This window comes from Limnohabitans sp. Hippo4 (assembly GCF_003063605.1).
Lineage (GTDB): Bacteria > Pseudomonadota > Gammaproteobacteria > Burkholderiales > Burkholderiaceae_C > Limnohabitans_A.
The window spans coordinates 1-57,671 of the sequence record NZ_NESE01000008.1 but is presented as its reverse complement, the minus strand read 5'-3'; the positions used below and the strand labels follow the sequence as shown (position 1 = coordinate 57,671).

Below are 57,671 nucleotides of genomic sequence, written 5' to 3'. Positions count from 1 at the left end.
GACCGGCACACTGACTGTTCGCACAGCAACAGTAGCTGCAGCATTAACCGCTGCCGACAACGTCTCCGAAATTACAGGATTGTTCAACAGCACTAATGGTACCGAAAGTGCATCTGAGTTGTTTACCGGCGGCACCAATGCTACAGCTATTCTGGCCACCTTCAATAATGGCATCCTGCTGATTGTGGATGTGGATGGTAACGGCAGTTACACCGCCAATGATGTGGTGATCAACGTCACTGGCGTTACCGTGACAGATTTCTCAACAGCTTGTTTTGTTTAAATTCGAATTGAATTTAACGCGCGTAAGTTAAGTCGAATTGGACAATCTGATTTAACGAAGCAATTTAACGCCACTGTCAATACGCCTGTCCGTTCGCCTTTTGCTGCCATCTTTCAAGTCATCAAGTGATTTGGCAACGGCATTCAAGCTGATGCGAATAGGCAGGCCTTGGGATTCGTAAAGATCCACCTCAATGCCTGCCTCTCGAAACAGGCGCATGGCCTTGCTGATGAATTCTGCACGAGCAGACATCTCTAAGGTTTCAATTCGCGCTACCGTTGTTTTAGCGACACCCATGAGTTGCGCAAACTCTTCTTGATTCCACCCAATTGCGGCGCGAGCAGTTCGCAGAGCGATAGCAATTTTGGCGCTTTCCAGCATTTCAGAACTTGACATTACTAGCGTTCTCGCTATTATTAGTCACGTTAATGCTAGTAACTAAGTGGTTGATATTTGTGCCCATTATAAATTTAACTAATGATTTTTTGAAGCAATTAGATCGTCCGAAGAATAAAAAGAAAGAAGTTTTCTTTGATATTACTTGTCGCGGTTTGATGTTTGAAGTTCGAAACTCTGGTGGAAGAACTTATTACCTCAAGTACCGAGATGGTCGAGGGCATACAAGACAGCAAAAACTGGCGGATGCCAGAGACATCACTTTGCGACAGGCAAGGCAACTTGCCGATAAGAAAAAAAGCCAAATTGCGATGGGGCATGATCCGCTTGAGGCCAAACGGATTCTCAAACAAATTCCCACGGTGACCACCTTTATTCATACGCGTTATTTGCCTTATGTGGAAAGCTACAAACGCTCTTGGAAATGCGATAAAGGTCTTTTGAAAAATCATATTGAGCCTATTTGGGGTGACCGTTATCTAGACCAAATTACCAAAGACGACATCATCGAATTGATGGCGAAGCATCGTGAAACACACGCACCTGGTTCCTGCAATCGGTTACTTATATTGCTGCGATACATGTTTTCATTGCCTTCAAAATGGGACTTGCCTTATGCGGTAACCAACCCAACAAAAGGCATCCCGTTGATGAAAGAAGAAACCATCAAGGAAAGATTCTTAAGTTCAGATGAGGCGCAAACTTTAAATTTACAACTGCTATCGTCAGACAACCCCATGCTTCAGTACATCGTGCCAATGTTGCTATTAACAGGTGCCCGAAAACGCGAAGTATTGGACGCGCGCTGGGAAGACTTTGATTTTGAAAGACGAACATGGCGTATACACACTACGAAGTTAGGTAAACCAAGACACGTACCAATATCGGACGGCGTTAAAGAGGTTCTCAAACAAGTCCCAAAGTTAAATACCACTTGGGTTTTTCCGAATCCGAAAACATTGAAACCATACGTTTCCATTTGGCACAGCTGGAATCGTGCACGTAGCAATGCCGATTTGGCAGAAGTTCGGATGCATGATTTAAGGCATTCCTATGCCAGCTTTCTAGTGAACTCCGGCAGAAGTTTGTTTGAAGTTCAACGTTTACTTGGGCATACCCAAGTAAAAACAACACAGCGTTACGCTCACTTAAGTCATGAGACATTGTTGGATGCGAGTAATGCCGTGACCCTGGCTGTTGGTCCATTGTTTTCAAAAGAATAAACCCTACCCCCTTTTGAGGGGCAGGGTTTGGAATCGTCCAAGTTCCCCAACAGAAGTTGGGGGAACAGGGGTGATTAGGCAGCCAAGTCGGCGATCAACAGAGTCAAGTCAACCAAGCCGACCAACTCGATGACGGTGTCATTGTCATCCAAACCATTGGCGCCGATGTCACGGTAGATGTAAGTGTTGCCACCATTCTGGAACACAACAGCATCAGCAGCTACTGTAGCAACAGTATGGCTGCCTGCAGCAGTCAAAGCGGCATCCAATGAGCCTGAAACGCCGGTTGTTTTAGCAACGAATGTCACCGCTCCACCGAAGGTGATATTGTCAGATTTAGCTGTAACCAAATCACCTGCAGCATTAGCAGCAAGGCTGTAACCTGTAATGCTGTCCATCTTGGCATAAGTTGATGACAATGCACCGAATGTCAATGTATCCAATGCCGCGCCAAGCTTTACAGATTCAGTCAAAGTACCAGCAGTCCATGACAAACCAGCAGTTGCATCACCTTTAACCGTACCAGCAGTAGTTCCAGTTGAGAACAACAACGTGCCGTTCAAGCCGGAAGCATCGATAGTTGCCAACTTGGAACCTGTACCGCTGTTGGTAACGGTGGCTGAGCCTGTACCAGTCAAGGTAACAGAAGTCAAAGCGCCCAAGTTAGTCCATGCGCCAACTGCGGCTGTAACGTCGTCATCAGCGTTTGTTGGAGCAATTGTGATTGACGCAGTTCTGTCAGCGCCAGTCAACTTGGAATTGTCAGCACTCTTGTTAACTGCAATAGTTGCTGACTTAACGTCGCCGGTCAAAGTAACAGCGGAGTTGGCGTAAGTTGTAACGCCATTCAAAACTGTTGGAACAGTAGCTACGTCTAATGTGATGGACGAGGCTTGAGCCGTAACAGTTGTTGTACCTTTAGCCGCAACATTCAATGCACCAGCATAAGCAGTTACGGTTGCAGTATCACCTGTGTCAACATCAGTACTACCTTTTGATGCATAACCTGCAGCAGTAATAGTAGTACTTGCATTTGCATTGACTTTTTGAGTGTCAGCAACTTTGGAAATCACGCCACCAGCAGCAGCAAATGTGTACTCGGTAAATTGTGAAGTTTTATCTGCGCGCACTGTAGCCACGCCTGTCAGTGACAAAACTTCAGTATTCAGTACATTTGCTTTCAAGCTGTTGTAGGCGCCAACAGAGAATGTTGTAGTACCAAGAACGACTGTATCTTTGCCATCGCCACCATCAACAACCGCTGAACCAACAGCTGAAGTCATAGTGATTGTGTCATCACCTGCGCCTGCATTAACAGCACTTGTACCGCCACCAGATACGTTGACAGTAATTACGTCATTACCAGCGCCTGTTGCCAAAGATGATGTCAGTTTTGCTGCGTTAGTCAGATCTGTGGCAGCAATGAACGTCACAGAGTCAGCGCCTGCGCCAGTTGTAACGTTCAAAGTTGATGCCAAAGGAGCCAAAGTCAATCCACCTGTTGAGGTTGAACCGTCAATAGTCGTGACAGCAGTTAAGTCGGTAATTGTGACTGTTGCATTGCTTGTAATGCCCAAGTTCAAAGTCTTGATGGTGTCACCAGTAGTTGTTCCAGCTACGCGATCGACCAGAGTCACTGTTCCTGGAACTGCACCAGCAGTGGTGGTTGCTGCCGTTGCGGCTGCAACAGAACCAGTAACGGTAGCTGCTGCCAGCAATGTCGCTTTTGCAGTTGAGCTTGAATCTGTGAATGTGAAGGTACCAGTTGAACCAGCCAAAGCCAATTTAGCGTTTGTAGCTGTTGAACCATACTTCAAAGTGTTCGCGGCTGCAGTAGCGCCGGAAACCGTCACAGTTTGAGTGTCTTTCAGGCTGGTCACATCAGTGGCTGCGCCGTCAATTGTGATTGAAGTTGCATCTGCATTTGCAGCAATAGAAGCGTTTGCTGTGATTGCTGCTTTTGCACCTGCCAGTGCAGCTTTAGCGCTAGCGTCAGCTGCGTAAGCAACAGCCAAAGAGCCAGTTGTAGCAGTTGTGATTGCTGTTACCGCTGCATCTGCACCAGTATCAACCAAAGCAGCTGTAGCAGCCAAAGCATCCGCACGAGCTTCAATTGTTGCATCAGTAGTTGCCGTGCCATCTGCTGCTTTGAGAGCAGCAGCAGCAGCAGCCTTCAAACCAGCAAGAGTGTTAGTTGTACCGACCAATGTGAGACCGTAATCCGTAGCAACACCAGCAGGTGTTTCTGCAGAAAGTGCGCCACCTGTTGGGTTTTTGCCAGCGGCCAAGTTGGTAAACTTAGTTACTGTATTCATTGCTGCATCTTGTACTGTACGTGCTGCGTCATACGCAATTTGCGAAGCAACAGCAGCAGCAGCAGCAGCTGTGTTAGCACCGATCACTGAAGCCAAGGTTGCAGCAGCGGTTGCTGCAGCAGTTGTAGCGGCAGCAACCGCTGCGGAGCCAGAAGCCAAATTGTCTGAACCAACATAAGAGATGTTCTCAACGTTCTTAACTGTCAAACCAGTCAAGGAGTTGTTATTTGCGGCCGTGATGGTGATAGTCAAAGTATCGTTACCAGCGCCACCGTCGATGGAGTCACCAGAGTTGATAGTTGTCTGAGCAGCGCCAGTTGTAGCAACTGTAGCGGGCGCAGTGATTGTGTCGTCGCCAGCGGAGCCAACGATTGTGTCCACACTAGTAGTGAGTGTGAAAGAAGTAACAGGTGCTGTAACGCCAGCTGTTTCGAACTTGCCTTCAGCTTTACCAGTTGTTTGTGAAGCGGCCAAAGCAGCGTCAACTTTAGCGTTGAAAGCTGTAGCGTATGTACCGTATGTAGTGTCGGCAGTCATTTGAGCAAAGCCGTTGAGCAATTCAACAACTTTAGCGCCTTTGTTTGCGCCAGCAGCTGTCAATTGAGCAGCAACCCATGCGTCCAAACCTGTGAGTGAAGCCAAACCGAGGTTTGTAACCAAAATGGTACCAACTTCTGCGTCTGTCTTCTTAGCGAAGTCAGCTGCGTACAGTTTGTTTGCCAAGGCGCTTGGGTCTTGTGCAACCACTTCGAGGTAAGTTGCGTTGCTCAGTACTGTGTTGTACAGACCACCGGCCAAGCGAGCGATGATCGTGCCGTTTGTAGAGATTGCCATTTGAAATCCTTTTGATTAAAAAAATAAACTTTCTGCAGAAAGCCGAGCATTCCTTTCGGAAGCTCGTTAAAGATCTCGGTTGCTTGTGCCGATAAAGGCATGAACGTCCAAGAGCTTTGACAAGCGCCCATACGAGTGAGCGCGGTTTTCGAGCAGACGAGTGATTGTAGAGGTTTTTAGACTTCAATTTTTGTGATTTGAGTCACACACAGACGCAGGAAAACCGTTTGTTGCAAAAAAACGTCGCAATTTTGGGGTGTTTTTGCGCAATTTTTCATTTTTTCAGTTCTCGCTCCATCTGATTCCGGCGTAAACACCTGAATTCTTTAAATTAAACAAGGTGTTATTGGATCTTTGTGAAGTGGCTTCAAGGTTTATTCCAGCACTCCAAGCCTTGTTTAGAGGCACCCAGTAACCCAGACCCCATTCGGTGCGGTGCGTAATGGTTTTAAGGTCACCCAATAGCTCGCTGTAAATTTGGGCGTCGCTACTTTTGGCATATCGCACCCAAGTGCTTAGCTGACCCAATTTCATTTGTTGCCAAGGGCGCCAAGGCAGCGGCATCCACTGCTCATGCCTAAGGAGCAAATCTAATCGGCGCTTGTCGCCACCAGGGCGTGCCGGATCTTGGGCTTTGTCCAAGCCTTTGCCAAGCACCACTTGGCTTTCCTGCTCTTTGGCTTTACAAAGCATTTCTAAGCGTGCAAACGAGTACAGGCCATTCAAGCTACCCGACAAAGGAAAGGTTTGAAGGGTTTGCCCCACAGAGGGCGCGAATTTGCACGATGAGCCTTCCATTTGAAGCGCCGCCTTCCAAGCAGGCTCAAATGTTCTGTCCCAATTGAACTTCAGGTTGTACCCAGTGTCCGAGTAAGCATTGGCACCGCTCAACCAAAACTGTGTGCCCCCTACAGACAATTGCCACTGGCCTGATGCCGCACCGGCAATCATGGGCAAACTGTACTTGGCAACAGCCTCGGCGGTTTGGTTGCGATCCGGCTTGATACCCGTCAGGGTGTCTGTGTGCAGTGCCGTTTTGTGGGAAAGCGAAGCCCCAACCGACAACTCCCCTAAAGACAACAGCCCAGAGCCTGCTCGGGTAGTGCCCTGAACGGCAAGCAGGGTTTTGGCAGCAGGGCCAGACACTGGCTTGGCTGCGTCCGACAGACCAATGGTAACGGGGCCATTGGACAGCATTAAAGTGAGTGTGTCTGTGAATGTGGCACTGTTGAGGTTGGTTTCATGGCCCAGAGCGCCTTGCACCAAGGTGCTCCATTGCCAGGGTGCCGCCAGCACATCGCCATGGCTCAAAGCGGGTTGCTCAAAGGCTTTGTCCAATTGTGTTTTGAGGGTTGGCTGAATATCGGGGCGTTGCAGCACTTGGGCCAGCATGGCTCTGGCCGAGCCCTTGAGACCAATTTGTGCCAACGCCTGCGCATAGTCCAGCTGGGCGCCAGGCAAATTAGGGTCAAGTAACAAGGCTTTTTCTAAAGAAACAGCCGCTTCTTCGACCTGGCCTTGACTTAATAGCTGTGTACCCCGCGCAGCATGAAATACCGCCACGTTTTCACAAGCCTCCAACAAAGCGCTAAGTTTGCCAGGGTCGTTGGTGCGCCACGCTTCAGCCGGCGGGCATGCAGCGCTTTGAGCCCACGCCAATGAAGGCGCAAAACCAGATGCCAAAGCGATTAACAAGACCAGGCGAAGGTGCACAAATTGCTCATCAAAATAGGAATCACCGGATCATACCGACGAAAGGCTTAGCCAAAGAGGCAAAGTCTAGTTTGGCGCAAGCAAGGCAGGCGGTTTAGCCTACTGCGCCAGCTTCCATTGACGACACCAATTGCAAGTGTGAGGGGTCAATGGGCACGTTCAGTGCATAAACCGTGCGGGGCGCACGCATACCAGATAACAAAAAGTCGCCCAGCTTTTGAGTGTTTTGTGCTTCGGGTGCATTTGCGCACTGCGCCAAAGTTTTGGGGCCAACCAGCACAGGGTAGCCCAGCTCGGCAGTAAGCTTTTCCAAACGTGAGGCCACGCTAACAGCTTCGCCCATCACGGTGTGCACGCGGCGGCGAGCCGGTCCAAACGAGCCCACCATGACAGGTCCGCTTTCAATGCCAATGCCAACGTCTAGCGGTGGTGTTTTACGTGAGGCCACTTTGGGCAGCTGCGCAACCCCTTCTTGCCACACCACTTTAGCTGCCTTTAAAGCTTGAAGTGCGTGTTGTTCGCAAGGGCTGGAGCCATTCCATACGGCCGTAAGGCCATCACCCACCATTTGCTCCACCACGCCACCATGTTCGGTCACGATTTTTTCGATGGTGGTGTAGAAGATGTGCAAAACAGTGGCCGCGTCTTCGGGGGTACGCTCTTCGCAGTATGCAGAAAAGTTGCGCAGGTCCACCAGCATGACCGTAGCCTCGCGGGTTTCGGCAACCACTTGTGCAGTAGGTTCCTGGAAGGCAATGCGTCTGGCGGCTCCTTCGGGCAAGTAGCTTGACAGGTTTTGGTACAGGCTTTCGCGCTCTGCACGAACGCGCAGCATTTCTGCAGCGGTTAAAAGTGCTGCAGCCAAGGCCACGAATAGCGCTGGTTGACCCCAGCCCAACCACTGATGCGCACCCAGCAACAAGGCTGCGTGTGCGCCAAAAATAATTGCACCAGAGGCCAGTGCCACAGCAGGCACCACCAAGGCGGCTTTGGGTCCCGAAGCTTTCAGGGAGAAGATTAACACCAACAATGCCAAAGCACCCGTAGCCAAGGGCCACAGAGGTGCCCAAGTGGGCGCGTAAGGCGTGCGCCCATCGAGCGCTGCTGACAAAATTTGGGCATGAACTTCTACACCGCCGACGGCACCACCTTGCGGCGTGGGTACTGCGTCGCCACCGCCAAAAGCGGTAGAACCCACCAAGGCCCATGCGCCTTTGAGCATTTGTGGAGGCACCTTGCCTTGAATGACATCCACAGCAGACACAGAAACAAAGGCTGCGCGCGGCATTTGATATGAGACCCGCAGATGGCCTTGACTGTCCACAGGTAATTGCAGGCCGCCAATATCAAGCACCTGGCCTGATTGCATCAAGCCTGGTGCTGCTTTCAACACTGGCTGAGCGCCCGTGGCAACAGAAAGACCGGCCAAGGCCAATGCAGGGTAGGCTTTGCCCTCGAAACAAACCAAAGCAGGTATGCGGCGAATGTTGCCATCAGGGTCAACCACAGGGGTAATGTGGCCTACCGCCTGGCTGTTTTGCGCAAATGCCGGTGCAGCGCCCATAAAGCCGAAGGCTTGGATGGCCGTGCTAGGACAAGTTGCATTTGAATTTGTACTTGCATGGAGCGCACCAGCCAACAGGCCGCTCTTGACTTGGGCGTCTGGACTTAATGCAAACAGCTGAGAGATAACAGTGGGCGCTTTGCCGTTTTGGGTTAACAATGCATCAACCAGTTTGGCATCTTGAGCTGGGTGTTGCTCGCCATCAAACAGCACATCCACAACTTTGAGATTGACGCCATATGCATCTAGGCCATTGAGCAGCTGTGCCATTCGGTCACGAGGCCAAGGCCATGCACCTAAAGCTTGCGTGCTTTTTTCATCAATGTCGACCACCACCACGCGGCGCTCGGTAGCGCTGCTATCGGCCAAGGCCCAAGTGCGGCTTGCCAAGCGTTCTTCCCATTGCTGAAGCTGAGGCGCAAACAAAGCGCTAAAGGCAGCCATCAGCACCACCGCCATAGCAGACACGCAGGCATATAGCCATGCGGGGCGCTTTAGGAGGGTTTGGACCAAGGCTTTCATGATGCGTGCTTATTGGCTTAGCGGCCCCACAAGGTGGCGCCACTGAAGGTGCCGGCGCCAATGGGTGCACGGAACAAGAATCCAGCCTGTCGCGCATCGAGGGTCACAGCGCCAGCCACACTGCCTGCAGCAGTAGAACCGTTGCTTAAGAAGATACCCGTGCCAGGATTTAGAGTGCCGCTTTGAGAGAAGCTTTGAACACCAGTGCCTTGGGCCGTCAGATTGAGGTTGGTGGTGAATGTTTTGCTGGCAAAGTCGACACCCAAGGTGCCTGATTGAACGCTAGCAGGCTGCATTTCGTTGGCCGCATTGCGGTAATAAGCAGATGAGTTCTTAAGCCCAAAATCAACCTTGGTTGTGAGGGTTGGCAACACGTTGAGCTTGCTGGGTTCGCGGAACAAAAAGTAGTAACCATCGCCCACCGTGACTTCGTTGCCTTTGAATGCCTCTAAAAATGGGATGGTCAAGTTGTCGCCGGGAATGGCACCGCCCCAACGCCCCCAAATGAGTTTGGTAGCAGCGACTGCGTTAAGCGGATTTTTGGACTCGGTTTCGGATGCCAAGGGTCGCTCGGCACCCTCACGCGACTGCCGGTCCAATTGCAGCACACGAGAGGCATCTGACTGACCCGATTTGCCAATGTTTTGCAAGCTGGGGTCGGCAGAGCCTAAGCGGTAGACCAATGCCTGGCCCAGCATTTCGGCGGTCAGTTCTTTAGCGCGGGAGGTGGTGCAAACGCCCAGGGACTCGGCTTTGCAAGCACTGTCGAAAGGGGCCATCACAATGGCGCCCTGATTGACAGTGACGCGAATGACATCTTTGGCCACTTGGGTAACAAAGTCGGTGCCCTTGACGCCAATGGCCACCAGGGGTGTATTCAAACGAAAGCGGTCTTTGGCAGCTTGTGCTGCAGCACCTGAAATAGAGCGCGCCTCGCCTGAGTCTAGACTTAGGCGAACCACAGACGACGCAGGGTCGGCAGGGCTGTACTTGAATTCGTGAATGCGAAACACCGAGTTGGGGCGCACGCTGACGCGAGCACCGTCTATGAAACGAATGTGCACATGGCCATTGTCGGAGGTGCGAATGACGTCACCTTCTTGCACCGAGCCGCCTTTTTGTGGTTCGGCTTCTTGGGTGCTGCGCTCAATTTTGGATTTACCAATGGTGAGCGTCACTTCGCCCACCACCTGAGTAGCTATGGCCACAGAAGTCAAGCACATCAAAACAAAACCCAAGAGAGTACCCACGACACCGCGCTTCAGCAGACGAACGGCTGAACCATGAGGTTGAGTAGAGACTTGAATTGACATGGTTTGACGCAATATTGGCAGGAAGTATAAAAAGGAAAGCTTGGCAAGTCATGTGCGCACAATCACACCTTCCAGAAAACAAGGCAGCTTGTTTGGCCTCCAAAGTGCGGTGCATTACAGACTGGTAGGGGAATAAACCCCTAAGATACGGGGTCTAGTTATATGGCCGTTCATCCCTCACTATTGCAGCAGTTTGCACTGATGCGTTTGTTTCCTGCAGACGCTTTGGCCCAACTGGCTGCCCACTCTAGCACGCATGCGTTTGCCAAGCGGGAGGTGGTGTTGGCCAAAGAAACCCCCTCACCCAGCCTCATGTTTTTGCTAGAAGGCAGGCTACAAGCCATTGATTTTACGCTGGATGGCAGAGAAGTAGGCCTTCACTTTATTGAAGAAGGTCAGTACTTTGGCGAGATTTCTGTGCTGGACGGGTTGCCCTCCCCCGAGGTGGTCATCGCCAATAAAAAATCTCAGGTGGTGAAGGTGCCTGCTCGCGAAGTCCGTGGACTGATCTTTGCCAACCCACCTGCCATTGAAGCGATCACCACAGGACTCACCGAGCGCATTCGGGCGCAAGCTCATCAACGCCAGATTTTGGGCATCATCAGCCCCCTGCAACGCATTTGCGCTTTGCTGCAAAACCTGTCTAAAGACGGCAAGAACCCCGAAGTCATAGCCAATGCGCCCACCCACCAAGAAATTGCCATCATGGTCAACCTCACACGCGAAACGGTTACGCGTGCTTTTCAGGTGCTGCAATCTCAAGGTGCATTGGCGCGAGATGGCGATGACTTGAAAGTCGACACAGGCAAGCTCAAGCAACTTGCAGAGAAATCTGCCGATTGACAGGCTCGAGCTTTACTTTATATTGATCGATAAGAGATGAAACACCGCTACGCACACGAAATTGATCCCAACGGCGGCAGTGCCGCTGCGGTGTTGGCACGCATGGTCGAACCCGGTCAACGTGTCCTTGAGTTGGGCACTGGCCCTGGCACTGTGACGCGTATTTTGCACAGCAAGGGCTGCAAAGTGACTGGCGTCGAAATGGACCCCGAAACTTTGGCCACATGCGAGCCCTTTTGCGAGCGAACTCTGCAAGCCAACCTTGAAGATCCCCAATGGTCTGCGCCATTGGCTGGCGAAACTTATGATGTCATCATTTGCGCAGATGTACTAGAGCACCTGCGAGATCCACGGCCTTTGCTTGCTCAATTGCATGGTTTTTTAAAACCTGGCGGCAGCGTGCTGATGTCCTTGCCCAATGCATCTCACCTGACCGTGGTGGCCAGCTTGTTGGGCGGGCGATTTCCGTACCAAAAAAATGGACTGTTAGACAACACCCATCTGAAGTTCTATGGCCGCGAGGACCTCGATGCTTTGCTTCGTGAATGCGGCCTGTTGTGGCAAAGCTGGCACACCGTGCAAGTGGACCCAGCACAAGCCGAACTCAAAGCCTATTGGAATCAACTCGACCAAGTGACTCAAGATTTCTTAAAAACCAAGTGTGTTGACGGCGAAGTTTACCAACATGTGGTCTGCGCGCAACCGGTAACAGACCAAGCGCATTTTCAAAAATTGGAAACCGAAAGAAACGCCATGATCAAAGCACACGAAGCACAAGTGCTTGAATTAAAGGCGGCGGCGGCTGCACAGCAGTCTACTTGGTTGCTTGAAAAGCAAAGCATTTTGGCGCAAAACGAAGCACAAATGAATGGCTTATTGGCGAGAGAACAAAACATCCAAGCCACTTTGGATTGGACAGAGGCTCAATTGCAGAACCACAAGCAATCGCTTCAAGAATTGCATGCGCAAATTGATGCCCTCAAACAATCAACTTCATGGCGTATTACAGCGCCACTCCGCAAACTGCTGAATTTATTTTCAGATTCTTGAACGCTTAGCGCCGAATACGTCGCCACACCGACACCCATTTTTTCAATGGGTGATAAAGATTGCGCAAACCTGGCGTTCTAAGCACCATTTGCTTAAGCCAAGAGGTGGGCACGCCAGCCACTTGGCTTTGCCTCGTCATCTCTTCCACAATTTGCTGAATTTCGGGCAGCGTCAATTCAAGCTTGAGCAAATCGTGTTTGGCCTTGGCCTTGGCGTAGAAATCATCTAGGACAGCTTGGCGCTGAATGGCCTTGTCCAATTGATCGGGCACACGGTACAAGGACGTCACTTTGGGAATGAGTTTGAAATCGTTTTTCAACGAATAGCGAACCCACAAATTCCAGTCTTCTAAATTTTCCAAATCTAAATCGAAGCCGCCATATTCTTCGTACAGTTTTCTTTGAAAGAGTACCGTTTGAATAGGAAAGTAATTGTGATGCCACAGCGTAGGTCTGCTAAATGGCTGACGGTGAATAAGGCTGTGCATGACGTTCTGGTACACCCAAGGTTCTTCGCTCTGCACATCCGTGCGCACTTCATAGCTGAGCGAATAAACCGCACCTAATTGAGGCTGCTTCAACCACTCCCCAACCAACACTTCTAAGTGATCGGCATAAAACAAATCATCGTCGTCTAAGAAACAGCACAGCTGGCCAGTAGATGCTTCTAGCGCTTTGTTACCCGCCACGCAGCGGCCAGATTTAGGAAGGGGCACATACACCACTTTGGTCAATTTGCCACTGCTGCGCAAGCCATCAAGCGCAGCTTTGGCGCTTTCTACACCTTGCCCACCATCTTCAACCACCACCAACTCGATGGGGCCACCTGCATGGGCATACGTTTGATTGACCACACTGGCCACGGCCTCTTTCAACTTACCGGCACGGCCCGGCATGGTGCGCATCAACACACTGACCATGGGTGCGCCTTGCACTGTTGCTTTGGCTTGCTCGATCGGTGATTGCACCGCGACGGGGAATTCGTAAAACGCGCCCTCGCGCGCCATTTCGTAATCCCACATCCGAAATGGAAACTTCTCTTGACTCTTGCGGCGTGTGTTTAAAAACTTGGGCGCTAATTTGATGAGCTTCAAGGTTTGAGACAGCAATTTGCGCCGCATGCCTGGAAACAAGGGCCGCAAAGCAAACAAGCCCGCAAACATGGCAAAACCTTGAAGGACCTCATGGCGACGGCCATATCGGCACCTCAGCAAGACATTGGCCAAGGTACTTCCCAAGAATTGTTGGGGCTTGATTTGTGCCGCTTCTTCGTATGTGAAATGCCATACGGTGGCATTGGGGACATAACGCAGGCTGTACCCATGGTCACGCAATCGGTATGACAACTCGACATCTTCACCATACAAAAACAGCAAGGGATCGTAACCCTTCACAGCCTTGAGGGCCTCTGTTTTAAAAAGCACGCACGCACTGGAGCACCAAGTGGTTTCGCCAGTAACAGGGTGATAGTCTTTGGGATGTTCGTAAGGTTTTTGGCGACACTCCCATGCGGCTACAGGCTTCTCACTTGAGGCTTGTGCCTTTTGAACATCTTGTTCGGCAGTGGCGAGGAGGGTGGTGAGCGTGTCGGCTTCAAACTCCAAATCGACATTGGTCACCCAAAAATATGGCGTGGTGCTTAAAGCCAAATTGAAATTGTGGCCTGCACCAAAGCCCACGTTAGGGCCTCGATTAAGGGCTACCGAAGCAAACTTAGAACTTAATTCCGCTTGCTTCTTTTCCAACCAAGCCCAGGTAGGGTCGGTGGAGCCATTGTCCAGCACGCTCAAGGCAATTTGCTTGCAGGGCAACTGTTGCTGGAACAAGCTGTGAAAAAAGGCATCTAGCCATTTTTCTGAGTTGTAAGTGACGATCGAGAGCGTGATGATGGGCACTGATCGGTGGGGTGTCTCTTGCATTGGCCGGGTCAATTTTAATTTCTTGAATTATCGGCGAAAGGGCTTGAGCTTTAAGGCCTGTTTCTCAACAAAATGCCACGAAGCCGCGGCCAGCGTCACTGTAAAGACCAAGGTGCAGATGAGATAGAGCAGTAAAGGCATTTGTGGCCAAAAAGACACTAAGCTTTGCTGAACCGGAAATGCATAGATGTAAATGCCATAAGAGTAATCCTTGTCGTGCCACCGACTTAGCCAGCTATGTCGGCTTAGGCCAAAGGCCAAGACCACAAAAGGCAAAACAAACCAAGATGCCAAAACAAAGAGTTGAATGTCACGACTTAGGCTTAACCACAAAACCACAGACAAAACAACATTGGACAAACTGAAGAAACGTTGTAATTTGAATTGGTAAAGGCAAGTACCCACCATGAAATAAACACCGCACAGAGGAATTTGTCGCAGGTCAGTGCGATAAACCACCCATGCTTCGCTGCTAGGCAAGGCCCACAAAGCAACCAGAATCATAAAGCTGAAGGTCACCAACCCCGTGAGCCAAGCGCCCCATTTTTGGTTTTGAAACCAAGTGCCGACAAAACCCAAGAATGCCAACAAAAAGTACATGAAAAATTCGACCGGCAGGCTCCACAAAGAGCCATTGACTGCATGGGGCAATTTGTTGTTCGCAAAAACACCAGGTAAGTGGTACGTCATGTACAGCGCTACATTGGTGAAATAGCCGCGCGTGTGTTCATTGCCCCAATAGGTGGCCATGTCGAGCGTGGTAAGCAGCGGGCCAAGAACCACCACACTGAGCACTGTGCACACCAACAGCCCCGGAAAAATACGCAGTGCTCGCTTGACCAAAAAACGAGGCACATTGGGATCTCGATGCCAACTTTGAGCCACCAAGTAGCCACTGATGGCAAAGAAAATGTAAACACCCAAAGGCCCCATGGGTGCCCACTGCAGAAACAGCGGCTCGGGCAAACCTAAAAATACAAAGGCGTGACCATAAAGAACCAAACATGCAGCAAACCAGCGTAGCGCAGTGAGGTTGTTGTGATGGTCTGTGCCAGACAATTGCACTGTCATGGCGTGTTGATCAATAAGCCCCATTGCGCCAGAACACCACTTTGACAGTTTTAAACAAAATGGCCAGGTCGTACCAAAGGGACCAGTTTTTGACATACCAAGCGTCTAGGTATACGCGCGTTTCATAATCAACGTCATTGCGACCACTCACTTGCCACAGGCCTGTCATGCCAGGCCTCACCATGAGGTAGTAGCTTTTTTCAATGCCATACTTTTGTAACTCTTCTTGCACGATGGGGCGGGGTCCGACCAAACTCATTTCGCTTTTGAGCACATTGAACAGTTGGGGCAACTCATCAAGGCTGGACCTTCTTAAAAAATCTCCCAGCTTGCTAATACGAGGATCCTCTTTAAGCTTGTGCTCTTTGTGCCATTGAGTTTGCAGTGTGGGGTTGCTTTGCAGAACTTGATGCAAGAGCTCTTCGGCATTGGGTACCATGGATCTAAATTTGTAACAATTAAATTTACGCCCATTTTTGCCAACACGTTGGTGCGAGAAAAACACGCTGCCACCTTCCAGTTTGAGTGCCAGTGCAATCACCAGCATGACGGGCGAGAGCAACACAATGAGCACCATCGCACTGAAGGTGTCAAACAAACGTTTGGTCAGGCGTGCAGGCCATCGGCGAAGGTTGTTGCGCACACGCAGCAAGGCAACTTCGTGCGAGAAAAAATGCGCAATGTCGGTGCCATACAAAGGCACACCACGCATGGCAGGAATGACACTGATGTCGGTAGCACCCCACTGTGTGAGCGTGCGCAACCAATGCTCGCGTTGATCTGACTGTGAATGCTCTAACGCAATGACCCATTGGATGCCGGGCTGATCAGCCAAGCTCGCAAGCTGCTGAAAGTTTTGCAAGGTACGGCCATTGAGTTGCAAGCAGGGGGGGGCTGCATCCACATCGACATAGCCAGCCACTTGAAAGCCCATTCGAGGTTCACTTTGCAAAGCAATGGCGGCTTCGAGGGCGTTTTCACCATGACCAATGATGATGGTGGGGCGAATCCACAAACCCATTTTGCGCAGAACCCATCTAGTCAGTACGCGCCCCCAGACAATGGCAACACAAGACAACATCCAAACCAGCAACCACCACAAGCGAGAAGCATTCCAACGCGTGGCTGCAATGAGGGTCATGTCCAGCACGGCCAGAATTCCGATTAGCCGCAAGATATCGCCTAACTCATCCCAAAATGGCTGGCGGTCGCTGTAGTGCTGAAAGCGCATCAGAAACAGCATGAGGCCCAAAAACACCAAACCCGTCCATGCGATGTATCGCTCGATATCCTGCGTTGAATACCAAATACCCATGTTTCGACTGGGATCGAAAGCCACATTGATGAGGGTGGCCAAAGCGAAAGCCAAAAGGAACGCCAATGCGTCACCCAACAAGATGGCAAATTTAGAAACGCGAACTTGAAACAGCGTCAGCGTTGGAATCATGAATTCTTCTGCCAAAAGACTTTATGCATGGCAAACTTTTGCACAAGAAAATAAGGCAAATATTTGTATGCACGACCCATTTTGTAACCCGCATATTTAGTGCAATTGATTGTGAGCAATTGCAAAAGGCCCAGCGCCCAATGGGGTTTGAAATCCTTCAGGGTTGAAGTTTCAATCGATTGGGATTGCATCAAGTAGCGCCACTGCGACATCAGTAGCCTCAAGCCCTCGCCTTCAGCTGCACCAAAGCGACCCAGTAGCCATTGGTTTTGCGCGTGAAACACACCTGTGTCAAACATACGTTGAAAATCTTGCCTACCGTTATAGTTATGAGAATGATAAACCCTTGCAGTCGCTTGATAGCAGATATGGCGACCTGCGATTAAAAATTGTGCGGCTACGTAGGTGTCCTCCCCCAAAGGCAGATGGTTGGGAAACCCCCCGATTTTTTGGAGATCTTGAAGGCGATAAGCAGCAAAAGAATTGGAAAGAAAGCATGTTTTGATGCCCAAGTTTGCTTTGTCTTCAAATTGAACCGTTCTTGAAATCGCTGGATAGTTGAATGTTCTTGAATGAGCTTCCAACCAAGTGGCTTCTTTTTTAGGCAATTGCCGACCAAAAGCCGCAGCTACCTCCGGGTTGTCAAAAGTACGAAGCAAGGCTTGCAATGAATCAGCAGATGCTAACAAGGCATCTTGTGTAAGGCACACCAAAAATTGAGGTGGAGGCACACTCAACTTGAGAGCTTGGTCTAGGGCCCATTGGCGTGTGCCTCCATGATTAAAGTCTTTGGCCAGGGTGTGAAACACAGTAAAACCTGCTTGCTGACTAAGTGCCAAAGAGCCATCTGTGGAGCCTGAGTCGACCACAACTACTTGCGCTGGCTTGTCATTTTGAGTTTGCAAGGCCTGCACCCACTGCGCCCAAGCCTCCAAGCCGGGGTTGTAAGTAGGAACAAGCACCCAAAAATTGGGCGCGCGCGCAGACAAGGGTGTGACCGTGGACACAGGATATGTAACGTCTTAGTAATTTATAATTTCAGATCATAAAACCTGTGATCCCATTGGACACCCGCATTGTCTAGCCGCCCCATCCCAACCCTTGCATTTGCATTCTTTGCGCTAACTTTAGCGCTGGCGCCAATGAGCACCAAATTAGGCGGACTTTCTTGGTTGCTGATGTGCTTCATGGGTTTTTGGGCATTTTTGCGGTCTGAGTATGCTGGGCAATCTAATGCGCAAAGGCAAAGCATCTCTTTCTACGGCAATTTATCGGCATCTAGCACTTCTGCCATAGAAGAAGCGGCAAGAATTTGGCTTTTTGCCTGCCTTGCTGCTGCTGCAATCAGAATCATACCCCACGCCTTTTGGCATGATGACTGGGACAGGCGCCACGCAGAGGTTCGCTTAGTTTTGGGCGCTATGAGCGCAGTTGCTTTGGTTAACTGGCCTCCTTTTTACCGGCCAAGCTCCTTTCAATTGAGAGCAATGGGTCACACATTGGCCATTGCCTGCTGGGCAGGACTTGGAATTACAGCTTTGTATGGGCGTGAGACTCCGGTTCATGCCATTGCATGGGCCGTCAGTTTGAGCTTTTTGGTGTGCTTGCTAGCACCCATGGTTTTGAATCCCGAAATATCGGTAGGACATCGTCGATTTTGGGCTTTCAGTGTGGCCATGGGCGCCATGGGCGTGGTCTTGAGCCAATCGCGCGGGGTGTACGGCCTGCTCATTTGGTTGGCATTAACGGGTTACGTGGCCGCCTCCAACCGCACTCTGCTTAAAAGAGCCACCTTGCAATCGCGCGCTTGGCTTGCTTTTGGTGTGGTGTTTGCGTGTTTCATCTGGCTGCTGTCTGCCCAACCAGCATGGCTCACGTCTGTGGTTCACCGCTTGTCTGAGGTGTGGGTTGAGGCCTCCCTGTCACAAAGTAACCCCGGTGAAGCGGCCAATACGTCTGTAGGTTCGCGCTTGTTCTTGTGGAGCAAAGCACTCGACGCCATTGAGGTGCAACCTTGGTTGGGCTATGGCAAAGAGAACAGCATTGCCATGATCAAGCAGTGGGGCCTTGAAATCAATTCTGCGCAGGTGCAAAAGTTGGGGCACTTGCACCATGAGTTTTTAGACGCGTGGGTCAGCCACGGCTTGATGGGCATTTTGAGTTTGTTGGTGCTGGCCACCGGCATGGGTTTGGTGGTGCGCAAGTTATGGGTGCCCCATCCGCGCGCGGCGCAAGGTATTTTGGGCATTTTGTTCATGCACCTTACTGCGGGCTTGTCGAATACCAACATGGTTCATAACTACTATGGCGCCATGTTGTCGCTCAGTATTTCACTGGCGTTGGTGATGGCGGCCAGTGAAGAGACGCCGCACTAAATTCGCCTCAACAAGCGCTGCACCTTGGCAGCACTTGTTGATCTTGCGCTTATCTGGCCAAAACCGCCTTCAAAGCCTTGCCCGTGTGGGTGCCCAAGCGCACCACTTCTTCAGGGCTGGCACTGGCCACCACTTGACCTCCGGCCTTGCCGCCATCGGGTCCCAGGTCAATGATCCAATCGGCTTCGGCAATCACATCCAAGTCGTGCTCAATCACCAACACGCTGTGACCCGCGTTCACCAAGCGGTGCAACACGTGAATCAGTTTATCGACGTCGGCCATGTGCAGGCCCACGGTGGGTTCGTCGAGCACGTACAAGGTGTGCGGCGCTTTGTTGCCGCGCTTGCCCACTTCGTCACGCACCTTGGTCAGTTCGGTCACCAACTTGATGCGCTGTGCTTCGCCGCCACTCAGGGTTGGACTCGGTTGTCCTAAGGTGAGGTAGCCTAAGCCAACGTCTTTGAGCAGTTGCAAAGGATGCGCAATGGACGGCATGGTTTCGAAGAAGCCTACCGCTTCATCCACTTCCATTTTGAGCACGTCGCCAATGCTTTTGCCGCGCCATGTGACGGCCAAGGTTTCGGGATTGAAGCGCGCACCATGGCAGGCTTCGCAGGGCACTTTCACGTCGGGCAAGAAACTCATCTCGATGGTTCTGAGGCCCTGGCCTTCGCAGGTGTGGCAACGCCCCTCGCCTGTGTTGAAGCTAAACCTTCCTGCTGCGTAGCCGCGGGCTTTGGCCTCTAAGGTTTCTGCAAAGAGTTTGCGGATGGTGTCCCAAAAACCGATGTAGGTGGCGGGGCAGCTGCGCGGTGTTTTGCCGATGGGGGTTTGGTCCACCTCCAACACGCGATCGATGGCTTCAAAGCCTTTGAGCTCGGTGCAGCCAGTGAGGGCTGGGAACTTGCCGGCCTCTTGTTCGTCTCTGCCTGCTTTTGTGCTGCGTTGACTCACGTGGGTTTGCACGTTGGCCAGCAATACGTCGCGTGCCAAGGTGGATTTGCCTGAACCGCTGACGCCAGTGACGGCGACCAATCGTTGTAATGGAATTTCCACGTTGACGTTTTGCAGGTTGTGCAAATTGGCGCCTTTGAGTTCCAGCCACTTGAGGGTGGTGATGGCTTCTTGTGGGGCGTTCAATGCTTTGGATGCTTCTGCGGCGGCCACTACGGCGGCTGCGGCTTGTGCCTTTTTAGAAATCTTTTTAGCAGCAGGTGCTTGAACTTTCTTTTCTGGTTGGATGGCGTTGGCCACCGCGTCAAACGCGGGCATCAATCGGCGAGTTTGCAGCGGGTGCTTCATGGCGTGCAGCAGGTATCTGCCTGTCTGCGAATCTTGGGCGTCGGTGATGTCTTTCACACTGCCCTGCGCCACCAACTTGCCACCGCGCTTACCTGCGCTAGGACCAATGTCGATGATGTGGTCGGCTCTTCTGATGGTGTCTTCGTCGTGCTCCACTACCACCAGCGTGTTGCCTTTGTCGCCTAGCTTGTGCAATGCGTTCAACAAGATTTGATTGTCACGTGCATGCAAACCGATGGTGGGTTCGTCCAGCACATAGCACACGCCTTGCAAGTTGCTGCCCAGTTGGGCGGCCAGTCGAATGCGCTGTGCTTCGCCGCCGCTGAGAGTGGGTGCGCCGCGGTCTAGCGTGAGATAGCCTAAGCCTACTTCTTCGAGGAACTCTAAGCGGCTTTCAATTTCCGGCAGCAGGTCGCGGGCGATGTCGTTTTCTCTTTGTGTCAACTCATTGGTTTTGGCCAAACTTTGCACCCATTTGCGCACGTCCGTCACGCTCATGCTGGCAATATCGGTGATGGGCAATTGCTGCGCTGTGAACTTCACATGGCGCGCAGTTTGATTCAGGCGCGTGCCTTCGCAGTGCGGACACACTTGCTCAATCAAGTCTTCAATTTCGGGCTCAGCAAAACTTTGCTCGCGGCCTTTTTGATCGTCGTCTCTGACGGAGTCGTCAAACACCTTGCGTTGGTCTTTGCTTAGCTTCACACCGGTGCCCACGCACTCTGGGCACCAACCGTGTTTGCTGTTGTAGCTGAACAAACGCGGATCGAGTTCGTTGTACGAGGTGCTGCATTCAGGGCAAGCTCTGAGTGTGGAGAACACATTCAGTTTGCCGATGTGGGCCGTGGCTTGGTTGGCTTCCATGGCGTCTTGCAGGCCATTCAAATCGCTCAACACATGGACCACGCCTTTGCCCAATTCCAAAGTTTTGGCGAGTGCCTCTCTGAGTTGTTTTTCTTGATCTGCACTGATTTTGAGGCTGGCAACTGGCAGCTCAATGGTGTGCTCTTTGAAACGGTCAATGCGTGGAAAATTTTGCGTGGGCAAGAAATTGCCATCGACGCGCAAATGCGTGTAGCCACGGGGGCGTGCCCATTCGGCCAGCTCGGTGTAGACGCCTTTGCGGTTCATCACCAACGGCGCCAGCAAACCAATGTGCTGGCCTTTGAAGTTTTTCATCAACTGCGCGGCAATGCTGTCGGGCGTTTGTGGGGCCACGGCGGCGTTGTCGTGAATGCAATGTTGAGTGCCTAGCTTGACGTAGAGCAGTCGCAGGAAATGCCACACCTCAGTAGTGGTGCCCACCGTACTCTTACGGCCACCGCGTGACAGTCGCTGTTCAATGGCCACCGTGGGCGGAATGCCGTACACCGCGTCCACCTCGGGACGGCCTGCGGGTTGCACGATGCTGCGCGCGTAGGCGTTCAAACTTTCTAGGTAACGGCGTTGACCTTCGTTGAACAGAATGTCAAAGGCTAATGTGGATTTGCCAGAGCCGCTGACACCGGTGATCACATTGAACTGACCACGCGGAATATTCACGCTGAGGTTTTTAAGATTGTGTTCTTTGGCGTTGACAATGCGGATGCTGTTGTCTTCTGCAGTTTGAACGCGTGCATTAGAACTCTTGCCCCCAAATTGACCGGCCAACTTGGCGGGTGATCGGGTTGCGCCGGGTAACGATTTCTTGTCAGAGTATGAGGCACCCGGCGTAACCCGGTCGCCCGCCAAGTTGGCAGCCTCGGCAACTTTCAGCACCCCTTCAAACTCCCCCATGGCCTCTGCATATTCACGTAAAGCCAATGCAGTGTGCGACGTAGCATGGTTGCGCACATCTTCTGGCATGCCTTCCGCCACCACATAGCCCCCTGCGTCACCACCCTCGGGGCCGAGGTCAATCAGCCAATCACTGGCGCGGATCACATCCAAATTGTGCTCAATCACAATCAGCGAATGACCGCCTTCTAGCAACTTGCGCAGTGCGCGCATCAGCTTGGCGATGTCGTCGAAGTGCAAGCCTGTGGTCGGCTCATCGAACAAGAACAAGGTGCCCTTCTTGGCAATCGACTGCTTGCTGGAAGTGGCAGTTTTGGCAGCACCTGCCAAGAACCCAGCCAACTTCAAACGCTGCGCCTCGCCGCCCGACAAGGTGGGCACGGGTTGGCCCAGCTTCACGTATTCAAGACCCACATCCACGATGGGTTGCAAGGCGCGAATCACATCGCGGTCTTGCGCAAACAAGGCGGCCGCTTCACTCACTGTGAGGTCCAGCACATCGGCCACATTCAAGTGACGTGCGCGCAAATCACCAATGGCTTGACGCTCAATGGTGATTTCCAAAATTTCGGGGCGATAACGTTTGCCATCGCAATCGGGGCAACGCAAATACACGTCGCTCAAGAATTGCATTTCCACGTGTTCAAAGCCCGAACCGCCGCAAGTGGGGCATCGGCCATCGCCACTGTTGAAACTGAACTTAGACGCCGTGTAGCCGCGCTGCTTCGACAAAGGTGCGACCGCAAAAATTTCGCGCAGTGCATCCCATGCGCCCACATAACTCACGGGGTTGGAGCGTGCTGTTTTCCCGATGGGTGATTGATCGACAAACACCACATCGCTTAAATGATCGGCACCCAACAAGCGGTCGTGCGCGCCCGGTGCATCGGTGCTCTTGCCAAAGTGTCTTAAGAGAGCGGGCGCTAAGACGTCTTGAATCAAACTGGATTTACCTGAGCCGCTCACACCTGTCACACACACCAAACGCTGGAGCGGAAAATCAATCGAAACGTTTTTGAGGTTGTGCTCACGGGCGCCTTCCAAAATGAGGCGCGGCGTGTTGTCGGTGACCAAGCGTTTGAAGCCCATGCCCACTTGTTTGCGGCCGCCCAAGTAGGCGCCCGTCAGGGTGTCGGCATTGCGCAAGTCGGCGGTGCTGCCGTCAAACACAATCTGACCGCCCTTCTCGCCAGGGCCCGGACCCATGTCGATCATGCGGTCTGCGGCCAGCATCACGGCGGGGTCGTGTTCGACCACCACCAGTGTGTTGCCTGCATCTCTAAGGCGGTGCATGGCTTGCGTAATGCGATTCATGTCGCGCGGGTGCAAGCCGATGCTAGGCTCGTCCAACACAAACAGCGTGTTGACGAGTGATGTGCCTAGTGCGGTCGTGAGGTTGATGCGCTGCACTTCACCGCCGCTGAGTGTGCGGCTTTGGCGGTCCAACGTGAGATAGCCAATGCCCACATCGCACAAGTACTTCAATCGATTGGTAATTTCTTCCAACAACAATTTGAGCGCTTGCGCTTCGCCGTCTTGGCTGTTTTCTTGAATGGCCGTGGCCGACATGCGATCGAAAAAGTTGCGCAGCTTGTCGATGGGCATGATCATGAGGTCATGCAAACTGAGGCCAGGCAAGGCTTCGAGTTGTTGGCGTGTCCACTTCACGCCTTTGGGCAAGAAACGTTTTTCTTTGGGCAAGGTGGCATCGGCATCTTCTGCACTGCCAATGCGCCACAACAGACTGTCTGTTTTAAGGCGTGCGCCGCCGCATGAACCGCATTCGGTGTAACTGCGGTATTTGGACAAGAGCACGCGGATGTGCATCTTGTAGGCTTTGCTTTCCAGATAAGCAAAGAAGCGGTGCACGCCGTACCACTGCTGATTCCATTTGCCGTTCCAGTTGGGCGAGCCTTCGATCACCCACTTTTGTTGCTCTGCCGTGAGCTTGAACCATGGCGTGTCGCGCGGAATGCCAGCAGCTTCTGCATGGCGCATGAGGTCGTCTTGCGCTTCTTTCCATGCAGGTGTTTGAATCGTTTTGATCGCACCCGCTCTGAGCGTGAGCTTGTCATTCGGAATGACCAGCCCCAAGTCCACACCAATTACGCGCCCAAAACCACGGCAAGTTTCGCAAGCCCCCACGGCCGAGTTGAACGAAAACATCGAAGGCAGTGGTTCGGGATAACGCAAGTCACTCTCGGGGCAATGCAGGCCCGCAGAGAAACGCCACATGCTGGAGGAATTGGGGTCGGATCCAAATAAATTGGGGTCAGAGCCAGATTTCCTTTGGAAATCAGGATCCGACCCCAATTTATTTGGCTCTGACCCCAATTGAGCACCGTCCCCAATCACATAAACATTCAAGCGCCCACCCCGCTTCAGCGCCACCTCAATGGCTTCCACCACCCGAGCCTTCTCAGCACCGCCCAACCTGAACCTGTCGGCCACCACATCCAGCACCTTGCGGGGCCCGGTAGGCGTTGCGACTTCCCGTTCAGCTTGCACCTTGGTAAATCCACTCGCCGACAACCACTGCTCAACTTGCTCCGCCGTGGTGTTGCCAGGTAACTCAACAGGAAACGTCAAAACCAATCGAGGATCACCTGCAGCTTCGGCCCTTTTAACCAACTCGGCATAAATCGACTCAGGCGTATCGTGTTTCACAGGCCGCGCTGTGTCCCGATCATGCAAATGCCCCAAGCGAGCGAACAACAACTTCAAGTGATCGTTCAACTCCGTCATCGTGCCCACCGTGGAGCGCGAACTTCTAACCGGATTGGTTTGGTCGATGGCAATGGCCGGTGGCACCCCTTCCACCTTGTCCACCGCCGGCTTGTCCATGCGGTCTAGAAACTGCCGCGCATAGGCGCTGAAAGTCTCCACATAGCGCCGCTGACCTTCGGCATACAGCGTGTCAAACACCAAACTCGATTTGCCCGACCCGCTGGGCCCAGTGACCACGGTCAGCTCTCCCGTGCGGATGTCCAAATCAATGTTTTTGAGGTTGTGCTGACGAGCACCGCGAATCTTGATAAAACCGTTGGACATAAGGGCAAGCTTTGTGGGTGGAGGCCCAACATTCTAGGCTTGCATCATTCATTTAATTGGGGTCAGATCACAATTAAATGGGTCCGAGTGAGGCTATCTCGGTCAAAACAAATGGGGTCAGATCAACATTAAATTAATGTTGATCTGACCCCAATTGATTGATGGGCCAAGGCCCCTGCGCAGTTACTTGCTGGCAGGTGCAGGCGCAGTTGGTGCTGCAGCAGGCGCTGCGGGCGCTTCTGCTGGGGCGGCTGCTGCGGGTGCAGGTGCGTGAACAGCTTCAGAACCGTGCTTTTCACCAGTCATGTCGACGCTGTCGCCACCTTTAGAAATAACAAACAAAGCGAGGCCAGCGAAGATGGCAAAGCCAACAGCAATTTTCCACATAAGTTTTCTCCAATCAATATCGTTGTTCAGGGTGAGCGCACATTTTTAAATGGGGTCAGATCAACATTAATTTTGTCAATTGAAGTGGGGGAAGTCCCAAGGGGGATGAACGATTTCTGGTACCCCAGATGAGGAAGCCCCCTTGGGACTTCCCCCGCTTCGATTAAAAATTAATGTTGATCTGACCCCATTTAAAAAGCCGCCCCAATTAAAAAGCCCTCCACGGAGGGAGGGCTTGAATGTAGCACCGAGAAGGTCTCGGAAAGCTTACAAATTAGTCGTTGGCATAGATGTCAACGTCTTTGGTTTCCTTGATGAACAAGCCACCAATCACAACCGTAGCAGCCGCGATGACGATGGGGTACCAGAGACCGTTGTACATGTCACCTGTTTGCGCCACGATCGCGAAAGCGGTTGTAGGCAACAAACCACCGAACCAACCGTTACCGATGTGGTAGGGCAAGGACATGGACGTGTAACGAATGCGTGTTGGGAACATCTCTACCAACATGGCAGCGATAGGACCGTACACCATGGTCACCAAAATCACCAAGTAAGTCAGGATCATGATCACTTTGACTTTGTCAAACTTGGCCATGTCTGCCTTAGGTGGGTAACCCGCAGCCTTCAAAGCAGCGCCCAAGTTAGAAGCCAACAGCGTAGAGCCGGCTGTTTTCTCGTTGCTCAAATCTTTGACAGACTTGTTGGCAGCTTCCAAAGCTTTGGCATCTTGAGGTTGTGCCGCTGTGAGTTCAGCCACCTTGGCTTCGGCTTTGGCCTTGGCTTCAGCGATGTCTTCAGGTGTGTACTTCACTTTCACCAAAGTTTCGCCCACCTTGATGGTAGCGGGTGTACCGGCAGGTGCCACTTCGTTGGCGTAGCTCACAGAAGCACTGGCCAAACGTTGCTTGGCAATGTCGCAAGACGACGTGAACTTCTTGGTACCTGTGGGGTTGAACTGGAACGAGCACTCGGCTGGATCTGCAGTCACCACCACTTGTGATTTAGCTTGTGCAGCGGCCAAGTCGGGGTTGGCTGCAGCGGTCAAGGCTTTGAACACTGGGAAGTAAGTGACAGCGGCCAACAAGCAACCTGCCAAGATGATGGGCTTGCGGCCAATCTTGTCAGACAAGCTACCGAACACCAGGAAGAATGGTGTGCCAATGATCAGAGAGATCGCCACCATGATGTTGGCGGTCGCGCCGTCCACCTTCAAGGCTTGTGTCAAGAAGAACAAAGCGTAGAACTGGCCAGAGTACCAAACCACGGCTTGACCGGCTGTGAGGCCCACCAATGCCAAGATCACGATCTTCAAGTTTTTCCACTCACCGAAAGATTCGGTCAGAGGTGCTTTAGAAGTTTTGCCTTCTGCTTTCATTTTGGCGAAAGCAGGTGACTCGTTCATGCTCAAACGGATGTAGACCGAGACGGCCAACAACAGAATGGAAACAATGAACGGAATGCGCCAGCCCCACTCGGCAAAGGCGTCTTCACCCGTGTAGGTGCGCACACCCAAAATCACCATCAAGGACAAGAACAAGCCCAATGTGGCCGTGGTCTGAATCCATGAGGTGTAAGCACCGCGCTTGCCCATGGGTGCGTGCTCGGCCACGTAAGTGGCAGCACCACCGTACTCACCACCCAAAGCCAAACCTTGCAACAAGCGCAAGCAGATCAGGATGACGGGAGCAGCCACGCCAATGCTGGCGTAGTTAGGCAAGATACCCACGATGAACGTGGACAAGCCCATGATCAAGATGGTCACCAAGAAGGTGTACTTGCGACCAATCATGTCGCCCAAGCGGCCAAAGAAGATGGCGCCGAAAGGACGGACGATGAAACCAGCCGCGAAAGCCAGCAACGCGAAAATGAAAGCAGAGCCTTCATCCAAGCCGCTGAAGAACTGTTTCGCAATGATTGCTGCGAGTGAACCGTACAAGTAAAAGTCGTACCACTCGAAAACGGTGCCGAGTGACGAAGCGAAGATGACCTTCTTTTCTTCGTCTGACATCGGACGTGGATCTGTTGTAGCCATAGTAGCTGCCTCCAAAAAATAGCCTTCGACACGAAGGCTTGGGCGCGATTCTTGGGGGAAGCTCTGACCATCCTCTGACACCAAACCAACGGTGGCTGACAGTTTGGGGTGAAACCCTTTGTTTTTATTTCACATCATGGGATTGGATAGAAATCAAAGGGTAACTACTAGGTGCTATTTACGAAGCAAAAGCAGAACTTGCTTGGCTAGCTACGACAAGTGCATGCGAAGATTGCCACATGGAAACAAGCCATTTGACTGCAGAAGCATTTGCAAAACGTGTCGCGCGACTGCGTTGGTGCTTATTGTGCCTGTGGGCCAGCGTCACGTTTTGCGTGGCATTTTTTGCACGCGATTTGAACTTTGTGATGTTCGATCGGCCAGTGGGATTTTGGATGGCCGCGCAAGGCTCGGTGCTGGTGTTCTTGGCGATCACCTGGGTGTATGCGCTGCTGGTCAATCACTGGGAACGGCAAGTGGCCACGCCCGCTGCCTCAAAGCAAAGCGACTGAAGACTTATTTCTTCTCTGGCGCACGGCGAATGCCTACCGGCAGCTGCGACACATCACGCCACTCTGAACTTTGAAACCACGAGTCGCCCTCGAGGTAAGCGCGCAACATGGGCAATGCATCTTGCCCCCAGAAAACTTGCCCATCGACCACCATGCTGGGCACACCAAACAAGCCGAGTGCAATGGCGCTCTCAGTTTGCTGCTGCAACATGCGCTTCACATCGTCAGATTGCGGATCTTTGGCCACACCTTGCAGCGAGGCCTGCGACAGCAAATGCGTTTGCAAGGTGGCCAATCGCTCAGCATCGGTGGCTTCCAAACCTTCACACCACACATGTTTGAAAATACTTTCAACGACATAACGATTGGGCTGGCCGTTTGAGGAAGTGGCCACCGCCAAACGCAGAAGTGCCAAAGGATTGAACGGGTGTGACGCAGGCATTTTCAAAACAGTGCCTTGTTGCTTGGCCAGCCACATCACTTGGCGATAGGTCCAATCGCGCTTGCCTGGCATTTCTGCAGGACCCAATTGACCGTGGTGCTTCAGCAAGGCGCCAAACAACACAGGGTGATAGTGCACGCGGTGGCTGATGCCTTCGAGTGTTTTGGGTAAAGCCTGAAAGGCCAGCCAGGCATAGGGCGAAATGAAATCAAAATAGAAATGAATTTCTTTCACGACGCCATACCTCGCAATTTGTCGGCACAGCGCACTTGAATGTGTTGCCAGACGCCGCGCTGCTGAGCGCTGGGCATTTGGCCCCATGCAGCAATTTCATCGAGGGTGCGCAAGCATCCTTCGCACATGCCCGTCGTGGGATGAACGACACAGATCGACACGCAAGGCGAAGGCACGTGCACCGCGTCTGAATTCAAGACTTGGTCTGCACGGATCTGCAATCGGGTCAACTGGCTCATGGTGCTGAGGATAGGGGCTTGCGAAAAACCCTGCTTAGCCTAATCGTTTGTTCAAGATGGCCGTGGCCACACGCGAGCCTGACTTGCGCTGCAAGAAATCACTGATGAAAGCTCCAGCATCGACCAACTTGTCGAGGTCAATGCCCGTGTCGATGCCCATGCCGTGCAGCATGTAGACCACATCTTCGGTGGCCACATTGCCGGTAGCGCCTTTGGCATAGGGGCAACCACCCAAGCCAGCCACCGAGGTGTCAAACTGCCAGACACCCAACTCCAAACTGGCCAAAGTGTTGGACAGGGCCTGGCCATACGTGTCATGAAAATGGCCCGACACATCGTTCACATCGTAATGTTGCAGTGTGGCCTCCATGGCCGCTTTCACTTTGAGCGGCGTGCCCACACCAATGGTGTCGGCCACACCCACATGTTGCACGCCAATGCTTTTCATCAACTGCGCCAAACGGCCCACCTGTGACGGTGCAACCTCGCCTTCGTAGGGACAACCCACCACGCAGGACATGGCGCCGCGTACATAAATGCCAGCTGCGCGCGCAGCTTGCACCACAGGCGCAAAACGTTGGATGCTTTCTTCAATGCTGCAGTTGATGTTCTTTTGGCTGAAGGCTTCGCTGGCGGCCGCAAACACCACGATCTCATCGGGCTTGCTGTGGACCGCGGCTTGATAGCCTTGCATGTTGGGGGTGAGCACTGAATAGCGAACACCTGCTTGCCGTTGAATGCCGGCCATTACTTCCGCGTTATCGGCCATTTGGGGCACCCACTTGGGACTGACAAAGCTGGTGACTTCAATTTCTTTCAGCCCCGCTGCTTGCAAGCGATGAACCAATTCAATTTTGACGGCCGCTGGCACCGCTTGCTTTTCGTTTTGCAAACCATCGCGGGGGCCTACATCGACCAATTTAACGCGTGAAGGAAGTGTCATAGATGTTCTCTGTTAATAGCCACGGACTTTGTCGACGCGGCCTTCAATGGCTTGACCTGCATACACCGCTTTGATCTTGCCAGCGATTTGCGCAATGCTTTCTTCGCGCAGCGTACGCGCTGAGGTGTGAGGGGTGACCGTGATTTGAGGATGCGTCCAGAAAGCGTGAGCTTGCGGCAAGGGCTCTTCGCGAAACACATCCAAGGTGGCGCCAGCCATGTGGCCATTGGCCAATGCATCCAACAAATCTTGCTCGACCAAATGACGCCCACGCGCCACATTGATGAGGTATGCGCCTTTTTGCAATTGCATCAAGTGCTCACGGTTCAAGATGTTTTCAGTCTCGGGTGTGAGAGGCAACAAGTTGACCAAGACACGCGTGGCTTTTAAAAATTCAGGCAATTGCGTGGCACCGGAAAAGCTATTGACGCCTTCAATGTGTTTGGGCGAACGGCTCCACACATTCACTGGAAACTCAAAGGCCTGCAAAGTATTGGCCACATGACTGCCCAACACGCCCGCACCCAAAATGCCCACCGAAAAATCGGCACGCAATGTTGGCTTGCGATAGGACCAACGCTGCGCCTGCGCATCTTTGTCGTAATGGTCAAACTCGCGGAAGTAGCGAATGACGGCATGGCACACGTACTCGGCCATTTGCACCGACATGCCTGCGTCGTTCAATCGCACAATGTTGAGGCTGGCAGGCATCTTGAGTTTCAACAAGGCATCGACACCGGCGCCAATGTTGAACAAGTTTTGCAACTGCGTTTGTTCATCCAAGAAACTTTGCGGGGGTGACCACACCACGGCATGGTCGGCCAACTTGGGGGCTTCACCCGGCTGAGCCGCTTGCCACTCCCAAATGTCAACGCCCGGCAAGGCCTGACGAAAACCTTCTAGCCACGGCTCTGCTTTGGTGTTGGTGCAGCAAAAAACAATTTTCATGGCAAACGCAAGAGTGATTGGAAAGCTTGAGTTTACGCAAGCTTGAGCAACTCTGCTCCCTCGGCAATTTGATCGCCTGGGGCGTAGAGCAGCTCCGTCACTTCACCGTCCTTGGGCGCCGCAATGGTGTGCTCCATTTTCATGGCCTCCATCACCGCCAATGTTTGACCAGCCTTCACTTTGTCACCCGCCTTCACCGCAAAGGACACCACCTTGCCCGGCATGGGCGCGGTTAAGCCACCCTTTTCATCTTGCGCGCCTTCGGCATGGGCCAAGGGGTTGATGAGGCGAATGCGGGTGGCGCCATGCGCAGTGAACACATGTGCCAACTCGGCTGGCAGACCGGGCTTGCCCGCTTGCAACACCACTTCACTGGTGACGCGCTGGCCTTGCCACGTGACGTTCAATGCATTGGACGCGTGATGACCCGCAGACTGAACGGCCGTGAAAGAAAATTCATCGTGCGCACCTTTGGCGCCAGGGCCTGCCGCATCGCCCCAGGTCAATTGCATCTGGCCATCGTGGCCATACAGCAACCAAGCTGTGTGGGTTTCGCCTGCAAACTCCAAGGGGAAGCGACGGCTGGTTTCAGCATGACTTTGCCACGCATCGCTTTTGCTGAACGGATCATGACCTTGCTTTGACTGTTCTTGATGCAAGGTGTGCGCCACCACAGAGGCGGCAGCCACGTTCATGCCCACGCGTTCTTGGTTGAACAACACGTCCGCTTCGCGCGGAATGAGCGCAGTGTCCAAACGCGCTTCTGCAAACGATGGGCTGTGCACCACATGACGCAGAAATTGCACATTGCTTGCCAAGCCAACCACTTGTGTTTGCGCCAAGGATTGATCGAGCAAAGCCAAAGCTTGCTCGCGCGTGTCGCCGTGCACAATGAGCTTGGCCACCATCGAGTCGTAATACGGGCTGATGGTGTCGCCTTGACGCACGCCATCGTCGAAACGCACGGTGCCGCGTTCAAAGGCCGTGTGCGCTGGCTTTTTGTAAACCTGCAAATGGCCTGTGGCAGGCAAGAAATTGTTGTCGGGGTTTTCAGCGCAAATGCGCGCCTCAATGGCATGACCCGTGAGTTTGATTTGCGCTTGCTTGAGTGGCAAAGGCTCGCCACTGGCCACGCGCAACTGCCACTCCACCAAATCCAAACCTGTCACGGCTTCGGTCACAGGATGCTCCACTTGCAAGCGGGTGTTCATCTCCATGAAGAAGAAGTTCATGTCGACTTGGCCAGTGGCTTGGTTGTCGCGCTGTTCCACGATGAATTCAACAGTGCCTGCGCCCACATAGTTCACAGCTCGTGCAGCGGCCACAGCCGCTTCGCCCATCTGCTTGCGCAGTGCTTCGGTCATGCCAGGTGCAGGCGCTTCTTCCAGCACTTTTTGGTGGCGACGCTGCACAGAACAATCGCGCTCCATGAGGTAGACGCAGTTGCCTTGCGTGTCGCCAAACACTTGAATTTCGATGTGACGTGGACGCTGTACATACTTTTCAATCAACACCGCTTGATCGCCAAAACTGTTTTGCGCTTCGCGTTGGCAAGAGGCCAAAGCCTCGGCAAAGTCTTCTGACTTTTCAACAGCGCGCATGCCTTTGCCACCACCGCCGGCACTGGCTTTGATCAAGACAGGGTAGCCAATGCGATCGGCTTCGCGCTTGAGTAACTCTGGGTTTTGATCGGCACCGTGATAACCGGGCACCAAAGGCACGCCAGCTTTTTCCATCAGTTGTTTGGACTCGGCTTTCAGGCCCATGGCTTGGATGGCGGATGCAGGGGGGCCAATGAAGACCAAGCCCGCTTTGGCGCAGGCTTCCGCAAAGGCTTCGTTCTCGCTCAAGAAACCGTAGCCGGGGTGAATGGCTTGGGCACCCGTGGCCTTGGCCGCTTCAATGATGGCCTCCCAACGCAAGTAGCTGTCTTTGGGTGCGGCGCCGCCCACATGAATGGCTTCGTCACATGCGGCCACGTGCTTGGCGTTGGCGTCTGCATCGGAATACACCGCCACGGTTTGAATGCCCATGCGTTGAGCAGTGGCCGCCACTCGGCATGCAATTTCGCCGCGATTGGCAATGAGGATTTTTTTGAACATGGTAAGCCTGATGTCTGATCTTTGAATTCTTGTAATGTGTTCAGTGCTTTGGCACTTTAGGACTGCGTCCAACTTGCAGGACGTTTTTGCAAGAACGACGCCAAACCCTCTTTGCCCTCATCGCTGGCACGGATGTCGGCAATGCGCCTGGCTGTCTCTGCGCGCAGTGTTTCGTCAATCACGCGATCGGTCACGTCTTGCACCAAGCGCTTGCAGGCGCGCAATGCCTGCGGGCCATTGCCGCACAAGGTGTTGACGATCTCGGCCACTTTGGCGTCCAAAGATTCGGGCGTGCAAAGCTCGTGCACCATGCCCATGGCGTGTGCTTGTGTAGCAGAAAATCTTTCGGCCGTTACCATGTAGCGCTTGGCTGCTTGCGCGCCCATGGCACGCACCACATACGGACTGATGGTGCCTGGCAACAAACCCAAACGCGCTTCCGACAAACAGAAGGTGACGTTGTCGGAGGCAATCAGCACATCGCAGACCGAGGCCAAGCCCATGCCACCTGCGTAGCAATCGCCTTGCAAGCGGCCTACGATGGGCACCGGACATTGGTCCAAGGTCCACAGCATGTCGGCCAACTTTTGGGCGTCGGCTCGGTTTTCTTCCCAGCTGTAGCCCGACATTGCGCGCATCCAATTGAGGTCGGCGCCTGCGCAAAAGGCCTTGCCATGCGCACCCAGCACAATGGCGCGCAAATCATTGTCTTTAGACAAGGTTTGAAATGCTTCCGTGAGTTCAGCAATGACGTTATCGTTGAAAGCATTGCGCACATCGGGTCGGTTCAGCCACACCTCGGCCACCCACTTGGAAGGGCGTCGGATGTCCAGTGTTTTTTCTGCGGTGCTCATCGGCTCACTTTCTGTTGTTCTTTGGCGTTTAGACGTGTTCAGTAGCGCTTGGCCACTTCGTCGAGCATCACTTCAGTGGCGCCGCCACCAATGCCCAAAATGCGCGAATCGCGCCACAAACGTTCGATGGCCGTTTCGCGGATGTAGCCCATGCCACCATGGAACTGTTGGCAGGTTTGCACCACTTCGTTCACCAGTTCGCCGGTGAGTGCTTTGAGCATGGACACTTCTTGCACAATGTCTTTGTCTTGTGTGACGCTCCACGCGCAGTGGTACATGAACTGTCTAGCGGCGCGGGTTTTGGCATCCAACATGGCCAAGCGTTGACGAATCACTTGCTTGTCCCACAAGGTGCCACCAAAAGCAGGGCGTTGGCGCACATAGTCCAAGGTGAGTTCCAACGCACGGGTGCAATGACCAATGGCCATGGCGCCCAAGGCAATGCGCTCGGTCTGGAAATTTTTCATGACCGAATAAAAACCTTTGTTCTCTTCGCCCAACAAGTGATGATCTGGAATGCGCACGTTGTCTAGCACCAGCTCAGCCGTGTCAGACGACAACCAACCTGTTTTGTTCAACGCGCGGCCCACACTGAAACCCGGCGTTCCTTTTTCTACGATGAACATCGACATGGCATGTCGCGCGTCGCCGGTTTTAGCGGCGATGAAATACAAATCGGCATGCACGCCGTTGGTGATGAACATCTTGGTGCCGTTGAGTACCCAATGGTCGCCATCGCGTTTGGCCGTGGTGCGAATGCCTGCCACGTCAGAGCCTGCGCCAGGTTCGGACACACCCACCGCCGTGATGCACTCGCCCGACGTAATGCGGGGCATGTACTTGGCTTTTTGCGCCGCCGTGCCTGCGTGGTGCAAGTGGGGGCTGGCCATGTCGGTGTGAACCAACACGGTAATGATGAAACCGGCAAACGTGGATTGAGACAAGGCTTCGGCAAACACCAAGTTCGCCATGGCATCGGCACCGCCGCCGCCCAGCTCGGGGTCGTACATCAAGCCGAGCAAGCCTGCGTCACCCATCTTGCGCAACACTTCGCGCGGCACCTTGCCGTCGTCCTCCCATGCTTGCGCAAAAGGCTCGACTTCGCGCGCAATGAACTTGGCCACTTGATCGCGCAGCAGGGTGTGCTCGGGCGTGGTGTAAATGTTGTCAAAGGTGTAGGTCATGGTGTTCTTTCTTAAACATCACATGCGGAAAATGCCGAACTTCGTGTCTTCAATGGGGGCGTTCAAGGACGCCGACAAACCGAGTGCCAGCACACGGCGTGTGTCGGCCGGATCAATCACGCCGTCGTCCCACAAACGCGCACTGGCGTAATAAGGGTGCGACTGATGGCCGAATTGGTCCAAGATGGGTTGCTTGAAAGCCGCTTCATCTTCGGCACTCCAAGCGCCGCCGCGCGCTTCAATGCCATCGCGCTTGACGGTGGCCAACACGCCGGCGGCTTGCTCGCCGCCCATCACGCAAATGCGCGCGTTGGGCCACATCCACAAGAAGCGGGGACCAAAGGCGCGACCACACATGCCGTAGTTGCCTGCGCCAAAACTGCCACCAATGATGATGGTGAACTTGGGCACCTTGGCGGTGGCTACGGCGGTGACCATCTTGGCGCCATTGCGTGCAATGCCTTCGCTTTCGTATTTGCGGCCCACCATGAAGCCGGTGATGTTTTGCAAAAACACCAATGGCACTTTGCGTTGGCAGCACAGTTCAATGAAATGCGCGCCTTTGAGTGCTGACTCTGAAAACAAAATACCGTTGTTGGCAATGATGCCCACAGGGATGCCTTCGATGTGCGCAAAGCCGCACACCAAGGTGGGGCCAAAGCGTGCTTTGAATTCGGCAAATTCGCTGCCGTCCACAATGCGTGCAATGATTTCACGCACGTCGTAGGGCTTGCGACTGTCGGCGGGAATGACGCCGTAAATTTCTTTACTCTCGTACAAAGGCGCCACGGGTTCGCGCAGTTGCATGTCGATGTTTTTCTTCCTGTTCAGGGAACCCACAGCTTGGCGTGCCAAGGCCAAGGCATGCGCGTCGTTTTGCGCCAAATGATCGGCCACGCCTGAGAGGCGTGTGTGCACATCGCCGCCGCCCAAGTCTTCGGCACTGACCACTTCGCCCGTAGCTGCTTTGACCAAGGGTGGGCCCCCCAAAAAGATGGTGCCTTGATTTTTAACAATGATGGTTTCGTCGCTCATGGCGGGCACATACGCACCGCCTGCCGTACAACTGCCCATGACCACCGCAATTTGCGGAATGCCCAAGGCGCTCATGTTGGCTTGGTTGTAGAAGATTCGGCCAAAGTGTTCGCGATCGGGGAAAACATCGTCTTGGTTGGGCAAGTTGGCACCGCCCGAGTCGACCAAGTAAATGCAGGGTAAGTTGTTTTGCTGCGCTATTTCTTGGGCGCGCAAATGCTTCTTGACCGTCATGGGGTAGTAGGTGCCGCCCTTCACGGTTGCGTCGTTGCAGACAATCAGGCAGTCCACGCCATTGACGCGGCCAATGCCTGCAATCATGCCGGCGCAAGGCGCGTCCTCGGTGCCGTCTTTGATGAGGTACATGGCGTGCGCGGCCAAGGGGGCAATCTCTAAGAAGGGCGTGCCAGGGTCGAGCAACATTTGCACGCGTTCACGCGGAGGCAGCTTGCCACGTGCCACGTGCTTGGCGCGAGCTTTCTCGCCACCGCCGGCCGCAGACTTTTTCAATTGAACGCGAAGGTCGTCAACGGCAGCTTGCAGGGCTGCAGCATTGGCCAAGAAATCCGCTGAGCGGGTGTTGAGCTGGGTTTGAAGCACCGACATGTTTGAAATCTCCTGATGCGCAAGGATAGACCGCACCCATGCCAAGTGGGAAACTCAGAGGTTGCAAATTGCGCCAAAAATGACGCAGAATAGGTCATGCGTCCCAGCCCCGCCAAAAGACCCCCAGTAGCAGCCACGCCCATGGCCTTTGTTCAGGCTATTTTGCGCGCCTATGCCGCTCAAAACAAAAGCCCCTCCAAGGCCCTTGAGTTTGCACAAATTACGCCATCGCAGGCCAAAAAATCCAACGCCCACATCACCGCCCTGCAAATGGAGCGCATCTCCAGCTTCGCCATGCACGAGCTCGATGACGAGGTCTTGGGCTGCCTTAGCCGCCAGTTGCCATGGGGCACTTACGGCATGCTGGTGCGCGCCTCCCTCACCTCACCCACGTTGGGCGTAGCGCTCAAGCGTTGGTGCCGGCATCACGGCCTGGTGACCGACGACATTGAACTCTCGGTAGAAGAATTGGATGGCAAAGCGCACATTCGCTTAAGAGAGCTCAAGGATTTGGGTGCGCAACGCGAATTTGGCGTGCTGTCCATTCTTCGCAATTTGTATGGCGTGGCCTGCTGGCTGATTGACTCTCGCATCACTCTCGAGCAAGTGCAGTTTGCTTTTGAAGCGCCAGCACACCAAGCGGTGTACCCCTTGATGTTTCAAGGGCCTGTGCAATTTGGCTACACTGAAGCCTCTGCGAGTGACCACGCGGTGTCAGAGTTGGTGATGAATGCCAGCTACTTGGAACTGCCGCTTCGCAGGGATGAAGCCGCCTTGCAGCGCATGTTGGAAACCGCGCTGACGCTCACGGTCTTGCAATACCGCAAAGACCGCCTGCTGCTCACACAAGTTAAACAAGCCTTGGCCATGCACCCACAAGACACACACAGCGCAGAAGACTTGGCGCCGCTGTTGAATTTGTCGCCACGCAGCCTGCACCGCCAGCTGAAGGAAGAAGGCACCAGCCTGCAAGTCTTGAAAGATGAAGTGCGACGCGAACGCGCCATTGAATTGCTACAAAGAACTCGCAAGCCCGTGAAGCAGGTGGCCGAAAGCGCCGGCTTTCAAAATGAAAAAAGCTTTATCCGCGCGTTCAAGCAATGGACCGGTCAAACACCTGCCGCTTTTCGGGATGCGCGCCACAGGTCTGGCAAAGCGCCCATGTGAGGGAACAGCTGGGTGGCGCCCGCTTCCAACAGAACGGGGGCCAGCGCCTCATCGGCACAGAGCGCCCACACGGTGGCACCGGCCGCTACCCCTGCTTCAATGCCTGCAGTGCTGTCTTCAATCACCAAGCAATGTTTCGGGTCACATTCCAAATGGGCCGCTGCTGCCAAGTAAACATCGGGCGCTGGCTTGGTTCGCGCCATTTCATGGCCGCTGAAAATACGGCCTTCAAAATGCGGCATCAAGTCGACGTGCGTCAGTTGCATTTCAACTTTGTAGCGGTCTGCGCCTGAGGCGCAGGCAATGGCGCCTTGCGTCAATTCGTAGGCCGCCGACACCGCATCGTGCGCTCCCGGCATCACTTGCAGACCGGCTTGAAGCGCATCGTTGCGGCGCATCCTGAAAGCGTGCAGCCATTCCTCGGTCAGCGGCAAACCTGTTCGGGCTTCAATTTCTGCCTTGTGATCTTTGACGGCTTTGCCAACAAAGTAACGAAAACATTCTTCGGGCGACATCACCCAGCCTCGCTCTTCCAGCATGTCACGCAACACGGCGTTGGTGATGGGCTCGCTGTCGACCAGCACGCCATCGCAATCAAAGAGTACGGCTTGAAAATTCATGCGCCGATGTTAACCGCTACAACGCCGTTCAAATGGCTTCGACGTAAAGCCACTGCCCTTGTTCGCACACAAAACGGCTGCGCTCATGCAGGCGATGCGCTTTGCCAGCCACGCGCACGCGCGCCACAAACACGACTTCAGCGGTGGCTTGTCCGTCTTGGAAGCCTGTGTCGACAAAGTCTTTGATTTCTAGACAAAGCCATTTGGCGCCCTCGTCAAAGTCCAATGTTTCGGGTCGGTGCGCCGCTTGCCAAGTGTGCTGAAGGTAGTCCGCGTTTTCCAACACAAAGGCGGTATAGCGCGAGCGCATCAAGTGCAGCGCATCGGGCGGTAACTCGCCTTGCTCAATGAAACGACCGCAGCAATCTGCATAGGCCACCTCTGTGCCCTTGCGCTTCAAGGCGGTGGGTGCGCCGCCGCAGGGACACAACTGGGGTGCAGGCAAAGTCAAGCCAAGGCCCTTTGAATGATGATTTTTTGAACGTCGCTGGTGCCTTCGTAAATTTGGCACACACGCACGTCGCGGTAAATTCTTTCAACTGGAAAGTCGCTGACCACGCCATAGCCCCCTAAAGTTTGAATGGCCGCACTGCAGATTTTTTCGGCCGCTTCGCTGGCAAACAACTTGGCCATGGCCGCTTCTTTCAAACAAGGCAGGCCAGCATCGCGCAATGACGCAGCGTGCCACATCAGTTGACGTGCAGCTTCCAGTTGCGTGGCGCAATCGGCCAAACGGAAACCCACGGCTTGGTGATTGAAGATGGCCGTGCCAAAACTTTCTCGCTGCTTGGCGTACTCAATGGCCACCTCTAGCGCACTGCGCGCCATGCCAATGCTTTGTGCCGCAATGCCAATGCGGCCTCCTTCTAGGGCAGACAAAGCGATTTTGTAACCTTCGCCTTCTTGGCCAATCAAATTCTCGGCAGGCACTTCGCAGTTTTCAAAATTGATTTGCGCAGTGTCACTGGAATGCTGACCCAGCTTGTCTTCCAAGCGCGCTACCTGGTAACCCGGTGTGGCTGTGGGCACAATGAACGCACTCATGCCTTTTTTGCCTGCACCTTTGTCAGTCACGGCAATGACGATGGCCACATCGCCATGCTTGCCGCTGGTGATGAACTGCTTCACGCCATTGATCACATAGGCATCGCCTTTGCGCGTGGCAGTAGTTCGCAAGGCTGAAGCATCCGAGCCCACATGCGGTTCGGTTAAGCAAAACGCACCCAGCAATTCACCTTGCGCCAAACGTGTCAGCCACTTTTGCTTTTGCGCATCGTTGCCGTAGCGCATGAGGATGGCGTTGACGGGGCAGTTGGTGACGCTGATGGTGGTGCTGACGCCACCATCTCCGGCGGCAATTTCTTCCAGCACCAAGGCGAGCGTGAGGTAATCCAAATTGGCACCGCCCAAGGACTCGGGCACACAAATGCCATAGGCACCTAAGGCCGCCAAACCTTTGTGCGCGTCTTTGGGGAACTCGTGAGTCTTGTCCCAGGTGGCGGCGTTGGGCCACAGTTGTTCTTTGGCAAATGCGCGCACAGCGTCGCGAATCATTTCTTGATCGGGGGTCAACAGCATGGGGTTCTTTCTAGTTTGCCTACCAAGGCAAGGTGGTTCCGTCGTAATTTAAAAACTGACCTTGAACAGCAGCGCGTTGCTTGGCGCCGCTGGCCGCTTCAAGCGTGGCACGCATTTGCGTCACACTGTCTTGCACGGTGAGAGGCGCAGCGTCACCGCCCATGTCGGTTTGCACCCAACCCGGACTGAGCGCCAACCAAGTGACATTGGGAAAATCAGAAGGTGCCGTGCGCACCACCATGTTGAGGGCGGCTTTGCTCACCTTGTACAAAGCAGCCCGGCCGCTGTCGGTCAACGCAAGGCTGGCCATGCGGCTGCTGACAAAGGCAAAGGTGCCATCAGCGTCAGCCACCCAAGGCGCTACTTGCGGCAAGGCCTGCATGGCGCCCAACACATTGGCGTGCATGAGGTCATCGAACACTTGTTGTGTGGGCGGTGTTTGCGGCGAGGCGCGGTCCATCACACCCGCCACATACAAAGCCACATCAATTTTTTCGCCATCCAAGCGCCAAGACAGACCGCTCACACTGGCAGGCTTGGCCACATCGAGTTTGAAAGTTTCTGCGCCCACAGCCTGCAGCTTGGCACAGCCTTCATCATCGCGCGCTGTGGCCAACACGCGCCAGCCATCGGCGGCATATTGACGCGCAAATTCAAAGCCAATGCCGCGCGAGGCGCCCAAGATCAAAACAGTTTTCATCGCTGGGCTCCTTGCTGAACTTTCGCTTAAACCAATTCCAACGCGACCGCAGTGCCTTCACCGCCACCGATGCACAGTGTGGCCAAACCTTTTTTCAGGCCACGTGCTTTGAGTGCGTGAATGAGCGTCACCATGATGCGCGCACCGGATGCGCCAATCGGGTGACCCAAGGCGCACGCACCACCGTTCACGTTCACCTTCTCGTGTGGCACATTGAGCTCTTTCATGAGGGCCATGGGCACCACAGCAAAGGCTTCGTTCACTTCCCACAAGTCCACATCGCCAACAGTCCAACCGGCTTTGGCCAAGGCTTTTTGCGTGGCACCCACTGGGGCTGTGGCAAACCATTCAGGTTCTTGCGCGTGTGTGGCGTGGCTCACAATGCGTGCCAAAGGTTTGCATCCCAATTTGTCTGCGGTGCTTTGACGCATCATGACCAGTGCTGCAGCGCCATCGTTGATCGATGAGCTTGAAGCGGCAGTGATGGTGCCGTCTTTTTTGAACGCAGGTTTCAAGCTGGTCACTTTGTCTAGCTTCACTTTGCCAGGACCTTCGTCCACAGACACGGTGGTTTCACCGGCACGTGTTTTGAAGGTGACAGGTGTGATTTCCGCTTGAAATGCACCAGAAGCTGTAGCGGCCTTGGCACGCTCCACGCTGGCAATGGCAAAGGCGTCTTGCTCTGCGCGCGAGAAGTTGTACTTGGCAGCGCAGTCTTCACCAAAGGTGCCCATGGAGCGGCCGGCTTCGTACGCGTCTTCCAAACCATCGAGCATCATGTGGTCGTAAATTTTGTCGTGGCCCATGCGATAACCACCGCGGCCCTTGAGCATCAAGTAGGGTGCGTTGGTCATGCTTTCCATGCCGCCAGCCACCAACACATCGTGCGTACCTGCTACCAACATGTCGTGCGCAAACATGGCGGCGCGCATGCCAGAGCCACACATCTTGGACATGGTGACGGCGCCTGCACTCTTGGGCAGACCGCCTTTGAAGCCCGCTTGACGCGCAGGTGCTTGGCCTTGGCCTGCCATCAGGCAATTGCCAAACAACACTTCAGTCACCAAATTGGCACTGAACTGAGAACCTGCGGCGGCACGTTCTACGGCCGCTTTGATGGCAGCGCCGCCCAAGTCATGTGCCGCCAAGGACGCAAAGTCGCCCTGAAAGCTGCCCATGGGCGTGCGTGCTGCGCTGACAATGACGACGGGGTCATGTGATGGGGTCATTTGAAATTCTCCAGATCGAATGAAAAGATAAAAATGGTTTACGCACCGCGGGGGTAGCGTTTGAAGGCGCGCCGAAACACATCGACCACCTCGTGTGAGCCTGTCATGGTGACGTCCATGTCCTTGACCAGGCCATCGTTCAAGCCATAGACCCAACCGTGGACGGCAATCTTTTGGCCGCGGCCCCAAGCGTCTTGCATGACATTAGACAAAGCCACGTTGCCCACTTGCTCAATGACGTTCATCTCACACATGGCGTCTTCAAGTTGCTGTTGTGGCAAATGGTTCAAGCGTTGGCGATGACGCAAGCGCACGTCTTGCACATGGCGCAGCCAGTTGTCGGCCAGACCAATGCGCGTGCCGCGGGTGGCAGCCAAAACACCACCACATCCATAGTGACCCACGACAATGATGTGCTCTACTTTGAGCGCGTCCACCGCATATTGAATGACCGACAAGGCATTCAAATCGGAATGCACCACCACATTGGCCACGTTGCGGTGCACAAACACCTCACCGGGCTCGAGGCCGGTAATTTGATTGGCAGGCACACGGCTGTCGGAACAACCGATCCACAAATATTTGGGTGACTGCTGCTGCGCCAAATGGTTGAAGAAGCCAGGCTGCTCGCGCTCCATGCGCTCGGCCCAAATGCGGTTGTTGTCAAAGAGGTGAGAAAGGTGTTTTGAAGTCATGCCTGCATTTTCTCAGCAAGTTTCCGCAAACAGTTCACGCCCAATCAGCATGCGGCGAATTTCGCTGGTGCCGGCACCAATTTCGTACAACTTGGCATCGCGCCACAGGCGGCCCAAGGGGTATTCGTTGATGTAGCCATTGCCACCAAAAATCTGCACGCCTTCGCCGGCCATCCAAGTGGCTTTTTCAGCACACCACAAAATGACACTGGCGCAGTCTTTGCGCACTTGACGCACGTGGTCGGTGCCCAGCATGTCGAGGTTTTTGCCAACGGTGTAGCAAAACGCCCGGCCCGCTTGCAACACGGTGTACATGTCGGCCACTTTGCCTTGAATCAGTTGAAACTCACCAATGCTTTGGCCAAACTGCTTGCGATCGTGGATGTAGGGAATGACGTTGTCCATCACCGATTGCATGATGCCCAAAGGACCGGCGGCCAGCACAGCACGCTCGTAATCCAAACCACTCATCAACACTTTGGCACCCATGTTGAGGCCGCCCAAAATGTTGTCTGCTGGCACTTCCACGTTTTGGAAGACCAACTCGCCTGTGTGGCTGCCGCGCATGCCCAACTTGTCCAGCTTCTGCGCAATGGAAAAGCCCTTCATGTTTTTCTCTATCAAGAATGCGGTGACGCCGCGCGCGCCCATCTCGGGTTCGGTTTTGGCATAGACCACCAAGGTGTCTGCATCGGGGCCGTTGGTGATCCACATCTTGTTGCCGTTGAGCACGTAGTAGCCGCCTTTGTCTTCAGCTTTGAGCTTCATGCTGATGACGTCAGAGCCAGCGCCTGGCTCGCTCATGGCCAATGCACCCACGTGCTCGCCACTGATCAGCTTAGGCAGGTACTTTTGCTTTTGCGCTTCGGTGCCGTTGCGCTTGATTTGGTTCACACACAAATTGCTGTGTGCGCCATACGACAAGCCCACGCTGGCCGATGCGCGAGAAATTTCTTCCATGGCAATCATGTGCGCCAAGTAACCCATGTTGGCGCCACCATAGGCTTCGGGCACGGTAATGCCCAAGACACCCACCTCACCCATCTTGCGCCACAGGTCCATGGGAAACTGATCGGTGCGATCGATTTCAGCAGCACGCGGTGCAATTTCGGCTTGCGCAAAATCGCGCACGGCATCGCGCAGCGCGTCAATGTCTTCACCCAATTGAAAATTCAAGCCTGGCATGTTCATGGTCATCTCTCCCAATTCATTCAGTAGGTTTGTGCAACAGGCACCAAGGTTTGTTGCATCACGGCGCACAAGGATTTCTTGCCTTGTGCATCAATATGGAAAACGTCAGCTGTGGTCACGACGATTCTTTTACCGCCTTTGACCACCTTGCCAATTGCGCGCAATTCACCTTCTTGGTGAGCGCTTAAAAAATTGATTTTGTATTCGGCGGTGACGACTTCCATGCCCTCAGGTAGAACCGTGAGGCCAGCGTAGCCACCCGCAATGTCGGCCAGTGCACCCATGGCACCGCCATGGAAACCACCTTGTTGCTGCGTCACCTTGTCGGTATAAGGCAGCGCAATTTCTACTTCGCCTTTTTCCACACGCACCAGCTTCGCATCCAAATGCACCATCAGGCCTTGCCGCGCCATGCTGGCCGCAACGCGCTGCGCCATCGGGCTGGTCAAATCATGGGTGCTCATGCAGCGCCCTTTTTCTGCGCCAACTTATCGGCCTTGGCCAGCAAAGTTCGCGCATCTTTTTCATGCGTCTTCACCTCTTCCAGCGTGGCATGCAAGTCGGCCAGTTGCGATTCCAATTGTTGGCGATGCTCGGCCAACACCACCAAAAACTTTTTCAGTTGAGGGCCTGTGTCGCGGGGGCTGTCGTACATGTCAATCAGTTCTTTGGCCTCGGTGAGTGACAAGCCCAGACGTTTGGCGCGCAAGGTGAGCTTGAGGCGGGTGCGATCGCGAGACGAATAAACCCGGTTGCGGCCGCCAGGGCCTGAGCGCTCGGGCTCCAAGAGGCCCATGTCTTCGTAAAAGCGAATGGCGCGTGTGGTCAGGTCAAATTCCTTGGCCAAGTCGCTGATTGAAAATTGTGTTGCCATGGTGCTTGCTTTCCTGCTTGCGCACAGGCGACAGACGGGGTCGACAGGTGCGTCTTACAATGCCTCCACTGTAATTGACGTTAACGTAAACGTCAATCTATCGACGGGAAATTTCCCCAACTCAGATTTGCCATGACCCAAACCACCACCTCACCACCGCAAGTGCCGCCCGCCGATCTGCTGGCCGGCGAAAAAGCCTTGCACTTTCCTTTGGGCACCACCCTCCCCGAATTGGGCCAAGCTTTGGAAGTGGCAGAGGGCGTTTGGTGGATCCGCATGGCTTTGCCCTTTGCCTTGGACCACATCAATTTGTGGCTGTTGGCCGATGCCGAAGAAACACCCACAGGCCTTCGACACGGCTGGACCGTGGTGGATTGCGGCGTCACCAACCCCGGGACGCAAGAAGCTTGGCGCCAAGTGATGGCCGGCCCGATGAAGGGTTTGCCTATTTTGCGCGTGGTGGTCACGCACATGCACCCCGATCACATGGGCCTGGCACACTGGCTGTGTGCAGAATTCAATGCGCCTTTGTGGATGAGTGCCACCGAGTACCAAGCCGCGCTGTTGGCATCCACAGGTGGATCGAACTTTGGCGGGTTAAGCACTCAACGGTTTTTTGCCGATCATGGCTGGAACGACACCGCCGATCAACAGCAAATCAAAGACCGCGTGTCGTATTACGCCAAGATGGTGCCCGCCGTGCCGGAGGCTTATCACCGCTTGATGCACGGGCGCGAGTTGCAAATTGGCGGTCGCACCTGGCGCTGCATCAGTGGCTGGGGCCATTCACCCGAACACATGGCACTGCACTGCGCAGCCGCCAATGTCTTGATCAGCGGCGACATGGTGCTGCCCAAAATCTCCACCAATGTCAGCGTTTATGCCCAAGAGCCCGAGGCCAATGCCCTGTCCTTGTTCATGCAATCGCTGCATCATTTTGACCCGCTGCCAGCAGACACCTTGGTGTTGCCGTCCCATGGTCGACCCTTTGTGGGCTTGCACACGCGCACAGCGCAATTGTTGAAGCACCATGAAGATCGCTTGGACGAAGTATTAGAAGCTTGTAGCGTGCAAGCAGGCAGCGCACACGACATGCTCAAAGTGATTTTCAAACGGCCCTTGGACTTTCACCAGACCACGTTTGCCATTGGCGAGTCGGTGGCGCATTTGCACGCGCTGTGGTTTGACGGAAAAATGTCGCGCGTCAAAGATGCGCAAGGTGTGTGGCGGTTTAAAACGCTGCGGTAAGCGCGCCAGCATGCGCTTACGCCCAGTTGGCCAAGTTCTCTTTTTGCAAGGCTTTGCGGCGCTCCACATGGTCGGGCAAGATCTCGGCCACCACTTTCCAAAACGCGGGGCTGTGGTTCATCTCGCGCAGGTGCGCCAGCTCGTGCACCACCACATAATCAATGGCTTCTAGCTTTAAATGAATCAGCCGCCAATTGAGGCGAATGGCGCCATCGATGCGGGCACTGCCCCAGCGTGAACCCGCGTTCGACAAACTGAGCTTGCGCCACTGCACACCCATTTGAGGCGCAAAGAAATTCAAACGCGACTCAAACAATTCACGCGCTTCACGCATCAGCCACGCTTGCACCGCATCACGAATTTGTGTCGCCTCCGCATTCAAAGGCAATGCCAGCTTGAGCTTACAGCCGTCATGCAGTTCACTGCGACCCACTTCAGGGCTCAGCCGCAAATGAATGGCGCTGCCCAAGTAGTCCAAGCTAGCACCATCCGCCCATTCAATTTGCCGAATGTTTTTTTGGCGCTCTTGCACTTCAGCCCATTTGCGCAGCACCCATTCGCCACGCTCTTGCAGACCCAGCTCCACTTCTTTCAAGGTGACCCACTTGGGTGCGCGAACCTCCAAACCATCGGGGCCCACCACAAAGCCAATCGACCTTCTGCGAACGCGTTGAAACAAATAGCTGACCCGCATACCCTCCAAAACCGTTTCGCGGTTGGCTCGGGGATGCGTCAGGGTTGGCCCCGAACTTTGTCTTGTTGTTGGCGGCACCTCTGCCGCAGGCGCTGGACTTAATAAATCAAGAACAAGTTGCAGCGGATTGCGCATCGGTGTTCTGTGTCCAAGCTTCAGGCGGCAGGTGCAGCTGACTCGGAATCGGTAGCTGGATAGGCCTCTGGGTCAAGGCGTCGCATTTCAGCCTCAATCCAGTTTTCCACTTCTTGCATCAACTCTTCAGGTTGGCGACCCACACTTGAAATGGGTTTGCCAATGGAGATATCGACAATGCCTGGTTTTTTGATGAAGGCCTTGGTGGGCCAGCATTTGGCAGACGTCACCGCGATGGGCACCACAGGCACACCGGCTTCAATGGCCAAGCGAGTGCCACCTGTTTTGTACACCCCTTTTTGGCCACGTGGAATGCGCGTGCCTTCAGGGAACATGATGACCCAGACGCCTTGTTCCATCAAACGTTTGCCTTGCGTGACCACTTTCTGAAAAGCCTGCGCACGTTGGCTGCGGTCGATGTGAATCATGTCCATGCGGCCCATGGCCCAGCCAAAGAAGGGCACGCTCAACAATTCTTTTTTGAACACATAGGCCAAGGGGTGCGGCATGATGACGGGCATCAAAAAAGTTTCCCACGTGGACTGGTGCTTGACCAACAGAATGACGGGGTCTTTTTCACCCAGCGGCAAGTTCTCCATGCCGGTGATGCGGTTTTGAATGCCCAAGATGTAAGTGCCACTGTGGATGGCATTGCGCAGCCATGCGACACACCACCAGTACAAACGGCTGCTGCTCATGAACATCGAAGCTGCCACCACCACCAGCGCCCAGGGGATGACAGTGACGGTCATCCACACCATGTGAATCAATGAGCGAATGAAGTTCATAAGGCGTGTTCCGGCGTTTTCTTCAAGAGTGCATCGACAAATGCATTGAGGTCTGTGTGCATTTGAGTGCCCGCAGGAAATGTGGGGGGCAAGCTTGCGCCGCGTAAAGCCAGCGAGTTGCCGGTCTGTACCAAATGAGGTGCACAGCCTGCGGCGGCGGCCGCTTGCATGTCGCGCAAACTGTCGCCCACAAAGGGCACATCTTTCACGTCGATGCCAAAGCGATCGGCCACTTGCTCAATCAAACCCGGCAAAGGCTTTCGGCACGTGCAGGCATCTTCGGGGGTGTGCGGGCAATAAAAAATGGCATCAATGCGACCACCCACTGCCGCCAATTGCTTCAGCATGCGTTTGTGAATGGCATTTAGCGATGCCACATCCAACAAGCCACGCCCCAAGCCCGACTGGTTGGTGGCCAGCACCACGTGGTAGCCCGCGTGATTCAAACGGCCCACTGCTTCGAGGGCGCCTGGCAAAGCCTGCCATTCTTCTGGCGACTTGATGTACTCATCACTGTCGTGATTGAGAGTGCCATCGCGGTCGAGAATGACGAGTTTCATGAGCTGCTCAGTTTGATGTGTGGTGGCTTATGCCAGACGCGACAAATCGGCCACGCGGTTCATGGCCACATGCAAGCACTTGAGCAAACCTTGGCGGTTTAAACGCACATCCATTTCTTCGGCGTTGACCATGACGTCGTCAAAGAACGCATCCACGGGCGAACGCAATGCGGCCAGTGTTTGCAATGAACCGGTGTAGTCACCTGCTTTGTACAAAGCCTCAGACTCGGGCAGCAAACGTTGCATCACTTCGTGCAAGGCTTGCTCGGCTGATTCTTTCAGCAGTGCAGGATTGACATGCGGATCGACCTCATCGGCCTTCTTCAAGATGTTGCCAATGCGCTTGTTGGCAGCAGCCAAGGCGGGGCTTTCGGGCAAAGCCGCAAAGGCGCGCACTGCTGCCAACAACTTGGGCACCTGGCCCAAGCGTGCAGGATGCAAAGCCAACACCGCGTCCACTTCTTGAACGCTGTAACCTTGCTCGCGCAATGCGCCAGCCAAACGGTCAAACAAGAAGGTGGTGAGGGCTTCAGAAGGATCAGTAATCTTGTCGCCAAACACAGGCACCGACAAAGCCAAGAGCTGACGCCAATCGAGCGCCAAATCTTTTTCCATCAACATGCGAATGACGCCCAAGGCGTGACGGCGCAGGGCAAACGGATCTTTGTCGCCGCTTGGCAAGTTGCCAATGCCAAACATGCCCACCAAGGTTTCGAGTTTGTCGGCCAAGGCCACCACCAAGCCCACGTTGTTGCGGGGCAACTCGTCTCCAGCAAAGCGGGGACGGTAATGGTCTTCAATGGCATCGGCAATGTCGGTCGACAAGCCATCGTGGCGCGCATAGTAGCCGCCCATGATGCCTTGCAACTCGGGGAACTCGCCCACCATGTCGGTCAGCAAATCGGTTTTGGCCAACTGGGCTGCAGTGTCGGCAGCTTGCGCCAATGCATCACCGCCCAGGGCTTGTCCCAAAGCTTTGGCAATGCCGCGCACGCGCGCCATGCGCTCGCCTTGTGTGCCCAGTTTGTTGTGGTACACCACCTTGTTCAAACCCTCGACGCGGGATGCCAATGTTTTCTTGCGATCCTGATCGAAGAAGAATTTGGCATCGGCCAAGCGGGGACGCACCACGCGCTCGTTGCCGCCAATCACAGCGCTGGCATCGGTTGGCGAAATGTTGCTGACCACCAAGAACTTGTTGGTGAGCTTGCCCTCTGCGGTGAGCAGCGGGAAGTATTTTTGGTTGGCCTTCATGGTCAGGATCAAACACTCCTGAGGCACTTCCAAAAACTGTGTTTCAAATTCGCAGGTGAGCACGTTGGGACGCTCCACCAAGGCCGTGACTTCATCCAACAAGGCTTCGTCTTCAATGGCTTTGGCACCGCCGCCTACTTTGGCAGCAGCGGCATGGAGTTGCTTCACGATTTCTGCACGGCGCTCCGCAAAGCTGGCAATCACGGCACCGTCGCGCGCCAAAGTGGCGGCATAACTGTCGGCGTCTTGAATGATGACGGGCGACACATTGGCTTCAAAGCGATGACCATGCGTTTGCTGACCCGCCTTCAAGCCCAAAGTTTTAACGGGCACCACCTCTTTGCCATGCAAAGCGACCAAGCCGTGCGCAGGACGCACAAAGTTGACACTGGTCCAACCGGGCAATTCGCAGTCGGTTTCCAGCTGATAGGTCATGACCTTGGGAATAGGCAACTTGGCCAAGCTTTCGTCCAATGCTTTTTGCAAACCCTGCAGCAGGCTTGCACCTTTGGCCACGCTGTCATAGAACAAAGCTTCCGCTTTGCCATCGGGGGCGCGCTTCAGTGAAGCCACCACAGCAGCCGGATTGCTGACGTCAGCACCAAGGGCTTGCAATTTTTTGAGCAAGGCGGGTGTGGCATTGCCGCTGGCATCGAGGCCCACAGCAACGGGCATCAGTTTTTGCTGAACAGCTTTGTCGGCAGCTTGTGCGGCCACTTGCGTCACATGTGCAGCCAATCGACGTGGCGAGGCATAAGCGGTGACCACCGATTGCGCATCGGTTAAACCGGCGTCGCGCAGCTGCTCGAACAACACGTTGGCAAATGATTCGCCCAATTTTTTGAGTGCCTTGGGTGGCAACTCTTCAACAAACAATTCAACGAGAAGGTTTTGATGTGTCATTTGGATGCTTACCTTCAGGCTGCTTTTTTGCTCAGCGCGTTTAACTGTTCAACCCACTCGCGAGGCGCCATGGGGAAGCCCAAACGCTCTCGGCTTTCTAAATAACTTTGTGCCACGGCACGCGCCAAATTGCGAATGCGACCGATGTAGGCCGCACGCTCCGTGACGCTGATGGCGCCGCGTGCGTCGAGCAAATTGAAAGTATGCGCACCTTTGAGAACTTGCTCGTAAGCGGGCAAAGCCAACTGCGCACCAATCAAATGCTGCGCTTGTTTTTCGTAAGCGGAGAACGCGGTGAACAAGAACTCAGCGTCAGAGTGCTCAAAGTTGTAGGTGGACTGCTCCACCTCGTTTTGGTGGTACACATCGCCGTAGCTGAGGGTGTCGGTCCACTTCAAGTTGTAAACGTTGTCGACACCTTGCAAGTACATGGCCAGGCGCTCAAGACCGTAGGTAATTTCGCCGGTGATGGGTTTGCAATCAATGCCGCCCACTTGTTGGAAGTACGTGAACTGCGTCACCTCCATGCCGTTAAGCCAAACTTCCCAGCCCAAACCCCAAGCACCCAGCGTTGGATTTTCCCAATCGTCTTCCACGAAACGAATGTCGTTCTTTTTGAGGTCGAAGCCCAAGGCTTCAAGCGAGCCCAAATACAAATCCAAAATGTTGGAAGGTGCTGGCTTCAAGACCACTTGGTATTGGTAGTAGTGCTGCAAGCGGTTTGGGTTTTCGCCATAACGGCCATCCTTTGGACGGCGGCTGGGTTGTACATAGGCGGCCTTCCATGGCTCGGGGCCAATGGCGCGCAAAAACGTGGCGGTGTGTGAAGTGCCAGCACCGACTTCCATGTCATAGGGTTGCAACAATGCACACCCCTGAGCATCCCAGTAGGACTGCAGTTTCAAAATGATTTGTTGGAAGGTCAACATGGCTGAAAAAATTAGGCCCCCGTACATCGGTGGCAACCCTTGATTTTAAATCGCCTGAGACCTAGCGCGCCGGAAAAACGCCCCCAAAACAAGAACAATTAAGCCGCAAAGCAACCAAAGCGGCCACAAACCCCATTGCGAGGTCCATTGCGCGTAAGGCGTGAGCCCCGTGCGCCCTTCAAACTCCCCCACCAACGCGCCGCGCGTGAACACAGGCAGTGAGGCCTTCACCTCACCTTTGGCGTCAATCAAAGCGGTCAAGCCCGTGTTGGTGGCGCGAATGACAGGACGTTGAAATTCCAAAGCACGCAGTTGCGAGATGGCGGTATGTTGGGCGGGCGCGGTGGTGTTGCCAAACCACGCCAAATTGCTCATGTTCACCAGCACGGTAGGGGCCTGGTCCGTGTTCGCAAAGTATTTCGCCACTTCCTCGCCAAACAAATCTTCGTAGCAAATTTGGGGCAACAAACGTTGACCTTGCCAAGTCATCACACCAGCCTTAGAACGCTGCTGACCAAAGTCACCCAAAGGAATGTTCATCAGGCGCACAAACCACTGAAAAAACGGCGGTACAAATTCACCAAAGGGCACCAGATGTTGTTTGTCGTAACGGTACATTGAGGTGTCAGGACCCAACGCCAACACCGAGTTGCTATAGCCCACATTGGCGCCCCCCATGGGCAGACCGATCAATGCCAGTTGGGCAGGCATTGGCTGTCCGGGCAAAGCGACTGGCGTTTGGTATTTGTTGTTGAGCGTTTGCCAATAAGCAGGCGAGAGTTGCTGTGGCAAAACGGGAATGGCCGTTTCGGGGGTGACCACCAAGGTCTCTGTGTTGGACAGCAATTGTTCGCCGTACCAACTGAGCGCCATCTGCACGCCTTGTCCTGGGATGAACTTCTCGTCTTGCGGAATATTGCCTTGCAGCAGGCGAACCTTCATGGTGCCGGCCGGCTGCGTGAAGGACTGAGGCCAATGCTGAAGTGCGGCGGGAATCAACGCAGCCAACAAGACGCAAAGCGCCAACAACCACAGCCAGGCACGCGTGCGTCCAGCCATCCAAATAGACAGCATCAGCGGCAGCGCCATGGCCAAGCCAGCGGCGATGGCACCCATGCCATACACCCCAACCCAAGGCGCATAGACGGCCAAGCCACTTTGTCCATGTGCATAGCCCGCAGCGCCCCAAGGAAAGCCTGTGAACCATTGGCCTCGGGCCAATTCAGCCAGCGTCCACAAGGCCGCAAACAATACGGCACCTGCCATCGCCAAGTTGAATTCAGACTTTCTCAAAAAGCTTTGAGGGTGGGTGACATACCGTCCTTCTTGATGGCGCGCATTCAAGAGCCAACGGCGATACAGCAACACCCAAAGGCCACCTGCGATTGCAAAGTAGCCGGCCAATGCCATGGCCAGCAGCACAACAGCCAAACACGCCAGCCATGAAGGCAGTCCGCCGTATTGATGCATCGACACATACAGCCAGCCCCATGTGGAGGTCATGGCGGCTGTGGCAAACAGGCCTGCAATCTTGAAGCCCTTCACCCAAGCTTTGGGGCCAGTGCGGTTTGAGCGGCGCGTGTTGGTGAAGTTTGTGAATTCAGATTCTTGTGATGCAGCTTGCAAAAGCAAAGCGCCTAAGCAGGCCAAACTGAGGCCTTGCAAAGTGCCAAACGATTGCCCCGAAATGCCCAAGGCATCGCCCAACGCAAAGGTTGGCCATGCCATTGAAAAACCATGCAAAACACCGGCCAACAATGAAGCGCCGAATGCCCACATGTTCATTTTTTAGGGCGAGAGGTGGGCGACACCTTGAACCACCGCACAGCACCGCCGCGCGTGTGCAGAACCACAAAATCCAAGCCCGACAAGCTGAACTTTTCACCCCGTTGCGGCACATGCCCCATCTCGTGGGCAATCAAGCCGCCGATGGTGTCAAAGTCATGTGTTTCTTCGTCGACCACATCGGGGTTGAGCTTCACACCAAAGGCTTCTGACACTCGCTCTAAAGATGTGTCGCCGCTGACGCGGTAAGTTTGATCCGCCAAGCCGAAGATGTCGCCGGCTTCTTCTTCGATGTCAAATTCGTCTTCGATCTCGCCCACAATTTCTTCGAGGACATCTTCAATGGTGATGAGGCCAGCTGTGCGGCCAAACTCATCAATCACGATGGCCAAGTGTTGCCGGTTGTCTCTGAATTGCCTGAGCAAATCATTGAGCCCTTTGCTCTCGGGCACAAACACGGCGGGACGCAACAATGCACGAATGTTGAGCTCTGGCGCGCGTTGCAGCTTGAGCAAATCTTTGGCCATCAAGATGCCAATGATGTTCTCGCGGTCGCCTTCGTAAACAGGGAATCGGGAATGTGCGGTGTCAATCACCTGATGCAGCAACTCATCAAAGGGCGCATCAATCGACAACAACTCCATGCGGGGGGCGGCCACCATGGCATCGCCTGCCGTCATGTCGGCCATTCGAATCACACCTTCCAGCATGAATCGACTTTGCGCATTGATGATGTCGTTGTCCTCGGCCTCTGCGAGTGTTTCGATCAGCTCGTCTTTGGAGTCGGGACCTGGGTGAATGAACTCTGCCAGTTTTTGCAAAAAAGAGCGTTTGTCTTCGCGCTTTGAATCACGCTTTAATTCACGTTTGGGATCGTGTTTCGAATCGTGTTTGTCGTCACGTTCATTCAAACGCGCAGGGTGAGGGTCGGACACAGTCAAATGGGCAAATGCCGTTGTTGCAGAACCTCAAGGATAGCGGATTAAACGCCCGATTGGTGGCGCGCATCGCGTACACCTCGGCGCACCTCTTGCATGGTTCTGAGCAGTTGGAGGAATTGTCGCGCCCGGGTTTTGATCTGGAAGTCCAAATCGGCCATGCCTTCTTCCAAGAATTCATGCATTTGACTGTCCAAATTGGCAGGCTGAAGGCTCAGGTAGGCATCGCTCTCACTGCCGTCGCGCTCAACACGGGCACCGGCCTTTCGCGCAATTTTCAGCATGGGCGTGTTCTCACTCAAGGCATGAATGAACATCAAGGACACGCCTTCGTTGCGGGCGCGGGTCATGGCGCGGTCGAACATGCGCGCGCCCAAGCCCCTGCCCCGCATCTTCAGATCGACCGACACCCCAAACTCGGCGCAGGTGGCCCACTGCGGATCGACCGAAAAGGCCAAGTGCGCCATCGAGACAATTTGCAGCCGACGGTTGAAGACGCCATAGATGTCGTCTCGCACAAAATCCAATTTGGCGACGTAGCCGTCAATCTGCTCATCGGTGGCAGGATAGCCAAATCGCAAATACCGATCCTGCGTTCCCAGACTTTTCAAATGCGCAGCAATCTTGGGCCGATGCTTGGCACTCAAGATGCGAATAGGGATCCACAGCATCCAGCGACGCCACAGGGATTTGGTGAGAGCAGCGAGTTGAGTCATAAGGGTTTACCCGCATTTTTGCACAAGTTTGCAAATCTGTCTGTGCGCTAGGACATGAAGTCCACAACAATTTTGTCGCTTAGGGGACGAAAAGCGGTTTTCCGCACCTGCTTCAGGGGTAATGCCTCATGGTGATCTTTCTGCAGAATGATGACAATGTCAGCATTCCTAGGAGCAGTACATGGACAAGATTTGGCTTAAGAATTACCCTGCCAACGTCAAACACGAAATTGACCCCAACGAGTATGCCTCGTTAACAGATTTACTCACTCGCGCATTTCAACACCACGGAGACAGCCCCTTTTCGGTCTGCATGGAGCGGTGGATGACTTACCGCGAGTTGGATCAACTGTCCCAAGCTTTGGGCGCCTGGTTTCAAGCGCAAGGCCTGAAACCGGGCGATCGCGTGGCCCTGATGTTGCCCAATATTCCGCAATTTGCCGTCACCATGGCGGCCATTTTGCGCGCTGGCTACACCTGCGTGAATGTCAATCCGCTTTATACAGCCCGTGAATTAGAACACCAGCTGAAAGACAGCGGCGCCAGTGCCATTGTGATTCTGGAGAACTTCGCCCATACCTTGGCAGAAGTGATTGAGCACACCCAAATCAAGCACACCGTGCTAGCTTCGATGGGTGATTTGCTAGGACCCGTGTATGGCCGTTGGATCACGTTTGCTGTTCGTCACTTGGCCAAAATGGTGCCCGAGTTTGAGTTGCCACTGGGCGACCATCACAAGGTCACGTCTTTCAAGGACGCGATTGCAGCGGGCCGTCACTTGTCCTTCAAGGCCGTTCCTCAAACCTTGGACGACATTGCCTTTTTGCAATACACCGGTGGTACGACAGGCTTGTCGAAGGGTGCTGTGCTCACCCACCGCAACATTGTGGCGGCCATCTTGCAAGCCGAGACATGGTTTGCGCCGGCACTCGAACGCTTGCCCGATTTGCGCAAAGTGAACAGCATTGCGGCTTTGCCTCTGTATCACATCTTTGCGTTGACGCTGTGTTTCTTGGCAATTCGTCAAGGCTCGCACCTTACCTTGGTGCCCAATCCCCGCGACTTTGCCAAGTTCATTGAAACGCTTAAAAAGCGCCCCTTCCACATGTTGCCTGGGGTGAACACCCTGTTCAATGCCTTGTTGCAACATCCCATGTTCAAGTCGGTTGATTTTTCCAACCTGTGTTTGACCCAAGCAGGTGGCATGGCGGCCTCTGAAGGTACTGCACGCGCATGGCAAGCTGCAACGGGAAGTGCCATGATCGAAGGCTGGGGCATGAGTGAAACTTGTGCCATTGGCACCAACAATCCTGTGACACGCACATCGTTCAGCGGCAACATTGGTTTGCCATTGCCCAGCATTGAATTGGCCATCAAAGACGATGCGGGCAACAGCTTGCCCCAAGGCGAGTCGGGTGAAATTTGCATTCGCGGACCCAACGTCATGGTCGGCTATTACAAACAAGAAGAAGAAACACGCAAGGCCTTCACACCCGACGGCTACATGCGCACGGGCGACGTGGGCATCATGGACGAAGAGGGTTACTTCAGAATTGTCGATCGCAAGAAGGACATGATCATTGTCAGCGGCTTCAATGTGTTCCCATCTGAATTGGAAAATGTGATTTCAATGTGCCCTGGTGTGATCGAGTGTGCCGCCATCGGCATTCCCGACAGCATGCAAGGCGAAGTCATCAAAGTCTTTGTGGTCCGAAGCGACAGCATGCTGACCGAAGATGCCGTGGCACGTTATTGCCACGACAACCTCACGGGCTACAAGCGACCCAAGTACATTGAATTCCGCGATGAATTGCCCAAATCCAACGTCGGCAAAATTTTGCGACGTGAACTGCGAACCAACACACACTGATTGAATGCCCAACGCGCTCAACATTTCTGGACTGCAAGTTTTTGAGCGCGGTTGGCTGTCGGCCAACAACATTCTTTTAACGGACGCAGGCTCCAGCACACTGGTCGACAGTGGCTATGTGACGCACCAAGATCAAACCTTGATGCTGATCCAAAAGGCCTTGGGCGATCGCCAATTAGACAGGTTGGTTAATACCCACTTACACAGCGATCACTGTGGTGGCAACGCCTTGCTGCAACGGACTTACCCGCAACTGTACACCTTGATTCCGCCTGGCGAATCGAGAGCTGTTGCCGCGTGGGATGCGGCGGCCTTGAGTTATGACGCGACAGGACAAGTTTGCCCAAGGTTTGGCTTTTCTGATGTCCTGCATGCAGGACAAACTTTAAGAATGGCCAACTTGGATTGGCAAGTGATGTCGGCACCCGGTCACGATCCGCATTCAGTCATTTTGTTTGAACCTCAGCACCGCATTTTGATATCGGCGGATGCTTTGTGGGCCAATGGATTTGGTGTGGTGTTTCCAGAGATGGAAGGGATTGCTGCCTTTGAAGAAGTTGCCAACACACTCGACTTGATTGAATCTTTGCATCCGCTTTGGGTCATTCCAGGTCATGGTGCCGTTTTTCAAGAGGTCGATGCCGCGCTTGCCAATGCCAGACACAAACTGGATGGCTTTGTGCAAAATCCCGCGAAGCACGCCAAGTACGGCGCCAAAGTACTCTTGAAATACAAACTGTTGGAATTGCATCAGGTTGAACAAGACAAGTTCATTGATTGGGCCAGCAAGGTTCGTTATTTTCAAATACTGCACCGCACCTACAGTGCGGGCACGCCCATCACAGACTGGGTGATGCTGATGTTGAAAGACCTGGAAAGAAGCCAAGCATTGGAATTTCAAGGCCACATGCTCGTCAATGTTTAACACTTGACGGTGTCAGTGAACCAAACGATCACTGCAAATATTGGACGAAAAAAAAAACGCCCCATATTTCTATGGGGCGTTTCTCGCTATAAGAGCCTGACGATGTCCTACTTTCACACGGGAACCCGCACTATCATCGGCGCTGAATCGTTTCACTGTCCTGTTCGGGATGGGAAGGAGTGGTACCAATTCGCTATGGTCATCAGGCAAAACTTTTGTGCTCGTCTGACCACCACGGTCAAACCAGCAAATTCACAGAGTTCGAATTAGATCGGCTTTTCAGCCATATTTTGAATGCGTCAAACTTGGCATAACAGCCTTGATCGTGAACCTGTCTATTGCTAGACAAGCGAT

The 57,671-nt window shown here is 53.8% G+C and carries 47 protein-coding genes and 1 rRNA gene (1 of these 48 running past the window's edge); 10 read left to right on the top strand and 38 right to left on the bottom strand.

All coding sequences use genetic code 11. The annotated features are described in order from the left end of the window. On the top strand, positions 1-283 hold the end of the coding sequence (locus B9Z46_RS14600; RefSeq protein ID WP_158268449.1) for a calcium-binding protein. 2,885 nt of this gene lie to the left of the window's left edge; the window shows 283 of its 3,168 coding nt (coding positions 2,886-3,168); its start codon lies off the left edge, out of view; its stop codon occupies positions 281-283. A 51-nt stretch (positions 284-334) separates the two neighbouring features. Here the strand turns inward: B9Z46_RS14600 and B9Z46_RS14595 are convergent, their stop codons facing one another. Further along, positions 335-679 carry a helix-turn-helix domain-containing protein gene (locus tag B9Z46_RS14595; RefSeq protein WP_108257319.1) on the bottom strand — a complete coding sequence of 115 codons (345 nt, stop codon included), beginning with the start codon at positions 677-679 and terminating at the stop codon, positions 335-337. Positions 680-711: 32 nt separating this feature from the next. Here B9Z46_RS14595 and B9Z46_RS14590 point away from each other — a divergent pair, with 32 nt between their 5' ends. Then, positions 712-1,902: a site-specific integrase gene (locus B9Z46_RS14590; protein WP_108257318.1), complete on the top strand. Its 1,191-nt coding sequence runs from the start codon at positions 712-714 to the stop codon at positions 1,900-1,902. Positions 1,903-1,976: 74 nt separating this feature from the next. Here B9Z46_RS14590 and B9Z46_RS14585 read toward each other — a convergent pair whose 3' ends face one another. The 4 genes from B9Z46_RS14585 to B9Z46_RS14570 all read right to left on the bottom strand — a co-directional run bounded on the left by B9Z46_RS14585 (position 1,977) and on the right by B9Z46_RS14570 (position 10,163). Continuing rightward, positions 1,977-5,051, bottom strand: a complete 3,075-nt coding sequence (locus B9Z46_RS14585; protein WP_108257317.1) for a hypothetical protein — start codon at positions 5,049-5,051, stop codon at positions 1,977-1,979. A 282-nt stretch (positions 5,052-5,333) separates the two neighbouring features. After that, a complete protein-coding gene (locus B9Z46_RS14580; RefSeq protein WP_108257316.1) occupies positions 5,334-6,764 on the bottom strand; it encodes a M48 family metallopeptidase in 1,431 nt (476 codons plus the stop codon). A 94-nt stretch (positions 6,765-6,858) separates the two neighbouring features. Next, entirely contained in the window at positions 6,859-8,850 is a 1,992-nt protein-coding gene (locus B9Z46_RS14575) for a CHASE2 domain-containing protein (RefSeq protein WP_108257315.1), read from the bottom strand. Between the two features lie 17 nt (positions 8,851-8,867). After that, a complete protein-coding gene (locus B9Z46_RS14570; RefSeq protein ID WP_146179275.1) occupies positions 8,868-10,163 on the bottom strand; it encodes a FecR domain-containing protein in 1,296 nt (431 codons plus the stop codon). 162 nt (positions 10,164-10,325) lie between these two features. Here B9Z46_RS14570 and B9Z46_RS14565 point away from each other — a divergent pair, with 162 nt between their 5' ends. Then, positions 10,326-11,006 carry a Crp/Fnr family transcriptional regulator gene (locus B9Z46_RS14565; RefSeq protein WP_108257313.1) on the top strand — a complete coding sequence of 227 codons (681 nt, stop codon included), beginning with the start codon at positions 10,326-10,328 and terminating at the stop codon, positions 11,004-11,006. Between the two features lie 36 nt (positions 11,007-11,042). Then, complete coding sequence (locus B9Z46_RS14560) at positions 11,043-12,056, top strand: bifunctional 2-polyprenyl-6-hydroxyphenol methylase/3-demethylubiquinol 3-O-methyltransferase UbiG (protein ID WP_108257312.1); 1,014 nt, start codon at positions 11,043-11,045, stop codon at positions 12,054-12,056. 4 nt (positions 12,057-12,060) lie between these two features. On the opposite strand, the gene B9Z46_RS14555 is transcribed toward B9Z46_RS14560, so the two are convergent. From B9Z46_RS14555 to B9Z46_RS14540, 4 genes are read right to left on the bottom strand one after another with little or no spacing between them, the layout of a single operon-like run. Beyond that, a complete protein-coding gene (locus B9Z46_RS14555) occupies positions 12,061-13,974 on the bottom strand; it encodes a glycosyltransferase family 2 protein (protein WP_108257311.1) in 1,914 nt (637 codons plus the stop codon). Positions 13,975-14,001: 27 nt separating this feature from the next. Beyond that, positions 14,002-15,045, bottom strand: a complete 1,044-nt coding sequence (locus B9Z46_RS14550) for an acyltransferase (protein WP_158268448.1) — start codon at positions 15,043-15,045, stop codon at positions 14,002-14,004. Positions 15,046-15,055: 10 nt separating this feature from the next. Next, complete coding sequence (gene wbaP, locus B9Z46_RS14545; RefSeq protein ID WP_108257327.1) at positions 15,056-16,492, bottom strand: undecaprenyl-phosphate galactose phosphotransferase WbaP; 1,437 nt, start codon at positions 16,490-16,492, stop codon at positions 15,056-15,058. Further along, entirely contained in the window at positions 16,489-17,454 is a 966-nt protein-coding gene (locus tag B9Z46_RS14540; RefSeq protein WP_255416940.1) for a glycosyltransferase family 2 protein, read from the bottom strand. Before B9Z46_RS14540 ends, wbaP begins: the two co-directional genes overlap by 4 nt. 525 nt (positions 17,455-17,979) lie before the next feature. Here B9Z46_RS14540 and B9Z46_RS14535 point away from each other — a divergent pair. Further along, positions 17,980-18,867: an O-antigen ligase gene (locus B9Z46_RS14535; RefSeq protein ID WP_158268447.1), complete on the top strand. Its 888-nt coding sequence runs from the start codon at positions 17,980-17,982 to the stop codon at positions 18,865-18,867. Positions 18,868-18,916: 49 nt separating this feature from the next. Here B9Z46_RS14535 and uvrA read toward each other — a convergent pair whose 3' ends face one another. The 3 genes from uvrA to B9Z46_RS14520 form a co-directional block, all read right to left on the bottom strand. Further along, positions 18,917-24,997, bottom strand: a complete 6,081-nt coding sequence (gene uvrA, locus B9Z46_RS14530) for an excinuclease ABC subunit UvrA (RefSeq protein ID WP_108257307.1) — start codon at positions 24,995-24,997, stop codon at positions 18,917-18,919. Positions 24,998-25,180: 183 nt separating this feature from the next. Further along, positions 25,181-25,384, bottom strand: a complete 204-nt coding sequence (locus B9Z46_RS14525) for a hypothetical protein (RefSeq protein WP_108257306.1) — start codon at positions 25,382-25,384, stop codon at positions 25,181-25,183. 274 nt (positions 25,385-25,658) lie between these two features. Further along, on the bottom strand, positions 25,659-27,419 hold the full coding sequence (locus tag B9Z46_RS14520; protein WP_108257305.1) for an MFS transporter: 1,761 nt from the start codon (positions 27,417-27,419) through the stop codon (positions 25,659-25,661). A gap of 239 nt (positions 27,420-27,658) precedes the next feature. Here B9Z46_RS14520 and B9Z46_RS14515 point away from each other — a divergent pair, with 239 nt between their 5' ends. Beyond that, positions 27,659-27,931, top strand: coding sequence for a DUF4212 domain-containing protein (locus B9Z46_RS14515; RefSeq protein WP_055359194.1), 273 nt, complete (start codon positions 27,659-27,661; stop codon positions 27,929-27,931). 4 nt (positions 27,932-27,935) lie between these two features. Here B9Z46_RS14515 and B9Z46_RS14510 read toward each other — a convergent pair whose 3' ends face one another. From B9Z46_RS14510 to B9Z46_RS14475, 8 genes are read right to left on the bottom strand one after another with little or no spacing between them, the layout of a single operon-like run. Beyond that, complete coding sequence (locus tag B9Z46_RS14510; RefSeq protein ID WP_055359195.1) at positions 27,936-28,607, bottom strand: 2-hydroxychromene-2-carboxylate isomerase; 672 nt, start codon at positions 28,605-28,607, stop codon at positions 27,936-27,938. Continuing rightward, entirely contained in the window at positions 28,604-28,846 is a 243-nt protein-coding gene (locus B9Z46_RS14505; RefSeq protein WP_108257304.1) for a DUF1289 domain-containing protein, read from the bottom strand. The genes B9Z46_RS14510 and B9Z46_RS14505 overlap by 4 nt, the downstream gene beginning before the upstream one ends. A 34-nt stretch (positions 28,847-28,880) precedes the next feature. After that, a complete protein-coding gene (locus B9Z46_RS14500) occupies positions 28,881-29,789 on the bottom strand; it encodes a hydroxymethylglutaryl-CoA lyase (RefSeq protein ID WP_108257303.1) in 909 nt (302 codons plus the stop codon). A 12-nt stretch (positions 29,790-29,801) separates the two neighbouring features. After that, positions 29,802-30,737 (bottom strand): glyoxylate/hydroxypyruvate reductase A, encoded by a 936-nt coding sequence (locus B9Z46_RS14495; protein ID WP_108257302.1) that lies wholly within the window; start codon positions 30,735-30,737, stop codon positions 29,802-29,804. A 32-nt stretch (positions 30,738-30,769) separates the two neighbouring features. Continuing rightward, positions 30,770-32,839 (bottom strand): acetyl/propionyl/methylcrotonyl-CoA carboxylase subunit alpha, encoded by a 2,070-nt coding sequence (locus B9Z46_RS14490; protein ID WP_108257301.1) that lies wholly within the window; start codon positions 32,837-32,839, stop codon positions 30,770-30,772. Between the two features lie 56 nt (positions 32,840-32,895). Next, a complete protein-coding gene (locus B9Z46_RS14485) occupies positions 32,896-33,693 on the bottom strand; it encodes an enoyl-CoA hydratase/isomerase family protein (RefSeq protein ID WP_108257300.1) in 798 nt (265 codons plus the stop codon). Positions 33,694-33,731: 38 nt separating this feature from the next. Continuing rightward, the gene (locus tag B9Z46_RS14480; RefSeq protein ID WP_055359200.1) at positions 33,732-34,877 is read right to left on the bottom strand and encodes an acyl-CoA dehydrogenase family protein; all 1,146 of its coding nucleotides are present in this window, start codon (positions 34,875-34,877) and stop codon (positions 33,732-33,734) included. A gap of 18 nt (positions 34,878-34,895) precedes the next feature. Continuing rightward, on the bottom strand, positions 34,896-36,518 hold the full coding sequence (locus tag B9Z46_RS14475; RefSeq protein ID WP_108257299.1) for a carboxyl transferase domain-containing protein: 1,623 nt from the start codon (positions 36,516-36,518) through the stop codon (positions 34,896-34,898). A 96-nt stretch (positions 36,519-36,614) separates the two neighbouring features. Between B9Z46_RS14475 and B9Z46_RS14470 the strand changes: the two genes are divergently transcribed. Next, positions 36,615-37,685 carry an AraC family transcriptional regulator gene (locus B9Z46_RS14470; protein WP_233246032.1) on the top strand — a complete coding sequence of 357 codons (1,071 nt, stop codon included), beginning with the start codon at positions 36,615-36,617 and terminating at the stop codon, positions 37,683-37,685. Here B9Z46_RS14470 and B9Z46_RS14465 read toward each other — a convergent pair. The 9 genes from B9Z46_RS14465 to B9Z46_RS14425 are packed head-to-tail and all read right to left on the bottom strand — an operon-like array spanning position 37,628 to position 44,572. After that, positions 37,628-38,305 (bottom strand): HAD family phosphatase, encoded by a 678-nt coding sequence (locus B9Z46_RS14465; RefSeq protein WP_108257298.1) that lies wholly within the window; start codon positions 38,303-38,305, stop codon positions 37,628-37,630. The genes B9Z46_RS14470 and B9Z46_RS14465 overlap by 58 nt on opposite strands. A 28-nt stretch (positions 38,306-38,333) precedes the next feature. Continuing rightward, entirely contained in the window at positions 38,334-38,756 is a 423-nt protein-coding gene (locus B9Z46_RS14460; RefSeq protein ID WP_369907463.1) for a YchJ family protein, read from the bottom strand. Continuing rightward, positions 38,753-39,883, bottom strand: a complete 1,131-nt coding sequence (locus B9Z46_RS14455) for an acyl-CoA dehydrogenase family protein (protein ID WP_108257297.1) — start codon at positions 39,881-39,883, stop codon at positions 38,753-38,755. Before B9Z46_RS14455 ends, B9Z46_RS14460 begins: the two co-directional genes overlap by 4 nt. Positions 39,884-39,902: 19 nt before the next feature. Continuing rightward, on the bottom strand, positions 39,903-40,583 hold the full coding sequence (locus B9Z46_RS14450; protein ID WP_108257296.1) for an SDR family oxidoreductase: 681 nt from the start codon (positions 40,581-40,583) through the stop codon (positions 39,903-39,905). A gap of 26 nt (positions 40,584-40,609) precedes the next feature. Further along, the gene (locus B9Z46_RS14445) at positions 40,610-41,812 is read right to left on the bottom strand and encodes an acetyl-CoA C-acyltransferase (RefSeq protein WP_108257295.1); all 1,203 of its coding nucleotides are present in this window, start codon (positions 41,810-41,812) and stop codon (positions 40,610-40,612) included. A 38-nt stretch (positions 41,813-41,850) separates the two neighbouring features. Beyond that, positions 41,851-42,507: a carbonate dehydratase gene (gene can, locus B9Z46_RS14440; protein ID WP_108257294.1), complete on the bottom strand. Its 657-nt coding sequence runs from the start codon at positions 42,505-42,507 to the stop codon at positions 41,851-41,853. A 12-nt stretch (positions 42,508-42,519) separates the two neighbouring features. Then, entirely contained in the window at positions 42,520-43,698 is a 1,179-nt protein-coding gene (locus B9Z46_RS14435; protein WP_197274889.1) for an isovaleryl-CoA dehydrogenase, read from the bottom strand. Between the two features lie 20 nt (positions 43,699-43,718). Further along, positions 43,719-44,162 carry a PaaI family thioesterase gene (locus B9Z46_RS14430; RefSeq protein WP_233246031.1) on the bottom strand — a complete coding sequence of 148 codons (444 nt, stop codon included), beginning with the start codon at positions 44,160-44,162 and terminating at the stop codon, positions 43,719-43,721. Then, positions 44,159-44,572: a MerR family DNA-binding transcriptional regulator gene (locus B9Z46_RS14425; protein WP_055359211.1), complete on the bottom strand. Its 414-nt coding sequence runs from the start codon at positions 44,570-44,572 to the stop codon at positions 44,159-44,161. The genes B9Z46_RS14430 and B9Z46_RS14425 overlap by 4 nt, the downstream gene beginning before the upstream one ends. Before the next feature lie 132 nt (positions 44,573-44,704). Here B9Z46_RS14425 and B9Z46_RS14420 point away from each other — a divergent pair, with 132 nt between their 5' ends. Further along, positions 44,705-45,820, top strand: a complete 1,116-nt coding sequence (locus B9Z46_RS14420; RefSeq protein WP_108257292.1) for an MBL fold metallo-hydrolase — start codon at positions 44,705-44,707, stop codon at positions 45,818-45,820. A gap of 16 nt (positions 45,821-45,836) precedes the next feature. Here the strand turns inward: B9Z46_RS14420 and B9Z46_RS14415 are convergent, their stop codons facing one another. Genes B9Z46_RS14415 through B9Z46_RS14380 form a run of 8 tightly spaced genes read right to left on the bottom strand, consistent with a single transcriptional unit; the run spans position 45,837 to position 54,522 of the window. Then, positions 45,837-46,649, bottom strand: coding sequence for a M48 family metallopeptidase (locus B9Z46_RS14415; protein WP_108257291.1), 813 nt, complete (start codon positions 46,647-46,649; stop codon positions 45,837-45,839). 20 nt (positions 46,650-46,669) lie between these two features. Continuing rightward, the gene (locus tag B9Z46_RS14410) at positions 46,670-47,437 is read right to left on the bottom strand and encodes a 1-acyl-sn-glycerol-3-phosphate acyltransferase (protein WP_108257290.1); all 768 of its coding nucleotides are present in this window, start codon (positions 47,435-47,437) and stop codon (positions 46,670-46,672) included. Then, positions 47,434-47,997: a D-glycero-beta-D-manno-heptose 1,7-bisphosphate 7-phosphatase gene (gene gmhB, locus B9Z46_RS14405; RefSeq protein WP_108257289.1), complete on the bottom strand. Its 564-nt coding sequence runs from the start codon at positions 47,995-47,997 to the stop codon at positions 47,434-47,436. The genes B9Z46_RS14410 and gmhB overlap by 4 nt, the downstream gene beginning before the upstream one ends. A gap of 27 nt (positions 47,998-48,024) precedes the next feature. Further along, a complete protein-coding gene (gene glyS / locus B9Z46_RS14400; protein WP_108257288.1) occupies positions 48,025-50,154 on the bottom strand; it encodes a glycine--tRNA ligase subunit beta in 2,130 nt (709 codons plus the stop codon). Positions 50,155-50,168: 14 nt separating this feature from the next. Beyond that, positions 50,169-51,083 carry a glycine--tRNA ligase subunit alpha gene (glyQ, locus tag B9Z46_RS14395; RefSeq protein WP_108257323.1) on the bottom strand — a complete coding sequence of 305 codons (915 nt, stop codon included), beginning with the start codon at positions 51,081-51,083 and terminating at the stop codon, positions 50,169-50,171. Positions 51,084-51,128: 45 nt separating this feature from the next. Continuing rightward, entirely contained in the window at positions 51,129-52,862 is a 1,734-nt protein-coding gene (lnt, locus tag B9Z46_RS14390) for an apolipoprotein N-acyltransferase (protein ID WP_233246030.1), read from the bottom strand. A gap of 2 nt (positions 52,863-52,864) precedes the next feature. Further along, positions 52,865-53,803 (bottom strand): HlyC/CorC family transporter, encoded by a 939-nt coding sequence (locus tag B9Z46_RS14385; RefSeq protein WP_369907462.1) that lies wholly within the window; start codon positions 53,801-53,803, stop codon positions 52,865-52,867. Positions 53,804-53,850: 47 nt separating this feature from the next. Then, on the bottom strand, positions 53,851-54,522 hold the full coding sequence (locus B9Z46_RS14380; protein WP_158268446.1) for a GNAT family N-acetyltransferase: 672 nt from the start codon (positions 54,520-54,522) through the stop codon (positions 53,851-53,853). A gap of 181 nt (positions 54,523-54,703) precedes the next feature. Here B9Z46_RS14380 and B9Z46_RS14375 point away from each other — a divergent pair, with 181 nt between their 5' ends. Beyond that, positions 54,704-56,392 carry an AMP-binding protein gene (locus B9Z46_RS14375; protein ID WP_108257286.1) on the top strand — a complete coding sequence of 563 codons (1,689 nt, stop codon included), beginning with the start codon at positions 54,704-54,706 and terminating at the stop codon, positions 56,390-56,392. A 4-nt stretch (positions 56,393-56,396) separates the two neighbouring features. Continuing rightward, entirely contained in the window at positions 56,397-57,317 is a 921-nt protein-coding gene (locus B9Z46_RS14370; RefSeq protein ID WP_108257285.1) for an MBL fold metallo-hydrolase, read from the top strand. Positions 57,318-57,411: 94 nt separating this feature from the next. On the opposite strand, the gene rrf is transcribed toward B9Z46_RS14370, so the two are convergent. Next, positions 57,412-57,524 (bottom strand): 5S ribosomal RNA (gene rrf, locus B9Z46_RS14365). Between the last annotated feature and the right edge of the window lie 147 nt (positions 57,525-57,671).

Coding starts and splice junctions, on each gene's coding strand:
- B9Z46_RS14485 (WP_108257300.1), bottom strand. CDS start 33,693: ATGAGCACCGCAGAAAAAACACTGGACATCCGACGCCCTTCCAAGTGG.
- B9Z46_RS14470 (WP_233246032.1), top strand. CDS start 36,615: ATGCGTCCCAGCCCCGCCAAAAGACCCCCAGTAGCAGCCACGCCCATG.
- B9Z46_RS14410 (WP_108257290.1), bottom strand. CDS start 47,437: ATGAACTTCATTCGCTCATTGATTCACATGGTGTGGATGACCGTCACT.
- B9Z46_RS14590 (WP_108257318.1), top strand. CDS start 712: ATGCTAGTAACTAAGTGGTTGATATTTGTGCCCATTATAAATTTAACT.
- B9Z46_RS14435 (WP_197274889.1), bottom strand. CDS start 43,698: ATGAACATGCCAGGCTTGAATTTTCAATTGGGTGAAGACATTGACGCG.
- B9Z46_RS14455 (WP_108257297.1), bottom strand. CDS start 39,883: ATGCTGTTGACCCCCGATCAAGAAATGATTCGCGACGCTGTGCGCGCA.
- B9Z46_RS14370 (WP_108257285.1), top strand. CDS start 56,397: ATGCCCAACGCGCTCAACATTTCTGGACTGCAAGTTTTTGAGCGCGGT.
- B9Z46_RS14565 (WP_108257313.1), top strand. CDS start 10,326: ATGGCCGTTCATCCCTCACTATTGCAGCAGTTTGCACTGATGCGTTTG.
- B9Z46_RS14575 (WP_108257315.1), bottom strand. CDS start 8,850: ATGAAAGCCTTGGTCCAAACCCTCCTAAAGCGCCCCGCATGGCTATAT.
- glyQ (WP_108257323.1), bottom strand. CDS start 51,083: ATGTTGACCTTCCAACAAATCATTTTGAAACTGCAGTCCTACTGGGAT.
- B9Z46_RS14555 (WP_108257311.1), bottom strand. CDS start 13,974: ATGCAAGAGACACCCCACCGATCAGTGCCCATCATCACGCTCTCGATC.
- B9Z46_RS14465 (WP_108257298.1), bottom strand. CDS start 38,305: ATGAATTTTCAAGCCGTACTCTTTGATTGCGATGGCGTGCTGGTCGAC.
- B9Z46_RS14520 (WP_108257305.1), bottom strand. CDS start 27,419: ATGGCTACAACAGATCCACGTCCGATGTCAGACGAAGAAAAGAAGGTC.
- B9Z46_RS14570 (WP_146179275.1), bottom strand. CDS start 10,163: ATGTCAATTCAAGTCTCTACTCAACCTCATGGTTCAGCCGTTCGTCTG.
- B9Z46_RS14515 (WP_055359194.1), top strand. CDS start 27,659: ATGGAAACAAGCCATTTGACTGCAGAAGCATTTGCAAAACGTGTCGCG.
- B9Z46_RS14500 (WP_108257303.1), bottom strand. CDS start 29,789: ATGACACTTCCTTCACGCGTTAAATTGGTCGATGTAGGCCCCCGCGAT.
- B9Z46_RS14425 (WP_055359211.1), bottom strand. CDS start 44,572: ATGGCAACACAATTTTCAATCAGCGACTTGGCCAAGGAATTTGACCTG.
- B9Z46_RS14505 (WP_108257304.1), bottom strand. CDS start 28,846: ATGAGCCAGTTGACCCGATTGCAGATCCGTGCAGACCAAGTCTTGAAT.
- lnt (WP_233246030.1), bottom strand. CDS start 52,862: ATGTGGGCATTCGGCGCTTCATTGTTGGCCGGTGTTTTGCATGGTTTT.
- B9Z46_RS14475 (WP_108257299.1), bottom strand. CDS start 36,518: ATGTCGGTGCTTCAAACCCAGCTCAACACCCGCTCAGCGGATTTCTTG.
- B9Z46_RS14480 (WP_055359200.1), bottom strand. CDS start 34,877: ATGACCTACACCTTTGACAACATTTACACCACGCCCGAGCACACCCTG.
- can (WP_108257294.1), bottom strand. CDS start 42,507: ATGACTTCAAAACACCTTTCTCACCTCTTTGACAACAACCGCATTTGG.
- B9Z46_RS14560 (WP_108257312.1), top strand. CDS start 11,043: ATGAAACACCGCTACGCACACGAAATTGATCCCAACGGCGGCAGTGCC.
- B9Z46_RS14375 (WP_108257286.1), top strand. CDS start 54,704: ATGGACAAGATTTGGCTTAAGAATTACCCTGCCAACGTCAAACACGAA.
- B9Z46_RS14495 (WP_108257302.1), bottom strand. CDS start 30,737: ATGAAAATTGTTTTTTGCTGCACCAACACCAAAGCAGAGCCGTGGCTA.
- glyS (WP_108257288.1), bottom strand. CDS start 50,154: ATGACACATCAAAACCTTCTCGTTGAATTGTTTGTTGAAGAGTTGCCA.
- B9Z46_RS14380 (WP_158268446.1), bottom strand. CDS start 54,522: ATGACTCAACTCGCTGCTCTCACCAAATCCCTGTGGCGTCGCTGGATG.
- B9Z46_RS14445 (WP_108257295.1), bottom strand. CDS start 41,812: ATGACCCCATCACATGACCCCGTCGTCATTGTCAGCGCAGCACGCACG.
- B9Z46_RS14595 (WP_108257319.1), bottom strand. CDS start 679: ATGTCAAGTTCTGAAATGCTGGAAAGCGCCAAAATTGCTATCGCTCTG.
- wbaP (WP_108257327.1), bottom strand. CDS start 16,492: ATGATTCCAACGCTGACGCTGTTTCAAGTTCGCGTTTCTAAATTTGCC.
- B9Z46_RS14525 (WP_108257306.1), bottom strand. CDS start 25,384: ATGTGGAAAATTGCTGTTGGCTTTGCCATCTTCGCTGGCCTCGCTTTG.
- gmhB (WP_108257289.1), bottom strand. CDS start 47,997: ATGAAACTCGTCATTCTCGACCGCGATGGCACTCTCAATCACGACAGT.
- B9Z46_RS14415 (WP_108257291.1), bottom strand. CDS start 46,649: ATGCGCAATCCGCTGCAACTTGTTCTTGATTTATTAAGTCCAGCGCCT.
- B9Z46_RS14585 (WP_108257317.1), bottom strand. CDS start 5,051: ATGGCAATCTCTACAAACGGCACGATCATCGCTCGCTTGGCCGGTGGT.
- B9Z46_RS14550 (WP_158268448.1), bottom strand. CDS start 15,045: ATGACAGTGCAATTGTCTGGCACAGACCATCACAACAACCTCACTGCG.
- B9Z46_RS14535 (WP_158268447.1), top strand. CDS start 17,980: ATGGGTCACACATTGGCCATTGCCTGCTGGGCAGGACTTGGAATTACA.
- uvrA (WP_108257307.1), bottom strand. CDS start 24,997: ATGTCCAACGGTTTTATCAAGATTCGCGGTGCTCGTCAGCACAACCTC.
- B9Z46_RS14420 (WP_108257292.1), top strand. CDS start 44,705: ATGACCCAAACCACCACCTCACCACCGCAAGTGCCGCCCGCCGATCTG.
- B9Z46_RS14430 (WP_233246031.1), bottom strand. CDS start 44,162: ATGAGCACCCATGATTTGACCAGCCCGATGGCGCAGCGCGTTGCGGCC.
- B9Z46_RS14490 (WP_108257301.1), bottom strand. CDS start 32,839: ATGTTCAAAAAAATCCTCATTGCCAATCGCGGCGAAATTGCATGCCGA.
- B9Z46_RS14450 (WP_108257296.1), bottom strand. CDS start 40,583: ATGAAAACTGTTTTGATCTTGGGCGCCTCGCGCGGCATTGGCTTTGAA.